This window comes from Flavobacterium sp., assembly GCF_046153165.1.
Lineage (GTDB): Bacteria > Bacteroidota > Bacteroidia > Flavobacteriales > Flavobacteriaceae > Flavobacterium.
Window position 1 is genome coordinate 1 of sequence record NZ_JBJXEN010000041.1, and the last position, 52,726, is coordinate 52,726.

General features: G+C 30.4%; 52 protein-coding genes. 28 read left to right on the top strand and 24 right to left on the bottom strand.

The window, feature by feature from the left end:
• Nucleotides 1-207 precede the first annotated feature (207 nt).
• Nucleotides 208-885: a Crp/Fnr family transcriptional regulator gene (locus tag ACKVOV_RS05170; protein WP_409205698.1), complete on the bottom strand. Its 678-nt coding sequence runs from the start codon at nt 883-885 to the stop codon at nt 208-210.
• 251 nt (nt 886-1,136) lie between these two features.
• Here ACKVOV_RS05170 and ACKVOV_RS05175 point away from each other — a divergent pair, with 251 nt between their 5' ends.
• Both ACKVOV_RS05175 and ACKVOV_RS05180 read left to right on the top strand, forming a co-directional pair.
• Complete coding sequence (locus tag ACKVOV_RS05175; RefSeq protein ID WP_409205699.1) at nt 1,137-3,029, top strand: peptidase U32 family protein; 1,893 nt, start codon at nt 1,137-1,139, stop codon at nt 3,027-3,029.
• 187 nt (nt 3,030-3,216) lie between these two features.
• On the top strand, nt 3,217-3,897 hold the full coding sequence (locus tag ACKVOV_RS05180) for a hypothetical protein (RefSeq protein ID WP_409205700.1): 681 nt from the start codon (nt 3,217-3,219) through the stop codon (nt 3,895-3,897).
• 308 nt (nt 3,898-4,205) lie between these two features.
• On the opposite strand, the gene ACKVOV_RS05185 is transcribed toward ACKVOV_RS05180, so the two are convergent.
• The 12 genes from ACKVOV_RS05185 to ACKVOV_RS05240 form a co-directional block, all read right to left on the bottom strand.
• Nucleotides 4,206-5,675: a tyrosinase family protein gene (locus ACKVOV_RS05185; RefSeq protein WP_409205701.1), complete on the bottom strand. Its 1,470-nt coding sequence runs from the start codon at nt 5,673-5,675 to the stop codon at nt 4,206-4,208.
• 46 nt (nt 5,676-5,721) lie between these two features.
• Entirely contained in the window at nt 5,722-6,150 is a 429-nt protein-coding gene (locus tag ACKVOV_RS05190) for a hypothetical protein (protein ID WP_409205702.1), read from the bottom strand.
• Between the two features lie 17 nt (nt 6,151-6,167).
• Nucleotides 6,168-7,106 (bottom strand): multicopper oxidase domain-containing protein, encoded by a 939-nt coding sequence (locus ACKVOV_RS05195; RefSeq protein WP_409205703.1) that lies wholly within the window; start codon nt 7,104-7,106, stop codon nt 6,168-6,170.
• A 268-nt stretch (nt 7,107-7,374) separates the two neighbouring features.
• Nucleotides 7,375-7,587: a hypothetical protein gene (locus ACKVOV_RS05200; protein WP_409205704.1), complete on the bottom strand. Its 213-nt coding sequence runs from the start codon at nt 7,585-7,587 to the stop codon at nt 7,375-7,377.
• Nucleotides 7,572-8,348 carry a hypothetical protein gene (locus tag ACKVOV_RS05205; protein ID WP_409205705.1) on the bottom strand — a complete coding sequence of 259 codons (777 nt, stop codon included), beginning with the start codon at nt 8,346-8,348 and terminating at the stop codon, nt 7,572-7,574. The genes ACKVOV_RS05200 and ACKVOV_RS05205 overlap by 16 nt, the downstream gene beginning before the upstream one ends.
• Entirely contained in the window at nt 8,345-8,833 is a 489-nt protein-coding gene (locus tag ACKVOV_RS05210) for a glycine-rich domain-containing protein (RefSeq protein WP_409205706.1), read from the bottom strand. The genes ACKVOV_RS05205 and ACKVOV_RS05210 overlap by 4 nt, the downstream gene beginning before the upstream one ends.
• 101 nt (nt 8,834-8,934) lie before the next feature.
• Nucleotides 8,935-9,645, bottom strand: coding sequence for a hypothetical protein (locus ACKVOV_RS05215; protein ID WP_409205707.1), 711 nt, complete (start codon nt 9,643-9,645; stop codon nt 8,935-8,937).
• 180 nt (nt 9,646-9,825) lie between these two features.
• The gene (locus ACKVOV_RS05220) at nt 9,826-11,775 is read right to left on the bottom strand and encodes a DUF3732 domain-containing protein (RefSeq protein WP_409205708.1); all 1,950 of its coding nucleotides are present in this window, start codon (nt 11,773-11,775) and stop codon (nt 9,826-9,828) included.
• Complete coding sequence (locus ACKVOV_RS05225) at nt 11,772-12,251, bottom strand: three component ABC system middle component (RefSeq protein ID WP_409205709.1); 480 nt, start codon at nt 12,249-12,251, stop codon at nt 11,772-11,774. Before ACKVOV_RS05225 ends, ACKVOV_RS05220 begins: the two co-directional genes overlap by 4 nt.
• On the bottom strand, nt 12,248-13,363 hold the full coding sequence (locus ACKVOV_RS05230) for a hypothetical protein (protein ID WP_409205710.1): 1,116 nt from the start codon (nt 13,361-13,363) through the stop codon (nt 12,248-12,250). Before ACKVOV_RS05230 ends, ACKVOV_RS05225 begins: the two co-directional genes overlap by 4 nt.
• A gap of 470 nt (nt 13,364-13,833) precedes the next feature.
• Nucleotides 13,834-15,219, bottom strand: a complete 1,386-nt coding sequence (locus tag ACKVOV_RS05235) for an RtcB family protein (RefSeq protein WP_409205711.1) — start codon at nt 15,217-15,219, stop codon at nt 13,834-13,836.
• Nucleotides 15,220-15,291: 72 nt separating this feature from the next.
• Nucleotides 15,292-15,642 (bottom strand): hypothetical protein, encoded by a 351-nt coding sequence (locus ACKVOV_RS05240; protein ID WP_409205712.1) that lies wholly within the window; start codon nt 15,640-15,642, stop codon nt 15,292-15,294.
• 97 nt (nt 15,643-15,739) lie between these two features.
• On the opposite strand from ACKVOV_RS05240, the gene ACKVOV_RS05245 reads away from it, so the two are divergent.
• Both ACKVOV_RS05245 and ACKVOV_RS05250 read left to right on the top strand, forming a co-directional pair.
• On the top strand, nt 15,740-16,351 hold the full coding sequence (locus tag ACKVOV_RS05245) for a hypothetical protein (RefSeq protein WP_409205713.1): 612 nt from the start codon (nt 15,740-15,742) through the stop codon (nt 16,349-16,351).
• A 54-nt stretch (nt 16,352-16,405) separates the two neighbouring features.
• Nucleotides 16,406-17,425 carry a helix-turn-helix transcriptional regulator gene (locus tag ACKVOV_RS05250; RefSeq protein WP_409205714.1) on the top strand — a complete coding sequence of 340 codons (1,020 nt, stop codon included), beginning with the start codon at nt 16,406-16,408 and terminating at the stop codon, nt 17,423-17,425.
• A 152-nt stretch (nt 17,426-17,577) separates the two neighbouring features.
• On the opposite strand, the gene ACKVOV_RS05255 is transcribed toward ACKVOV_RS05250, so the two are convergent.
• Complete coding sequence (locus ACKVOV_RS05255) at nt 17,578-19,554, bottom strand: thiamine pyrophosphate-dependent enzyme (RefSeq protein ID WP_409205715.1); 1,977 nt, start codon at nt 19,552-19,554, stop codon at nt 17,578-17,580.
• A gap of 359 nt (nt 19,555-19,913) precedes the next feature.
• Between ACKVOV_RS05255 and ACKVOV_RS05260 the strand changes: the two genes are divergently transcribed.
• The 9 genes from ACKVOV_RS05260 to ACKVOV_RS05300 all read left to right on the top strand — a co-directional run bounded on the left by ACKVOV_RS05260 (nt 19,914) and on the right by ACKVOV_RS05300 (nt 26,869).
• Nucleotides 19,914-20,864 carry an isopenicillin N synthase family dioxygenase gene (locus ACKVOV_RS05260; RefSeq protein WP_409205716.1) on the top strand — a complete coding sequence of 317 codons (951 nt, stop codon included), beginning with the start codon at nt 19,914-19,916 and terminating at the stop codon, nt 20,862-20,864.
• Nucleotides 20,865-20,987: 123 nt separating this feature from the next.
• The gene (locus ACKVOV_RS05265; RefSeq protein WP_409205717.1) at nt 20,988-21,386 is read left to right on the top strand and encodes a GxxExxY protein; all 399 of its coding nucleotides are present in this window, start codon (nt 20,988-20,990) and stop codon (nt 21,384-21,386) included.
• A 55-nt stretch (nt 21,387-21,441) separates the two neighbouring features.
• Complete coding sequence (locus tag ACKVOV_RS05270) at nt 21,442-21,771, top strand: translation initiation factor (protein ID WP_409205718.1); 330 nt, start codon at nt 21,442-21,444, stop codon at nt 21,769-21,771.
• A gap of 179 nt (nt 21,772-21,950) precedes the next feature.
• Nucleotides 21,951-22,817, top strand: a complete 867-nt coding sequence (locus tag ACKVOV_RS05275) for a nucleoside phosphorylase (protein ID WP_409205719.1) — start codon at nt 21,951-21,953, stop codon at nt 22,815-22,817.
• Nucleotides 22,818-23,006: 189 nt separating this feature from the next.
• Nucleotides 23,007-23,342, top strand: a complete 336-nt coding sequence (locus ACKVOV_RS05280; protein WP_409205749.1) for a VOC family protein — start codon at nt 23,007-23,009, stop codon at nt 23,340-23,342.
• On the top strand, nt 23,343-23,876 hold the full coding sequence (locus tag ACKVOV_RS05285) for a GNAT family N-acetyltransferase (RefSeq protein ID WP_409205720.1): 534 nt from the start codon (nt 23,343-23,345) through the stop codon (nt 23,874-23,876).
• Nucleotides 23,877-23,908: 32 nt separating this feature from the next.
• Nucleotides 23,909-25,033 carry an SDR family oxidoreductase gene (locus ACKVOV_RS05290; RefSeq protein WP_409205721.1) on the top strand — a complete coding sequence of 375 codons (1,125 nt, stop codon included), beginning with the start codon at nt 23,909-23,911 and terminating at the stop codon, nt 25,031-25,033.
• A 15-nt stretch (nt 25,034-25,048) separates the two neighbouring features.
• Nucleotides 25,049-25,894, top strand: a complete 846-nt coding sequence (locus tag ACKVOV_RS05295; RefSeq protein WP_409205722.1) for a substrate-binding domain-containing protein — start codon at nt 25,049-25,051, stop codon at nt 25,892-25,894.
• 30 nt (nt 25,895-25,924) lie between these two features.
• Nucleotides 25,925-26,869, top strand: a complete 945-nt coding sequence (locus tag ACKVOV_RS05300; protein ID WP_409205723.1) for a transglutaminase — start codon at nt 25,925-25,927, stop codon at nt 26,867-26,869.
• A 170-nt stretch (nt 26,870-27,039) separates the two neighbouring features.
• Here the strand turns inward: ACKVOV_RS05300 and ung are convergent, their stop codons facing one another.
• Entirely contained in the window at nt 27,040-27,711 is a 672-nt protein-coding gene (ung, locus tag ACKVOV_RS05305) for a uracil-DNA glycosylase (RefSeq protein WP_409205724.1), read from the bottom strand.
• 100 nt (nt 27,712-27,811) lie between these two features.
• Between ung and ACKVOV_RS05310 the strand changes: the two genes are divergently transcribed.
• Both ACKVOV_RS05310 and ACKVOV_RS05315 read left to right on the top strand, forming a co-directional pair.
• Nucleotides 27,812-29,977: an endonuclease MutS2 gene (locus ACKVOV_RS05310; RefSeq protein WP_409205725.1), complete on the top strand. Its 2,166-nt coding sequence runs from the start codon at nt 27,812-27,814 to the stop codon at nt 29,975-29,977.
• A gap of 8 nt (nt 29,978-29,985) precedes the next feature.
• Entirely contained in the window at nt 29,986-30,399 is a 414-nt protein-coding gene (locus tag ACKVOV_RS05315) for a thiol-disulfide oxidoreductase DCC family protein (protein WP_409205726.1), read from the top strand.
• A 25-nt stretch (nt 30,400-30,424) separates the two neighbouring features.
• Here the strand turns inward: ACKVOV_RS05315 and ACKVOV_RS05320 are convergent, their stop codons facing one another.
• Nucleotides 30,425-32,452 (bottom strand): hypothetical protein, encoded by a 2,028-nt coding sequence (locus ACKVOV_RS05320; RefSeq protein ID WP_409205727.1) that lies wholly within the window; start codon nt 32,450-32,452, stop codon nt 30,425-30,427.
• An 85-nt stretch (nt 32,453-32,537) separates the two neighbouring features.
• The gene (fabG, locus tag ACKVOV_RS05325; protein WP_409205728.1) at nt 32,538-33,284 is read right to left on the bottom strand and encodes a 3-oxoacyl-[acyl-carrier-protein] reductase; all 747 of its coding nucleotides are present in this window, start codon (nt 33,282-33,284) and stop codon (nt 32,538-32,540) included.
• Between the two features lie 129 nt (nt 33,285-33,413).
• Between fabG and ACKVOV_RS05330 the strand changes: the two genes are divergently transcribed.
• The 5 genes from ACKVOV_RS05330 to pheT all read left to right on the top strand — a co-directional run bounded on the left by ACKVOV_RS05330 (nt 33,414) and on the right by pheT (nt 38,553).
• Nucleotides 33,414-33,959 (top strand): RNA polymerase sigma factor, encoded by a 546-nt coding sequence (locus ACKVOV_RS05330; protein ID WP_409205729.1) that lies wholly within the window; start codon nt 33,414-33,416, stop codon nt 33,957-33,959.
• A 23-nt stretch (nt 33,960-33,982) separates the two neighbouring features.
• Nucleotides 33,983-34,249: a hypothetical protein gene (locus tag ACKVOV_RS05335; RefSeq protein WP_409205730.1), complete on the top strand. Its 267-nt coding sequence runs from the start codon at nt 33,983-33,985 to the stop codon at nt 34,247-34,249.
• A gap of 5 nt (nt 34,250-34,254) precedes the next feature.
• Nucleotides 34,255-34,722: a Spy/CpxP family protein refolding chaperone gene (locus tag ACKVOV_RS05340; RefSeq protein ID WP_409205731.1), complete on the top strand. Its 468-nt coding sequence runs from the start codon at nt 34,255-34,257 to the stop codon at nt 34,720-34,722.
• A gap of 61 nt (nt 34,723-34,783) precedes the next feature.
• Nucleotides 34,784-35,968: a cytochrome-c peroxidase gene (locus tag ACKVOV_RS05345; protein ID WP_409205732.1), complete on the top strand. Its 1,185-nt coding sequence runs from the start codon at nt 34,784-34,786 to the stop codon at nt 35,966-35,968.
• Between the two features lie 164 nt (nt 35,969-36,132).
• Nucleotides 36,133-38,553, top strand: a complete 2,421-nt coding sequence (gene pheT / locus ACKVOV_RS05350) for a phenylalanine--tRNA ligase subunit beta (RefSeq protein WP_409205733.1) — start codon at nt 36,133-36,135, stop codon at nt 38,551-38,553.
• A 117-nt stretch (nt 38,554-38,670) separates the two neighbouring features.
• Here the strand turns inward: pheT and ACKVOV_RS05355 are convergent, their stop codons facing one another.
• Entirely contained in the window at nt 38,671-38,838 is a 168-nt protein-coding gene (locus tag ACKVOV_RS05355; RefSeq protein ID WP_409205734.1) for a hypothetical protein, read from the bottom strand.
• A gap of 253 nt (nt 38,839-39,091) precedes the next feature.
• Here ACKVOV_RS05355 and fumC point away from each other — a divergent pair, with 253 nt between their 5' ends.
• Entirely contained in the window at nt 39,092-40,489 is a 1,398-nt protein-coding gene (gene fumC / locus ACKVOV_RS05360; RefSeq protein ID WP_409205735.1) for a class II fumarate hydratase, read from the top strand.
• A gap of 78 nt (nt 40,490-40,567) precedes the next feature.
• On the opposite strand, the gene ACKVOV_RS05365 is transcribed toward fumC, so the two are convergent.
• Nucleotides 40,568-41,035, bottom strand: a complete 468-nt coding sequence (locus ACKVOV_RS05365; protein ID WP_409205736.1) for a hypothetical protein — start codon at nt 41,033-41,035, stop codon at nt 40,568-40,570.
• Between the two features lie 3 nt (nt 41,036-41,038).
• Nucleotides 41,039-41,803 carry an MBL fold metallo-hydrolase gene (locus ACKVOV_RS05370; protein WP_409205737.1) on the bottom strand — a complete coding sequence of 255 codons (765 nt, stop codon included), beginning with the start codon at nt 41,801-41,803 and terminating at the stop codon, nt 41,039-41,041.
• A gap of 82 nt (nt 41,804-41,885) precedes the next feature.
• Here ACKVOV_RS05370 and ACKVOV_RS05375 point away from each other — a divergent pair, with 82 nt between their 5' ends.
• From ACKVOV_RS05375 to ACKVOV_RS05395, 5 genes are all read left to right on the top strand, one after another.
• Entirely contained in the window at nt 41,886-43,349 is a 1,464-nt protein-coding gene (locus ACKVOV_RS05375; protein ID WP_409205738.1) for a TonB-dependent receptor, read from the top strand.
• 33 nt (nt 43,350-43,382) lie between these two features.
• Nucleotides 43,383-44,012 (top strand): hypothetical protein, encoded by a 630-nt coding sequence (locus ACKVOV_RS05380; protein ID WP_409205739.1) that lies wholly within the window; start codon nt 43,383-43,385, stop codon nt 44,010-44,012.
• A gap of 152 nt (nt 44,013-44,164) precedes the next feature.
• On the top strand, nt 44,165-45,313 hold the full coding sequence (locus ACKVOV_RS05385; protein ID WP_409205740.1) for a helix-turn-helix domain-containing protein: 1,149 nt from the start codon (nt 44,165-44,167) through the stop codon (nt 45,311-45,313).
• Between the two features lie 135 nt (nt 45,314-45,448).
• The gene (locus tag ACKVOV_RS05390; protein WP_409205741.1) at nt 45,449-46,504 is read left to right on the top strand and encodes an alpha/beta hydrolase family protein; all 1,056 of its coding nucleotides are present in this window, start codon (nt 45,449-45,451) and stop codon (nt 46,502-46,504) included.
• A 179-nt stretch (nt 46,505-46,683) separates the two neighbouring features.
• Complete coding sequence (locus ACKVOV_RS05395) at nt 46,684-47,607, top strand: AraC family transcriptional regulator (protein WP_409205742.1); 924 nt, start codon at nt 46,684-46,686, stop codon at nt 47,605-47,607.
• Nucleotides 47,608-47,614: 7 nt separating this feature from the next.
• On the opposite strand, the gene ACKVOV_RS05400 is transcribed toward ACKVOV_RS05395, so the two are convergent.
• The 3 genes from ACKVOV_RS05400 to bcp all read right to left on the bottom strand — a co-directional run bounded on the left by ACKVOV_RS05400 (nt 47,615) and on the right by bcp (nt 50,234).
• Nucleotides 47,615-47,989, bottom strand: a complete 375-nt coding sequence (locus ACKVOV_RS05400) for a DUF779 domain-containing protein (RefSeq protein WP_409205743.1) — start codon at nt 47,987-47,989, stop codon at nt 47,615-47,617.
• Between the two features lie 69 nt (nt 47,990-48,058).
• The gene (locus tag ACKVOV_RS05405) at nt 48,059-49,558 is read right to left on the bottom strand and encodes an aldehyde dehydrogenase family protein (RefSeq protein WP_409205744.1); all 1,500 of its coding nucleotides are present in this window, start codon (nt 49,556-49,558) and stop codon (nt 48,059-48,061) included.
• Between the two features lie 223 nt (nt 49,559-49,781).
• Nucleotides 49,782-50,234: a thioredoxin-dependent thiol peroxidase gene (gene bcp / locus ACKVOV_RS05410; protein ID WP_409205745.1), complete on the bottom strand. Its 453-nt coding sequence runs from the start codon at nt 50,232-50,234 to the stop codon at nt 49,782-49,784.
• A 33-nt stretch (nt 50,235-50,267) separates the two neighbouring features.
• On the opposite strand from bcp, the gene ACKVOV_RS05415 reads away from it, so the two are divergent.
• Together ACKVOV_RS05415 and ACKVOV_RS05420 are read left to right on the top strand one after the other, a co-directional pair.
• The gene (locus ACKVOV_RS05415) at nt 50,268-50,924 is read left to right on the top strand and encodes an endonuclease III domain-containing protein (RefSeq protein WP_409205746.1); all 657 of its coding nucleotides are present in this window, start codon (nt 50,268-50,270) and stop codon (nt 50,922-50,924) included.
• A gap of 201 nt (nt 50,925-51,125) precedes the next feature.
• Nucleotides 51,126-51,518 carry a hypothetical protein gene (locus tag ACKVOV_RS05420; RefSeq protein WP_409205747.1) on the top strand — a complete coding sequence of 131 codons (393 nt, stop codon included), beginning with the start codon at nt 51,126-51,128 and terminating at the stop codon, nt 51,516-51,518.
• Between the two features lie 11 nt (nt 51,519-51,529).
• On the opposite strand, the gene ACKVOV_RS05425 is transcribed toward ACKVOV_RS05420, so the two are convergent.
• Nucleotides 51,530-52,726 (bottom strand): MFS transporter (locus tag ACKVOV_RS05425; RefSeq protein WP_409205748.1); only part of this gene is annotated, 1,197 nt, incomplete at its 5' end.

A 52,726-nucleotide genomic window follows, 5' to 3' on the forward strand; every position in this document is an offset into this window, starting at 1 on the left:
TAAGCTACAGGATCATAACCTTGTATGGCAGTTTTCTTTTCAAGGTTGAAGGATTCTAACCTTTTTGCATTTTGCGAAAAACTAGATAATGTAAATAAGACAACTAATGTAAACAGTAATTTTTTCATAATATTTATATTTTATTTGGTAAAATTATGAAGCTACACAGCAATAGTTTGTCAGCTAGTTTACATCTTAGCAAAATTTTTATATTTTTTTAAAATCTGGAATTATTATTTCCTTCCGATTGTATTCGATGATTCCGTTATCTACAAATTCATTAAGCAATGTTGTAGCAGTTTGTCTTGAAGTACATATAATCTGGGCAATATCATTTTGGGTTAAATAATTTTCGATAGTAACTTTGTCATTATCAAAAACGCCTTCTTTTTCAGCCCATTCTTTCAGGAAAGTAAGTAATCTAGTTTTAGCATCTTTAGAAACTAAATTGGTATAATTATTTTTTAAACGTTTCATTTTTAGCCCTATAAATTTTGTATATCCTAAAGCCAATTGAGGATTCCGAAGCATTAAATCTTCAAAATCAGACAGTAAAAAACTACATATAGAAACTTCATCGGTAAGTACTTTAGCATATTCATTAACCTGAATATCATTATCTAAAGAAAGTTCACCAAATAAATCTCCTTTCTGGATAATATCTTTAATGGTTTCATTACCATCTTCATCTAAAGAAACAATTTTGATGCTTCCTCTTTTTAAAAGAAAAATTCTTGGTACATCAGAGTCTGAGAAATAGATGATTTCACCCTTATTGGCTTTTTTAAAACCAACAATGATACACAATTGCTTTATTTGAGAAAAACTTAAAGCTCTAAATAATTTATGGTCTCGCAAATACCAATATTTTAACTCGTCGTACATAAGTAACAATTAAAAAATCATAATTTATTAAACATACGAAATTAAAATCATTTTAGTTTTATATTTTTTAACAATATTTTTATGGGGTATTCTAGTAATCAATTTCCATTTAACCCCAACTAATTAATAAACCCATCTAATAAGGATATAGTTATTTATTCGAATTTTTAATATTCTACAATTTATATATGAAGTATTTTATACTTTTGCGGTTTATGTTTTCACAATAAAACATAGTCATTAATTAAGGTATGAAGAAAAAGATTGAAATTTTGGCTCCTGCTAAAAATCTAGTGCAAGGAATGGCTGCTATCAATGCTGGTGCAGATGCTGTATATATAGGTGCTCCTTTATTTGGTGCAAGATCTAATGCAACCAATTCTATAGAAGATATAGCCGAAATGGTAACCTATGCTCATTTATTTAAAGCCCAAGTTTTTGTGGTAATAAATACCATATTATATGAGAATGAATTAGAACCATGCCGACAATTAATTCATCAATTATATACTATTGGCGTAGACGCGCTTATTGTACAAGACATGTCTATTATGGAAATGGACATTCCGCCTATTGTCATTCATGCCAGTACGCAAGCAAACAATAGAGATCCCAAACATGTTAAATTCTTAAAAGATGCTGGAATGCAACGTGTTGTATTGGCAAGAGAATTAAACTTAGACCAAATTCGAGAAATTAGCGAAGCTACTGATGTCGAATTAGAATTCTTTGTTTCTGGAGCACTTTGTGTTTCCTTTAGCGGGAACTGTTATATGAGTATTGCTGGTGGCGAACGTAGTGCCAACAGAGGTTCTTGTGCTCAAAACTGTCGTCTTCCGTATAACTTAACCGATGGTACAGGCAAAACCTTAATCGAAAACAGTCATTTATTATCTATAAAAGATTTAGACTTAAGCGACCAATTGCCTAATTTAATTGAAGCTGGAGTAACCTCGTTTAAAATTGAAGGTCGTTTAAAAGACATGGTGTATGTAAAAAACAACACTTCTTATTTAAGAAAAAAATTAGATGCCTTTTTAGAAAATAACGATACCTTTCAGAAAGCCTCTTCTGGTCGCACTTTTTACAACTTTGAAGCCGAAATGGATCGTAGTTTTAATCGTGGTTATACCGATTATTTTGTAAACAAACGCAAAGAAAAAATTGGAAATTGGGAAAGTCCAAAATCACAAGGACAAGTCATTGGTAAATTAATCGAAATTAAAGCCAATGGGTATGTGATCGAAAATTATGAGAAACTAAACAATGGCGACGGGCTTTATTTTATTAACGAGCAAGGCGAAGCCGATGGCACACAAGTAAACATCATTATCAATAATATTGTGGTTCCTAATACGTTTAAACCACTGGCTATTGGCACCATGATTTATAGAAATTCGGATGCCGAATTTAATAAAATGGTAGAAAAAGAGAACAGTGTCGTGCGCAAAATTGGCGTTACCTTACAATTTACCGAAACTTTAGAAGGATTCCAATTGCTTGCTATCGATGAAGACGGACACCAAAGCGTAGCTACTTTACCAATAGAAAAAGAACTAGCAAAAAACGAAGCTTCTACGATTCCTAATATTAAAACCAATTTAGCCAAAACAGGAAATACCCCTTTTATTGTAGATGATATTCAAGTAAATTTCTCTAATAATTGGTTTTTACCTATCTCTAAAGTAAACGAAATTAGACGTGAAGCCTTAGAACAACTCATCGATATTCGTGTAAACGACTACCACCGAGAAGAGTTTCAAATTACCAAAACAGACCATCCTTATCCTGTCGAAAAACTCGATTTTACTTACAATGTATCCAACCATTTGGCAAAAGCTTTTTACAAACGTCATGGCGTAACCGAAATCGAAAAAGCCTTCGAGTTGCAATGGGATCCAGGAAAAGCGAGAGTAATGACTACTAAATATTGTGTGAAATACGAACTAGGCAAATGCGCTCGTTTTCAAAGAGAGACTATGGGCGAAAAAGTTGTAGAACCACTTACATTGACACATGGGGAGAATGCATATAAATTAAAATTTAACTGCAAACCGTGCGAAATGGAAATTTGGGAAAAAGATGCCGATTTAGAATTTGAAGACGAAGACGAACAATTGGGTTATGTAGCCCAAAAGAGATAACTCTAAAATTTATACAATCTAAATAATTCGTTAATGAGAATTCGTTAACGAATTATTTTTTTATTTTTCATAATAACCCACAAAAATTTCACCTTGCAATAAACATAACAAATAAATTGTTTTGAATGATTAATTAAAGACCAACCAATAAGTTAGTACATTAGCAAAAAAATCAAATAACTAAAAAATGAATAGCAACAAATACTTCCCTACATTCTACTTTAAACAATTCATTATTTTATTCTGTTTAATGATAGGAACTTTAAGTTTTTCTCAAAATAAAAAATGTATAATTTATTTTAAAGATGGCACTAAAATAGAAGGGCTAGGTAAATTAAGAAACGAAGGTTTTGTTAAATTTAGATTGACTGAAGAAAGTGATAAAATAAATTATGATAGTAAACTAATTGATAAAGTAGAAATTAATGAAGGTGAAATAGTAGGACTATATAAATATAAAAAAATTGAAGAATATTCCGTTTGGTTAACCGTACTTATTGAAGGAGAAGTTTCTCTTTACACAAATGCAGTAACTAGCTATAATCCTGGCGCTAATATTGGAATAGGTGCTGGCGGAATGTCGTTTGGTGCTGGTGGTGCAATGTCGTTTGGTGGTGGTGGAGCAGCAGTTTTTTATTATGTAGACCATATAGGAGACAAAACTGTTTTTAAAATAGCAACCTATGGAGTTATTTCTAGACGTTTTAAAAAAACTGCGGCTGAATTTTTTAGAAACTGCCCAATTATTGCAGAGAAAGTTGAAAATGAGACCTATAAAAAAGATGATCTTGTAGAAATTGTAAAATTTTATAATTCTTCTAATTGTGTTCAGTCTAAAGTAGAATTGCCTAAAACAGAAATTAAATAATAATAGCCTCAAATATTATAATTCTTTGTTGCAATTTTTTCATAAAAAATATTTTTTAAATTATTATTTTGTCACAAATTTAGAAAAACTAATATAAAGTAATACCTGACAGGTTTATAAAACCTGTCAGGTATATTAGAGTATTAGCCAGATTTTCTTATTTAATCCTTACGGTTTCCCGTAAATAATCAATAATTAAACTCTATTCGTTAGTAAAGTTTTTCCTTTAACACTTAACAAAAAAACAGCACAAAAAGCGATACTTTACAGTACCGCTTTTTTATAAATAACATTTTGTTTTTAGGTGCTTAGTTTAACTTTGCTACACTAATTTTTTCTAGTGTTACTTTAGCATCGCCAATCCCATTCTTTTTTATAATAATTTCGAAATCATTATCTGAGTTAGACAAATCATCTGAGATATAATAAGAAAAATTTAGTTTTACGCCACTCTCTCCTATTTCATGATTTTCCCCTGTTCCGTGATCGTGAGCTACCCCAAAGAAAGTCATTACCCCTACATATTGGTCTTTTTTTCCAGGATAACGAAGGAAAATGCTATAATTGTCTTTTGGTTCTTTGTAAACCACAACATCTAAATGCAATACCATTTTAGAGTTTGCCTCGCTCCTAAAGACTTTATTTGTGCTTTTTGCTAGTTTGCTTGTTACTTTGTGAGAAAAAGCTGTTTCTCCAATTATTTTTCCTACTTTTTGTTCCCAAACTATTTTCTCTTTCGAATCCTGAAACGAAATTTTAGTTTTCCCTTTCGATTCATTGGCTGCTAAAACTGGAGCTTCAGATCCGTACAACAAATTATCATAAGTATAATCTAAATTGAAAACCACAGAATACAATTGATCTAATGTATACGTGATATGTCCTCCGTCTGGTGTTATAAACTCATAAGTCCAAGGATTGGCTTTTAGCTCGTCTAGTGTAGGACGTTGCCCATAAGCAGAAACATCCCAAGATTCCCAAATACGGTCTATCATACTATGGTGCAACCAGAAAACTGGATCAAATCCCGCTGAAGGAACATTTGCCATGAGCCCAGACATATTGGTTTGGTATATTTCATTATAATATGTTTCGCTTGGATTTGCATATTCTCCCCCAATAAGGTCATGCATATAACCATGTGGAGCAATTTCTAAACTTTTACTAAATCCTGCCGATCCTGCAAAGGAAGGATTTGTTTTTAGTTCCTCTAATGCCAGTTGAATTGCTTCTACATTATCCGTAGGAATTGGTTTTCCGTCGTTAAGAACACTATATCTAGCTTGTTCATACAAAGAACCTGTTTTGCTTCTCATAGGTGCTACCATAATATTATCTGCAACATTTGTGCTTCCATAATTCCAATAAGGCAAAGCAAAATCTTTTTTTCCAGATAATTCTCTCACTATTTTTTCTAAATACCAAGTGTACATTCTATGCCACAAAAGAAAATTTAGAGAAGCATTTTGTGTACCGTTGTGTGTACAATCCCCCCAAGCCCATAACTTGTCTTTGCTGGTTTGATAATTTGCACAAAGTGTGTTTTTCCCGTTTATTACACTTGGAATGTTGTGTATTGCTCCTTGATAATACCAAGCTAGACCATTATCACAACCCATTTCACGCATTTTTTTGAATGCTACATTCATAGCTTCAAGATCAGGTTGTGCTTCTGGAGTATTGGCATTTCGTCGAATATATTTCGTCGGAGTTTTGTCTTGACCAAAGCTCATGCTTGTAATCAAAATCGTAGATAATAAAAGAAGGACTTTTTTCATTTTTGTTTGTTTTTAAGTGAGTATTGAATTGTTTGTTTATTTTAGATTAAAGGACATCGACTTCAAAAGTTAGAATTTTAGAATAACTAGGATTTGCTTTATCATAGATTTTAAATTTTACAATTCCATTGCCCATTTTATTCGTAGGAATAACATGAATAGCAATAAAACCTTGCTGGTCTGCATTTAGTTTACTAAAAGAAGATCCTTTTGGAATTCCTATTTGGCAGGCTCCATGCTGGCACATAGAACAATCCCATTCTTTAGGAAATGTATTGTACACCGTTTCCCAAACAAGATATATTGGTTTATTAGAAATGTTTTCGACTTTAATTTTAGAAATATCTAGTCGTTTAGTTTTTAGCAAACTTTCCTTATTTGTTGCATTCCCCACTACAGAAAAAGTGGGCTTTTTTTGCGCAAAGGAGCTGGAAAAAGAAAAAAGAAGAAGGAGATAAAAGAATGTTGTTTTCATGGTGGTTTGTTTACTTATTAATAAAAAACAGGAATGTTAGCTTTGTACCATTCCTGTTTTGAAATCGAGTCTATAAAATGATATGTGATTTGTTCCTTTTCTGCTACGTTTTCTAAAGAAACCAGCAATTCAAGAGATTCGCCTGAATTAAGTCGTATGGTATTTTCTTTAGCTATTTTTATATGAGATTCATTTCCAGTAATTAACTGAAGTTTTGTTCCCACTGGAAACTGTATTTCATGTAAGTATAATCCGGAATTCACTAAACGAAGAAGCACCGTTTCTTTTTTGTGTGCTAACGATTGTAAACCTTTATTTTTCGGGATTGATGCACCATTAATCAAGAAGTAATTGGGTTTGTAATCAGTAAGTACAATTGGTTTGTTTGAAACATCATATTCCGTGCCCATAATAGCATCTGTATGCCAATTAGTATCTATTTCATAACTACACCACAGTATTTCGTTTGAAGACTTAACCAATAAAGAGTCATTCTCTTTTGGTTGTATAATAATGACGCCAAACATACCTGCCTGAAGATTGAAAGGATAATTTTCTGGACTATAATAAAGATAAGTTCCAGCTTTTTTGGCCAGAAAAGAATAAAATCCATGTTCCATATGGTGAACAGGTTCTTTCTTTTTCATGATTTTCTTTTCATTATTACGTTGCAAGAATTCGATTTCTTTACAATACAAAGAGACTGGATTTCCTTGCGAAATATTCCAAAAATCGATATGTACGCTATCTCCTTCTTTTACATTAACACAATAACCCGGCAAAGTAACCTGACCTGAAAGTGAGTTTGTGAATCCAAAAGTTCTGATCTCTAAGCTTTTCTTAACAGCCAACTTTCCTGTTGTTCGCCCAATAATTAACCGTTCGTTTTGAGAAAACAAAAATGTAGTACCTAATAAAAAAGTAAATACTAATATGATTTTATTACGTTTTCTCATTTCTAAACTCAAATTAATATTTAATACCTGTTGTTTGATATTATAATTCAAATTTAGAGTTATTAAAAACTTTAAAACAGGGTATAAATACCTGTTTTTGTAGTAAAAAAGCCAACGGTTTAATTAACCATCATCAATTTGGGTCGTAATTATTTTGCACTTTTCTTAAATGAAATTTTGTAACAGACTTAGAAAAACTAATATAAAGTAACACCTAACAGGTTTTAAAAACCTGTTAGGTGCAGTGGATTTATTTTCAAGAAATATTTTATTGATATAATTCTTCACGAATCCGTATCAAAACCTGAGTAGCTTTTTCAACATCAGGACTTTCAGGCAAAGTAGAAGTTGTATATAAATTTTCAATGGAAGCTATTAAACCATCAACCATTTTGAATAAATTATCGTATTCTTTATTACCTGCTTTTATATCTAACAATTCAGTAGGATTGGAAACTCGATTTTTTAATCTCCTCCGCAACCTCCGCAGCCCGAACAACCACTTCCACAACCTGAACAACCGCTACTACAACCATGTCCATGTCCACCACAACTACTATCAAAACTAGAAGAATAATCATCAAAACTCCAACTACTACAACCTCCTCCGCTATCACTATATCTATCTTGATTGATTAGGTTTCCTAAGTCCATATCGATTTGACTCAACAATTCATTGTCAATATTTGTTAATAGAAATATATTGGCTCCAATTTCTTTTATCAGCTCAACCGCTTTCTGACTTTCAATAGTGCTCAAATCAGCAAGTTTATTCCCTTGATTTAAAATTTCTTCTTTAACTTCTTTTTTTAATTCCTTGCCATATTCTGTAGTACTGTATCGATAAAATATTCTTTGGATAAAATTTTGAGAAAAGCATTTTTTTAAAGTTGGTGTTTTTGTTATATCTTTTTTATAATCCAGTAAAGTTCTTGACTTTTGATAGGCTATCTTTACTAGATTACCGAACAAAATTTCAATAGAATCATCTGCCGAAAAAGGAGATAAAAACACTCTTTCGTGATTAAGAGAGTTATAGGTTTCGAAGTTTTTTCCAATGCCAACATAGGTATAAACTCTAACTTTATCATTAACATGAGGTCGTCGTTCTACTTCATACGTTTTTAAAACTTGTTTTAATAGTAAATCAATAAATGTTAGCTTTAATAATTCTCTATGAGTTACGCCATCCTTGGTTAGCACTAATAATTCTGCTGGAGTTAATTGGGATAGGTGTTTCATATAAAAAGTTTTTTTATTATCCAATTTCGTTTTACGTTTACTCTTTGAAATTCAATTTCAGAAAATCTAATTTCACTTGTTGGCCAAATATCTTTTGGAGCTACTGCCTTAAATGTTTCTAGATATAATGCCTTTGTTTTTTCATACCAATCGGTAAATTTATCTTTTTCATTATCGCCTCCTTTAGTAGGACCATGATGAATTTTTCTTTTAAGAACATTCTCACAAAGATCTTCCCAGTAGGATTGCGTATAAAGCAAATGCAAATGCCAAACCTGATCTACTTGGTCAGAAGGCGTTAGCGGATGATTGGAAATAGTCAAAAGAAAAATAAATTTTTTATACTCTACTATAGCCCGAAGTGAATATTCTATTGTCCAACCATTTTCTCTTGCTAGTCTGTCAGTAAAATTTAGCGAAACTTCAGGTTCATCCAATTCAAATCTTTTAATTGCATTCCAAAGTTTTAGTTGATTGTCAGTCATATTTTCGTTTGAGCTTATATTGATTTATTATCTAAAATAACTTCGAGAGAATTATGTTTTGGAATTTTAGGTTTTGGATAGTCATTCTATTTTAAAAGTCTTTAAAAAACATCATTGATAAAATCTTTTTCTAAACATTTTGTAGGACAATTATCTAGTAAGCAAACAAAATAATAAAAAATTAATGGAGCATAATTTTCAATTTTTTTAGGTTTTCCAATTGTTTTTTTTTCATATTTCATAGAGTCAAAATCTACATCATAATTTTTAATAGAATTTATATCATTAAAATTTGGCAATGTGACACCTTTATTTACAAGAAGACCAGAATTAGTAATAGTATCATTCCCAAATGATGAAAAAATAATTTCTTGAGATTCATTTTTAAACATGTAGAAAACATTGTAAAAATTTATAATATTATTTTTAAAATCTACATTGTAGCAAGAATAAATATTTTTGACATATGTATCATATGAAATTTGTTCATCCGTTATATCTAAATAATCTATATTATACCAATATAATTTTTCAGTTTTAATATTTTCATGAAAAAAACTATTACCATGATAATATTTATTCTGGTAAATCACACCATAAAAAACATCTCCAATTTTTGAATACACTACTTTCTTTTGCAATCCTTTTGTGGTATCTATTCTACTTTTTAATAACTCATGTGTTTCACAAAAAATCAATTCATAACCCTTTTTAGACAAATTATTAATAAGTTTTCCTTGTTGAGGATAAGTTTTGGTCAATGTTATTATAAACACGACCCAAAATAAGAATAGCTTATTATTTGATGTCATAATTTTAAATTTTGGTCTTTGGTTTCTCAGTAGGACAAACTATTTATTTACAGTTTTTCCATTTTTCAAACTACTAATATTTCTTAATCTCTCTGGCTTGCAGTCTGGATTTTCTAAGGTTGTTGGCTTTTACTCTTTCCTAAAAATGATATTTAATATATACTTACTAAAATAATTAAGTTAAATTAAACCCTGTCCTTTTGACTTATTCCAATCTTTAATTATAAACTTTTCAAAACTTTCATCATTAGCATGTTCTAAAACAATAATTTGAGGTTTTATTCCTGTTTTAGTATTTATTAATTCTATTTCTTCATTTAAAACTTTAAAAATATTTTTTACTTGGTCGATATTATCATCAAATTTCTCTAAATCTTCTTCGTCGGTTATTTCTTCTCTTTTTGATGATCTTGGAAAATAAACTTGACTTGGCTGATCTAGAATCAAAAATGAAGGAATTACAGATTTTTTATTTTTAGTGTTTAAATATAAAAAAGATAAAAATATTGACAAATGGGATGCTAGCCAATTAGCTCCACTTCCCATTTCATCAAGTCTAATTTTCCCATCTTTATTTTTATGATAAAAACTAAAGTCTTCAATATTAAAATGTAAATCAATTGGTTTTAATTCTTCTTCAAAATCCAATTTATCACAAATCCTATTCATATTTTCTTTTAGAAAAGTTTCGGAATCTTGTTTAAATTTTTCTGGATTATATTTTAACAAACTATTTTTAATAGCTTTTAAGTCAGACTCTAATTGCAACAAATCTTTTGAATTTCCTTTTTGATTATTTGTTTCTAAAAAAGCATTTATTAAACTTTCAATTTTTCCTTTTTGATAAATAATTTGTTCTCTTTTATTTTTGGCATCATTAAACGACTTATCTTCTATCGTCAGAATATTGATGTTCTTTGTTAAAACAATGATTTCTTTCTCTATTCTTTTTTGATTGGATTTTAATTCTGATATTAAAGGGGTATTATCATTTGAAAAAGTTCCTAATTTAACCAACTCATTTATTAATTTTTCTTTCGAATTTTCTAAAGCTGATATATTTTCATTTAAAGAAATGTTTTTGCTATCACATATTGGACAACTTAAATTACTTGAATCATGACTATACTTTTGATGAGAATGTATTTTTACTAATTCTTTGGCATAATCATATCCATCGTCACTTGTTTGATATAAGTTTGTCAATGCCTTTTCGATACTTTCCTTTTCAATGTATTTAAGGTTTCTTTCTTTTTCGTATCGATTTATTTCTAGAAATAGTTTCGATTGATCATTTAATATTTCAGAAGGGATTGGCAAATTTTTACCAATCTTTTTTAACTCTGTTAAAGTTAAATTATCATCTAGTATATTATTTATTAATGAATAATATACTAGAATTGAATTTCTTAAAAATAAAGTTTCGCTTTCTTTAGATAATTTTAATTTCTCAACTATAATTTTTTCTGTTTTTATTTCTCTAATCTTTTCTTTTTCTTGTCTAATCAAATCGTAATAATTTTCATCGACAGCCCCTAAAAGCACAGGTAGTGATTCTATTACTCTTTTACGTTTAATTGTGTCATCAAATCTGTAAAATAGTGCATGTTTATTGGCTATTAAGTTTTGATGTTGAAATAAGAACGAAACAGTATCTCTGATAGATAACTTTCCTTTGTTTTCTAATTTATTTACTTCGTTGTCACTATTTAAATTACTAATAGCTAAGCCAATATATTGCTCAAATTCTGTTTGAATGTCATTTTTTATTAAGCGTAAACTTAAATTATCAAAATAAGATATTTTCATTTTTTTTAAAGAATCGTCGTATTCGGATTCTATGTTCAAATATGAATAATTCATATTTCCTGTTTTTTGTGCAGGTCTACCAACAACTAAATAAAAATTATCTAATTTAAAAACAATTACAAATAATTCTCCAAAATCAGTAATTTTCCCTTTTGGAATACTTGAGCGTGATGAGAAAAGGCAATAATCTATGATTTCAATTATTGCGCTTTTACCTGTTTTTGAATCTCCTGTTATTATATTTAATCCGTCTTCAAATTCTATATCTCTAGATTGTCCCTTATCATTAAAAATGACTAATTTCTTTATTGTGATATTCATAATTCAGTTATTTTTAATTTCAGGAATATTGATAAATAATTTTCTTTTGCCATAATACTACCCAAATTATAGGAAGCTTTATATATTTTCTTTAAGGTAATATCTTTTTCGTGGTGATAATCAATTACATTTTTCACTTTTATAAAATCACTTACAATGACATCGTTTGTATTGGCTAAAATAATCAAAGAATTATTCGTTAAACTTCTGAAATTTTTAATCTCATCGTTTATTTGAGTTGCAAATACTTTAAATTCATATACTGATATTAACGATTTAAAATTTGATTTTACATTTAATGTTGATAAAGAATTATTTACTAATACGTCGTTATAAATTATTGGTAAAACAATACCAATAAGTTCAGTTTTAATTCCATTTTTATTATTTGCATCTACACCTGTTAGAAAATGATGAAGAATTTTACTTGTATGAAACGGATTAAAAATCAATTGTTCTAGTTCTTTTGATTTCATTCAGATTTTTTTAATGTCCAAGAAAAAACAGGATTTTCTTCAATACTGTGATGAGTTCTTCCTTTAGGATAATAACTTTTTATTGTATCAGATTTCACGCCTAATAAATCTTTTTTATTTGAAATATTAGCTTGATGTTCATCGTAGAATCTTCTAGATTCTTCCTTGTGATTACCAAATAATGAGAAATTTAATTTGTTTTCAAAAGTGATTTTTAAGTCAGAGAAAGATTCTGAAATTTCTTCATCATAATCATCTAAACTTTGCGCAAGTGACTTTCTAGTTTTAAGAAGGTCAATTCTATTTAAATTTGCTCTGAAATAATCATTTAAAGCATTTCCAATTTTTGATTCGTAATTTATTTTCTTTAATTCTAATGTAAATTTATATCCTTTATCAATAATTTTAGCAAGATCAACTTTAATATTTGGAAAGATTAAATCATCAATAAGAAAATTTTTTAAATGTACTTGAAAATCAATTTGGAATTCATTTTTATCAATTTTCCAAATATAATCATTCGAGCTTATTAGCTTTTCTGAAATATAGCCTAATAGAAAACAAGCAAAAGATTCAATGTGAATTTTAGGTACTGCAGTTGTAATAACTATATGCTCAATTAATATATCTTTATAGTATTCTCGTGCATTTTTTTGTTCATCCTCTATTGTAAAACGTTTAAGGATGTTTTTCAAATCAATTGAATTACAAGTTTTAGCCTTACTACAGTATGTTTTTATAGTATCATTTGGAATTACAGATAAAATTCTAGTTTCCTTATCTAAATCTGTTAATGTATTCCATCCTTCAAAAATTGATCCAAGCCGTATTTTCGCTGTTGTATGTAAAACAAAAGAACTATAATCTTTAAAATCTTCTTGGGCATCTATAATATTTCCAAAAGTTTTCCAAAAATCAATATGTGTGTCGTATAATTCTTTATCATCATTTGTTGAATGTTTCATTTCTCTAGATTCATCGCCATCTGACACATCGCCAAAACACTCTAAATGTATAACAGTATTATTTTTTGCTTCAAGACACTTAATTAAAGCGACCATTTTTTGGTACTCAAATCCTAATATTTTTGTACTTGCATTTGTGCTAGCCATTATTATAATAGTTTTACAGATCAGTTTTGCTAATTTATAAAATTTAACAAGACGAATAATTTATTATTTGTTTATCGTTTTTTAGAAATAAATATTATGATTATATTGTAATTAACTTACCATAATAAAAAAAAACACATCCAACTCGGCACTCATTTTTCTTTCTACTTCCCAAATAACCAACCTTTTCCTGATTAAACAGTACGGTTTCCCGTAAATAATCCGTAATTATAATTTCTTTTTTGGGCGCAGTATTACGTTTTTGTCAAACTTTAGGATCATTAATTCTAGCGGCTTCTCTCGTATTTTATTTTCCATAACTTATTTCTCAAATTTAACAAAAAAAGACTACAAAAACAGCGTATAAATACCTGTTTTTGTAGTAAAAAACCCAAAAATGTTTTCCCAGCTTAAACTACTAAGATTTATGGTCACTTAGAAAGGATTTGAACCTTTATCTTTTGAGTTTCCTATTTTCTTCTTTTTTTCTTCCATGGTGCATTTATTTCCCAATTTCCTGCCATGATACAACCATAAGGAAGTACTTCGTCTATTACTCTTCCCAACCCGAATTCTTCCATTTGATTTCTTACAGATTCTGCATTTTTATAAGCCGATGGCAATTCGGTAATATCAATTTCTTCAGAAAAAAATCGAATATCCAATCCTTGGGTTTCTTCTTCAAAAACTTCTAATATTGTTTTATCTCCCTTACTTTTTCGGTGTTGGGTTCTGCTCATATTTCTTCCTGCACCGTGAGGAGCAAATCCTAAATTGGTTTCGGTTGTAGCACCTTCCACAATTAAAACCGATTCTGACATATTCAATGGAATCAAACGAGGTCCTGTAATATCTGGCATAAATTTCGCATCCAATGGCGTTGCGCCTTTAGCATGATAAAAAAGGTCTCCTTCTTTGAAAACAAAATTATGTTCGTTCCAGAAACGATTTTCTTTTTCAATTCCCAATTTTTCTAAGGTGGCATCGTGAAGACATTCGTGGTTTAATTTTGTCCACGAACGGATGATTTGCAAAGCGTCCCAGTACAATTGCCCTTCCTTTGTATTAAAAGGAATCCAAGCATTTTGTGGTAAAGTTTTTGGCGATAATATTTTTCTGAAATTTTCGGCAATATGCATTCCTTTTCTAAACAAATTCGCACCCACTCCACGACTTCCGTGGTGCGTAACCATCATTGTATTTCCTGTATTTTTAGAAATTCCTACAAATAAGAAATGATTTCCATCGCCTTGTGTTCCTAAATGGGAACGAGCAGCACTTATCATTTTTTCATCATTCAAAAGATAATTGCTTTCAAATGCTTCCAACATATCGGAAGGGAAACGAAATTGCGTTTCACGGCTTCTTCCTCCTCCTCCAAAATGAGTAATCGAATGCGCAGCATCTAAAACGTCTTTTGGATTTGTTTTTCCAAAGTCGGTCAACATCACCGAGCAACAAATATCAGCACTATGCATTCCTGGATGAATCGCATTTTTAGCCACCACCACACCACCTACTGGAATTGTTCCTTCAGAACCTGTTAGACAAGCATCGGGCATTATAGCACCATTCACCAAGGTTGGCGTTCGCATCAAGGTTTTCATCGTTTGCACCACATCGGTTACGTTTTTTTCTTCCAATTCGTTATCTGCCTTAATATTTTGGTAAAAAGAGATCGCTTCAGCGTGTAAAGCAATAGGATCAGGCGATTTGAATTGCTCTAAATAATCTTCTATTTCTTTGTTTTCTAATTCATTCTCATTAATATATTGTATCGCTTCTTTGAACCAAGCCCCTTGTCTAAATCCCAATTCGATAATATCTCTTCCTGTAAATTTTAATTTTTGTTCCATTTTTATTATACTTTTATTTCTATGCAAATATTGCAATTAGACTACGCAGTTATTTTGCGTAGTCTGTTTTATTTATTTTTCTTTTATTGTTACTTTATTTAAATCAAATTCTATATAAAAACCTGTCCAACAATCTGAAATTTCTGTAGCAACTTCATGTCCATTTGAACACACTTTGTTAAAACTGTAATGGTTAGAATTTCCACAACATCCCTCATCCTTATTTTTTGGATTTGTTTTTAAAAAATAGCCATCAATAGCTACTAAAATGATAGTTTTGTTATTTTGTGAAGATGTTATGTAGCGGCTTTCTGGAATAGAATTACCTTCTTCTTTCCATATAATTTCTGAAATAGAAATTTCTGAAAGGTTGTTTGTTAACTCAACATTACATTTTTTGCAATACAGTTTAATCGTTTTCATGCTTTTTTTTATTTGTTGAACAAAGATTTCAAAACTACTACGCAGTTATTTTGCGTACTAAAAAAAGAAATGTACATTTGATAAAAATACAGCCAAGATGCTTCAAAATAAATATACCGAATTACTATTAAAAATAGGTTTTACTGAAAATACAATCGAAAGCAATTGGTCTGATTTAGTAAAAGCCTATTCCTCTAAATCTAGACATTATCACAATCTAAATCATTTGGAAGAAATGATTGCTTTATTTGACAGCTACAAATCGGAATTGCAATTTCCTAATGAAGTGCTCTACAGTATTTTCTACCACGATTACATTTATAAAGCCACTAGAAAAGACAACGAATTGAAAAGTGCCGAATTCGCTTTATCTATTTTTCCTGAGAATACAAAACTAGATAAACAATTAGTTTTCGATATGATTTGTGCCACACAACTACACCAACAAAATGAAATAAAAGACATTAACTGGCTCATAGATTTCGATTTGAAAATACTTTCTAAAGACTGGGAAGACTATAAAACCTATTTCCAACAAATTAGAAAAGAATATAAAGTTTATCCGAATGTCCTATACAAACCTGGAAGAAAGAAAGCATTAGAACATTTTCTTAAAAACGAATTTATTTTTCAAACATCGGAATTCCGAAACAAATACGAAGCCCAAGCTAGAGAAAATATTAAACAAGAAATTATTTTTCTGAGTTAATATGCTTTCATCTCTAAACTCATTAATTCTTATACCTATAACTCTCAACTTATAATGTCACAAAATAAAAATGCTCTTATTCGTTATAAAACCATCGACAAATGTCTACAAAACCAATACCGAACTTGGACTTTGGAGGATTTAATCGAAGCTTGTTCTGAAGCATTGTTTGAATATGAAGGAAAAGAAAACGCTGTGAGCAAAAGAACGGTTCAAATGGATATTCAGTTGATGCGTAGCGAAAAAATAGGTTATAATGCGCCAATTATCGTTTATGATAAAAAATATTATAAGTACGAAGACGAAGAATTTACGATAACCGATATTCCGTTAACTGAAACCGATATGAATGTACTTACCGAAACGGTTTCCATGCTTAAACAATTTAAAGATTTTTCATTATTTAGTGATGTTTCAGATATTTTACAACGGCTGGAAGACAAAATCTATTCTGAAAAATCACATACACAACCAGTCATTCATTTAGATAAAAATGAAGGTTTAAAAGGTTTACATTTTCTAGATGAAATATACCAAGCCATTGTTAAGAAAGTTGTTTTAGTAATTACGTATAAATCCTTCAAATCTAGAGATGAACAAACATTTATTTTTCATCCGTTTATACTCAAAGAATTCAATAATCGTTGGTTTTTAGTGGGTAAGAAAAAAGGAAGTCAACCCATATCTAATTTGGCTTTAGATAGAATTATTGCTGTCGATTATGATTTTAATTTACCTTATTTAGAAGAAAATTTTAGTGCCGAAGAATATTATAAAAACGTTGTTGGTGTTACTGTAAACAGTGGTTTGCGACCTAGCAAAATTGAACTTTGGATAGATAAAATTAATGCACCGTACGTAATCACGAAACCATTACATAATTCACAAAGGCTCATCACACAAAACGAAGACGGAAGTATCATCATTCATTTATTTTTGATAGAGAACTACGAATTAGAACGATTATTATTAGGCTTTGGAAATGGTCTCGAAGTTTTACGTCCAAAATATCTACGCAAACGAATGAAAAAGATACTAAATTATGCCTTAGAAAAGTATGAAAACGAAATCTAATTTACAATAATTTCCCTTTTTCCTAAAGTGCAGTTAAAGTGCAATCAAAGTGCAGTATAGTTGCAGTATAATTGCAACAACACTACAATCGAAATAAAACAAAAAAAACCGCCCCAATTGGAACGGCTTTTAATACTATATTATTTAACGTATTAGTAAGCTAATAATTCCAACAATCCTTCTTCGAATCTAACTTTTGGTAAATACTGATCCTCTAGTGCTTTTACAAACGGAATAGCGCTTTCTAAACTTCCAACACGTTTTACAGGTGCATCTAGGTATTCGAAGCAATTTTCCATGATCAAAGCTGAAATATCACTAGCAATGCCGCCAAACATAGAATCTTCTTGCAAAATGATACATTTTCCTGTTTTCTTTACAGAAACAAAAATAGTTTCGGTATCTAAAGGTTGTAACGAACGTAAATCAATCAAATCGGCTGAGATTTCAGGATTTTTGTTTAATGTATCTAACGCCCAATGCACTCCTGCACCAAATGAAATTACAGTAACCGCTGAACCTTCTTTTATCATTGCCGCTTTCCCAAAAGGAATCGTATAATAATCCTTAGGAACATCTTGATACATACTTCTGTACAATTGCTTGTGCTCGAAGAACATAACAGGATTAGGATCGTTAATCGCTGTATTTAATAATCCTTTGGCATCGTAAGGAAATGCTGGATATACTACTTTTAATCCTGGTGTTTTGGTAAACCAAGCTTCGTTGGTTTGCGAATGAAAAGGTCCTGCTTGCGTTCCGCCACCACAAGGCATACGAACTACAACATCAGCTTTTTCTAACCAGCGGTAATGCGATTTTGCTAATAAATTGACAATTGGATTAAATCCTGTCGAAACGAAATCCGCAAATTGCATTTCAACAATCGCTTTGTGTCCGTTAATTGACAATCCCATCGCTGCAGAAACCACTGCACTTTCGCAAATAGGTGTATTTCTAACTCTTTCTTTACCAAATTGAGCTACAAAACCATCAGTGATTTTGAAAGCACCACCATATTCAGCAATATCTTGTCCCATAATAACTAGGTTATCATGACGCTCCATCGATTGACGCAAACTATTAGAAATAGCATCAATCATTCTGATATTTTCTAGTTCTCCTGAATGGTTAACTTCTTCAAAATCATAAGGCTTGTAAACATCATTTAATTCCCCGCTTAGACTAGATACAATTTCTGGTTCTTTTTGAACTAGTGCCCAATCGGTATCAATTTCTTTTTTTAATTCCGCTCTAAAAGCCTCGTCATCTTCATCAGATAAAACAGCTGTTGCTTTAAGATAACTTCTGAAATTTTCTACTGGATCTTTTATAGCCCACATATCCATTAACTCTTGCGGAACATATTTTGTTCCACTCGCCTCTTCATGTCCACGCATTCTGAAAGTTTTAAATTCTAACAAAACAGGACGTGGATTTTCTTGCATCGAAGCTTTTAATTCTGATATCAAATTATAAACATCAAGGATATTATTACCGTCAACAATATGAGATTCCATTCCAAAACCAATTCCTTTATCGGCTAAGTTTTCGCAACGATATTGTTCATTTGTTGGTGTAGATAATCCGTAACCATTGTTTTCGATAACAAAAAGAACTGGCAAATCCCAAACAGAAGCAATGTTTAGTGCTTCGTGAAAATCTCCTTCGGAAGTAGCACCTTCTCCAGTGAAAACTGCGGTTACTTTTCCGTTCTTTTTTAATTTATTTGCTAATGCGATTCCATCAGCCACACCCAATTGTGGACCCAAATGCGAAATCATTCCTATAATATTGTATTCTTGAGTACCAAAGTGAAACGAACGGTCACGACCTTTCGTGAATCCGTTAGCTTTTCCTTGCCATTGTGAGAAAAGTCTGTGCAAAGGAATATCTCTTCCTGTAAAAACACCTAAATTACGGTGCATTGGTAAGATGTATTCATCTTTGTCTAAAACCGCTGTAATTCCCACAGAAATGGCTTCTTGTCCAATTCCAGAAAACCATTTTGAGACTTTTCCTTGACGGATAAGAATCAGCATTTTTTCTTCTATTAATCTTGGTTTTAGGATTCTTTTGTATAAATCAAGTAACCTTTCGTTGGATATGTTTTTTCTGTCGAAATTCATTTTTAATTGCAATTTTTAATTGTGGCGTAAAAGTATAAAAAAGAGACGGTTTTTTCGAACATGAATTACACAAATTATCACGAATTTTAAAATAAAAATGAATGATTACTGGTTTGCCTAGCCCTGATAGCAGTGGAAATCCTTTTTGTTTTTCCTTTAAAAACAAAAAGATTGTAACGGATTGCTTCGCCAGTTCGCACTTTCAGGCTCGGGTGCAGGAATAGCTCCAAATTATATTAAAGTGATGAGAGACAGGCGAAATTGTTAATAACTTTGATTTTTTCAGGATAAAAATTTTCTTTACATTTGTTTTATAATGGTTTTAGCCATTTGTAAGTTATTAACATATTATATAAGAGATGCAAAACATTCCTAGTGTTGACTTGCGTGATTTCCTTTCGGGTGAACCGGAACGTAAACAAAAATTTGTAAATGAAATCGGAAAAGCTTTTGAAGAGATTGGCTTCGTAGCGTTAAAAGGTCATTTTTTAGATGACGAATTGGTTGGAGAATTGTATGGAGAAATTAGAAATTTCTTCTCCTTACCATTAGAAACCAAATATAGTTATGAGATTCCAGAAATTGGAGGACAGCGTGGTTATGTTTCTTTCGGGAAAGAACATGCTAAAGGTAGAAAAGAAGGAGATTTGAAAGAGTTTTGGCACTTTGGTCAATATGTTGACAAAGATTCAAAATACGCTGCTGAATATCCTGATAATGTAGAAGTTAAAGAATTACCAAGATTTAATGTTGCTGGAAAACAAGCCTATCAAATGTTGGAAAAAACAGGTATTTATGTGTTAAGAGCTTTGGCTTTGCATTTAGGTTTAGATGAGTTTTATTTTGACCAATATGGTTATGAAGGAAACTCAATTTTAAGACCTATTCATTATCCGCCAATTACTTCTGAGCCTGAAAATGCTATTCGTGCTGCGGCTCACGGTGATATTAACTTGATTACACTTTTAATGGGTGCTCAAGGAAAAGGATTGCAGGTTCAGAACCATGCAGGAGAATGGTTAGATGCAATAGCAGAACCAGACGAATTAGTTATCAATGTGGGAGATATGTTATCTCGTCACACCAATAATAAACTAAAGTCAACTATTCACCAAGTGGTCAATCCGCCGAGAGAATTGTGGGGAACATCACGTTATTCGATTCCATTTTTTATGCATCCTGTGAGCGATATGCGTTTAGATGTTTTAGAGAATTGTATTGATGCAGAAAATCCAAAATTATACGACGATATTTCGGCAGGAGAATTCTTGTACGAAAGATTAGTAGATTTAGGATTAATCAAAAAATAATTTATAATTTTATACCATTAAGAAAGACATTAAGTTCGCTTGATGTCTTTTTTGATTGAAATAGAACGCGGATGAAAACGGATTCGCTATCGCGAAAACGCAGATGAAAACGGATTTTTTTATATGGAATTATTACATAAAGATTTAACTGATTTAATCTTAAAAACATATTATGAGGTTTATAATGAACTAGGTTATGGTTTTTTAGAAAAAGTATATCAAAACGCATTATATTTTGAATTGAAAAATAAAGGTTTATATGTTGTTCCTCAAAAGAAAATAAAAGTCTATTATAAAAACATTGAAGTTGGCGATTATTATGCCGATTTAATGATTAATGACACAATCATATTAGAGTTAAAAGCTGCTGATTATATAGTTGAAGAATTTGAAAATCAATTATTAAATTATTTAAGAGGGACGAACTGTGAAGTTGGATTATTACTTAATTTTGGAAAGAAACCAGAATTTAGACGTAAAGTATTCGAAAATAAAAGAAAGACAAGAAAAAATCCGTTTTAATCCGCGTTTTCGCAACAGCGAATCCGTTTAATCCGCGTTCCAATAAAAAAACAATATGGACTTACAAGACCAATTAAAAAACCTTTTCCCCAACCACGAACCTGGACCTGAAGAAGCGATTCCAGAAGTAGAACACGAATTATATGTTCAAAAAGAACCTATGATTTGTAAATATGAAAAACGAAAAGGAAAAGCCACCACTATTATTGAAGGCTACGAAGGAAGTGACGAAGACTTTAAAATTTTAGCCAAAGAAATAAAAACAAAACTCAGCGTTGGCGGTACTTTTAAAGATGATTCGATAATAATTCAAGGAGATTACCGCGATAAAATTATGGAAATACTAAAAGTAAAAGGATTTAAAGTAAAACGTGTAGGAGGATAATTAATTACGAATTAAGAATTACGACTCGAGCGAAAGCGAACAGGCGAAGCAATTACTATAAAAAAACTTTGTGACTCGAGGACGAAGTAATCTCTGTATGTCCTTTGTGTATCTTTGTGAAACAAAATAAATAAAAACCTTAGTAACTTTGTTACTTTGAAACTTAGCACCTTAAAAAAATGATAAAATCATCAGAATTAATATTAAACCCTGACGGAAGTGTGTATCACTTAAATTTACTTCCTGAAAACATAGCACACGACATCATTTTTGTAGGTGATCAAAACCGTGTAGAAAAAATTACACAATTTTTTGACACCATCGAGTTTTCTACTCAAAAAAGAGAATTCAAAACTCAGACAGGAACGATAAAAGGCAAACGAATTACAGTAATGTCTACAGGGATTGGTCCAGACAATATAGATATTGTAATGAACGAATTAGATGCTTTAGTCAACATCGATTTAGTAACTCGTAAACCAAAAGAAAATCTTACTTCTTTAAATATTATTAGAATAGGAACTTCAGGCTCTTTGCAAGCCGATATTCCTTGTGATAGTTTTGTAATGGCAAAATTTGGATTGGGATTAGACAACATGCTTCGCTCCTATTTAATCGACGAAGTTTCAATACCTGAAATGGAAGATGCTTTTATAAAACACACCAATTGGGATTTAAGAAAAGGAAAACCTTATATAATTCCATGTTCAGAAGAATTAGAAAAACTAATAGAAAGCGAGAAAATACATAAAGGAATTACAGCAACTGCAGGAGGCTTTTATGGCCCACAAGGTCGAATTTTGCGTCTAAATATTCAAGATGAAAGTTTAAATTCTAAAATGGATAACTTCAATTTCGAAGACAACAGAATTACTAATCTAGAGATGGAAACTGGTGCAATATATGGGCTTGGTAAACTTTTAGGTCATAACTGTTTGTCGCTAAATGCTATAATTGCCAATCGTGCTTCTGGAACTTTTAGCGAAGATCCTTACAAAGCCGTTGATGAGTTAATTGCCTATGCTTTAGAGAAATTAAGTAAATAATTTTTTTAGGAGCTATTTCCCGCTACCCGTTGCAAACGAAGTTCACTGAACTCCAATTAAAATAAACGTTAAGTGAAGTAATCTTTTCCTTTTTAAAGAAAAAAGGAAAAGGATTTTCACTACTATCGGGGCTAAAAACCGTAAACAATGAATTTTAGAGTTGCCAGACATACTAACAATTTATAAGAAATTAAATTCTTTTACATTTCTATTTTAGGATTCGAATTACTTAGTAACTTTGAAAATCATCATAGTTATGATGGGATTTTTATTGGAAAACCAAATTTAGATTGGCATTTAGAATTTACAAAATCAAACGAAATTGTTGAATTCAATTTTAATGAAGATGATATATATGTTTTTTATCCTAAAACAATTTCGGAATACAACAAACTAATTGAATCTGTTTTAAAAAATAATATTTCATTTATTAAACCTAAAAATCCATATTGGAATGAAAATGGTAAAATGATTCTTGATCCAGATGGCTTTAGAATTATAATTTCAAATTTAAAAATAAAATAAATGGATTTAATCCTAGAAACTGACCGACTTATTCTTCGTCCGTTTGAATCATCAGACGCCGAAGCATTATTTGACATGGACAAAAATCCTGAAGTTCATAAATATTTATGGCAAAAACCCATAACAAAAATTGAAGAAGTACACGACTATATTAATATGGTTCGTCAGCAATATGTAGATAATGGTATTGGTCGTTTTTCAACCATTTTAAAGGAAACAGGAGAACTAATTGGCTGGACAGGCATAAAATTTGTAAACGATCATATCGAAAACGGAAATACCAATTTTTATGATTATGGATATCGATTAAATGAAAAGTTTTGGAACAAAGGATATGCCACAGAAGCATCAGTCGCTTGGTTAGGCTATGGTTTTAATAACATGAAAATTGAGACAATGAATGCCTATACTCACACCCAGAATGGTGCATCAAATCATGTTTTACAAAAAGTTGGAATGCATTTTATAGAAGATTATTTAGACAAAGACAATGTTCTCTGGAGATGGTGGCAAATGAAAAATCCCGCTATTTAACCTACATTTGTCTTTCAGAACAAACCTCACAAATGAAAATAATTCTTACAGGAGCAACAGGCGTTTTAGGATCTCATATTATGTATGAAGTTTTAGAGCTTTTTATAACTAATTCTATCGACGGAAAATTATTTCTTATCACCAGAAATAAAGGGAAAAACTCAGCCAAAGACAGAATAAACGAACTTTTATCGAGTAGCTATACACCTCAAATTCTTGCCGAAAAAGGATTAGAAAAATTACATTCTTATTTAGAAATTATAGATACCGATTTGTCTGAAATTCAAGATAATAATGCCGAAAAAATTCGTGATGCCTACTTTATTCATTCTGCAGGTTATGTCAATTTATCTACTGATGAAGATCAAAAAGAAAAAATATTTAATGAAAATGCCCAAATCACAAAAGACATTTTCAATACCTTTTCTCCGTTTATAAAAAAATTCATTTATATCAGTACTGCATTCTCATCAGGAGTTAGAAACGGGCTTATAGATAATGATTTTCATAATTTAGATTTTATCCCAGAACACCGAAATGCTTACGAAAATGCAAAATTTCATTCAGAAAACTTTGTAAAGAAACAGTGTGAGATTATTGGATTGCCTTACCAAATTCTTCGTCCAAGTGTCATTGGAGGAAAAATGTTAGGGAAAGAAAACAATTATTTCATTCCTAAATATATGGTTTTTTATCTTTTGGCAAAATTTTTCCACTTTACGGCACAACGAAAAAACGAACAAGAAAATGTACGATTTCAAATAAATGAAGAAACAGGATTAAACATTATTCCTGTAGATTATGTAGCAAAAGTAATTGTAAATTCTTTTCAAAGAGAAGATATTCAGCAACTAAATATTGTACACAACAAAAGTTTTAATATCGTAAAAGGGCTACAACTTATTATGCAAGAAGTAGGTTATACTAATTTTAGTTTAATACAAAACACACTCGATTTTAATTACAAAACTACTATCGAAAAGTTGTATTACGAAAGCATTGGAAAACATTTAAAACCTTATTTTACTACCGATGCCAACGAGTATGACACCACATTATTAAACTCTATTCTCGAAATTCCTAAACTGGATACCGAAGCATTTACAAACATGATTCGTTATGCGAGATTACATAATTTTAAAGATATAAATGTTTAATTTTTCACTAAAAAAATGACAACAATAAAAATAGTAGGCGTTCCAGAACATTTCAATTTGCCGTGGAAATTATGTCTAGAAAATGACGAGTTCGAAGCAGAAAATATCGATTTACAATGGACAGACATTCCAGAAGGAACAGGAAAAATGTGCCAGATGCTTCGTGATAAAGAAACTGATATAGCAGTTATTTTGACAGAAGGAATTGTAAAAGATATCATAGCTGGAAATCCAAGTAAAATAGTACAAGTTTATGTGCAAAGTCCTCTAATTTGGGGAATTCATGTCGCAGCCAACTCAAAATACCAAAAGCTTTCGGATTTAGAAAACAAAAAAGTGGCCATTTCACGTTTAGGTTCTGGATCTCAACTCATGGCTTATGTAAATGCTAATAATCAAGGTTGGAAAACTAGCAATCTTACCTTTGAAATTGTAAACACTATTGATGGTGCTGTCGAATCATTAACTAATGGATCCTCGGATTATTTTATGTGGGAACGTTTCATGACAAAACCATTAGTGGACAAAGGTATTTTTAGAAAAATTGCCGATTGTCCTACACCATGGCCTTGTTTTGTCATTGCAGTTCGTGAAGAAATTCTTGAAAAGCACCCAAAAATTATTGATAAAATCCTAGAAATAATCAATACCACCACTTCCGAATTTAAAGAAATTCCAAGTATCGATAAAACATTATCCTCAAGATATAACCTAAAAATAAAAGATATTGAAGAATGGTTAACATTAACTGAATGGTCACAAGATCAATTATCAGAAAAAGTGTTAAACAAAGTTCAAAATCAGTTATTTGAACTATCTATTATTGATAAAAAGGTTACTTTTGAAACGATAGTCAGATAATTGCTTATTTTTATCGTTTTACAGTAAAGAATGTTACAATTCACAAAAGAATTTATTAAAAAATGCAAGGAGAAGCTTTCTTTACCAAAGCCTTGGGATAATATTGTCATTTTTTTATTAAATATCTTACTAACAATTCCAGTATTTATTATTGTAAATCAAAATTTAATCAATCCAAATTGGCAACTTCCTATCGATAGAATTTTATTATTTATAATAATCCTAATTTGCTTTCAGCTTATTTTAAGAGTTCTAAAAACGATTATTGTAATTTGTATATTTCTATATTTAATATTTCTTTTTTACGGAACAATCTTCGGGGAATATAGTTTTTACAGGGTTTACGACGATTATCGTTCTATGATGTACACTATGGAAGAAAATCCGTATCCACAGGATATTATCGTTAGTAAATTATTGCCATTCCCAAACAAAAATAAAGTATTAAGAGCTATCGATTTTCAAAATCCAAAAGTTAGAAATTTTGCATTATCAGCAACTACAAAATATTTTAAAGAAACTGGAAAAATAAAAGGTTATAGTAATTACAGAACTACGATTCAATGTTTTGCTGTATTTAAGGAGGTAAAATCACGTTGGAATTATGTAAACGATCCACAAGGAAACAATTACATCGCTTATGCATCAGAATCTTTACAGCACTTTTCTGGTGATTGCGACGACCACGCAATTCTTATGGCGGCAGGTGTAAAAGCTGTAGGCGGAATCCCAAGACTCATCGAAACAAATGCGCATATTTATCCCGAAATGTTAATTGGCAACAAGCGTGATTTACAAAATGTAATGTATTTAATAAAAAAAGTACTTTTTGTTGAAGAGAGTAAAGACAAAGAAATTCATTATCATATCGATGAACGCGGACAAATATGGCTTAATCTCGATTATACAGCCAATTATCCTGGCGGGAAATTTATGAGCGAAGAAATTTTAGGACAATTAACCTTAAATGATTAGAAGCAAAACCATTGTTCCTTTTTCAGTATTATTCCCGCTCTTCACTTCAATCTGTCATTGCGAGGAACGAAGCAATCTTACGATTCACATTTCATTATCGCAATGGCAGGATTTCCACTTCGATCGAGGCTACAATTCATAGTAGAAATTCCTATTAAACTTTATAAAAATTACCATTCAATTTCACTAAAACCATTCGATTTTAAATACTCGTTTGTTAACTTAAAATGATTATTTCCAAACCAAAAACCACGATTAGCGCTCAGTGGCGATGGGTGTCCAGACTCTAAAACCAAATGTTTTTCTCTGTTTATTTTACTTCCTTTTTTGTGCGCAAAACTTCCCCAAAGCAAAAAAACAACATGTTCAGAATTATCTGAAATATACTGAATAACTGCATCCGTAAAAACATTCCATTTCAAATGTTTATGACTATTAGCCAAATCTTTACGAACCGTCAAAGAAGCATTTAAAAGTAAAATTCCTTGCTTTGGCCAAGACTCTAAATTACCAGAAGTTGGAGAAAAAATTCGGTCATATTCGGTATTTATTTCAGTAAAAATATTCTTTAACGAAGGCGGAATTTTTATACCATCATTTACAGAGAAACACAAACCATTAGCTTCTCCATCTCCATGATAAGGATCTTGACCAATAATAACCACTTTCAAATTTTTAAAATCACAACAGTTAAAAGCATTAAAAATCAAATCTTTTGGAGGAAAACAAGTATAATTTAAATATTCTTCGGCAACAGCATTCATTAAATCTTCAAAATATGGTTTCTTCTTTTCAGTTTCAAAAAAATCAGCCCAAGAATTAGTTTTAATTATAGGAAACATTTGTTATTTTTTTTACAAATATAATCACTTTGATTCATTACTACTTCGAAACTTTGTAACTTTGCGACTTTGCAACTTAGAACCTTTGCAGCTTAAAAAAATGATTTCAATTACCGAAAAAACACTTCAAGATTTACAATTTTCAACCGTTTTAGAAACGGTTTCTAGCATTTGCAATACTGATATTGGCAAAGAAAAAGCTCTAGAAATAACACCTTTTAAGGATGAAGAATCTTTGATGACTGCTTTGCATCAAACTTCAGAATACATTGCTTCTTTTCAAAATAACAATGCCATTCCTAATCATGGTTTTGATGCAATTACTTATGAAATAAAATTTCTAGGCATAGAAGATAGTTTTCTAGAAGTAGGAAGTTTTCGTAAAATTGCTACACTATCCGAAAACACGAATGTTTTACTTCAATATTTCAAGAAATTTGAAGATTATTATCCCAATTTATATGAGAAATCGAGCCAAATTGAGCTTACAAAAACAATTATTAGCTGTATAGACGATGTAGTCGATAAATATGGTGAAATAAAAGACAATGCTTCTCCAGATTTACTAAATATTCGTCGTGAGATGAACGTCGTTCGTGGAAAAGTAAACCAAAGTTTTGGTATGGCTCTAACACAATATAATAGTTTGGGTTACTTAGATGATATTAAAGAAAGTTTTGTTAATAATCGTAGAGTTCTAGCGGTTTTAGCCATGTATCGTCGTAAGGTAAAAGGGACAATTTTAGGAAGCTCAAAAACAGGAAGTTTAGCATTTATAGAACCTGAAGCAACATTAAGATATTCTCGAGAATTAAGTAATTTAGAATACGAAGAAAAAGAAGAAATTACTCGAATTTTAAAGCAACTAACTAATATAATTCGTCCATTTTTGCCATTATTAATTCAGTATCAAGATTTTTTAAGTGACATTGATGTGATTGCTGCCAAAGCAAAATATGCGAACCGAATAAATGGGATTTTACCTAAAATAACAAAAGAAAGAAGAATATATTTTCGTGATGCCTTCCATCCTATTTTGTACTTGACCAATAAAGTTAAAAACGAAATTACGCATCCACAAACTATCGAATTTGATTCTAAAAACAGAATCATTGTAATTTCTGGTCCTAATGCTGGAGGAAAGACTATTTCTTTGAAAACTGTAGGTTTACTACAATTAATGTTGCAATCTGGTATGCTAATTCCAGTTCATGAACGAAGCGAAACCTGCTTATTCGATAGAATTTTGACAGACATAGGTGATAACCAATCGATTGAAAATCATTTGAGTACTTATAGCTATCGATTAAAAAACATGAACTATTTTCTAAAAAAATGTAATGCAAAAACATTATTTTTAATCGACGAATTTGGTACTGGTTCCGATCCTGATTTGGGTGGTGCTTTAGCAGAAATTTTCTTAGAAGAATTTTACCATCGTGAAGCTTTTGGAATTATTACAACACATTATACCAATCTTAAAATTCTGGCTGATGAGCTACCATTTGCTACTAATGCCAATATGCTTTTTGACGAAAAATCTCTAGAACCCATGTATAAATTGGCTTTAGGGCAAGCAGGAAGTTCTTTCACATTTGAAGTAGCTCAAAAAAATGGTATTCCGTTTGGATTAATTAATCGTGCCAAAAAGAAAATAGAAACTGGTAAGGTTCGTTTTGACAAAACCATTGCTAATTTGCAAAAAGAGCGATCTAAGATGGAAAAAACTTCAATTAATTTGAAAGAAGAAGAAACCAAAGCACGTGAAGAGAGCAAAAAAATGGAAACTATAAATGCAAAAGTCAAGCAGAAATTAGAAAATTATCAAGAATTATATGATAGCAATCAGAAAACTATTTATTTAGGTCAGAAAATAGAAGCCATATCAGAAAAATATTTTAATAATAAAAACAAAAAAGAATTGCTTGGTGAGTTTTTAAAAGTTGTTGAAATTGAAAATTCAAAACGAATAAAAGCTACTAAAAATGAGATAAAAGCCATTGCCGAAAAGAAAAAAGTAATTATCGAAGAAGTAACAGTTCAGGTTGAAGAAATTAGAAAAGAGAAAAAAGAAAAGAAACTTAAGGCCAGTTTAGTCCCTGAAAAAGTAAGTGTAATATTGAAAGTTGGAGATAGGGTCAGAATGCTTGACGGAAAATCTGTAGGTACTATTGATAAAATTGAAAAAAACAAAGCTGTTGTAAACTATGGAGTTTTTACTTCAAAAGTAAGCTTAGAATCATTAGAATTTGTACAACCAAAATAAAATAATTTATGCAAGGAATACCAAATGATAAAAAAATCATCCTTTTTGATGGAGTTTGCAATTTATGTAATTCGTCTGTTCAATATGTCATAAAACACGACAAGAAAGATGTATTTAGATTCGTTGCTATTCAATCTGAATTAGGTCAAAGAATTATAAATCACATAGGCATTTCAAAAAGACATATAGATAGTATTATTTTATATATACCTGGTAGAGCTTATTTTTATAAGTCGACAGCTGCATTAGAAATTGCTAAAAGACTAGGTGGCATTTTTACTTATGCCACTATTTTCAGAATTATTCCATCAGGAATAAGGGATGTCCTTTATGATTATGTAGCAAAAAACAGATACAAATGGTATGGTAAAAAAGAATCTTGTATGGTTCCTACTCCAGAACTAAAATCTAAATTCTTATGATTTTATCTTAAAATTTAATTACAAATTACAACATTCCGTTATATTTTCTAACAAACCATTCTGTAGTTAGCGTAATTGCTAAAAGAATAAGCAACCATATTAAATCTATCAGAGGAGATTTCTTGACTATTTCTTTCTGAACAGCTGGGAAGCTCTCTTTTTTAAGTAATTCAGTAATTAATTTATCAATTTGAGTTGGATAAAATATTTTTCCGTTTGTATTTGCTGCTAATTGGGTTAAACGAGAAACATCAGGATTCACGAATTGCTTCTCAATTTCAAAATCCAAAACTTCAAAATTACTTGAATAGGAAGCTTTCGAGTTGTTTTCCTTAACAGTAAAACTATAATTTCCAGCATCTAAACCTTCTAAATTTACTTTATATTCTCCATTCCCTTTTAAGAAATCATATATTTTAGTAGTGTTTGTTTTTTTATTTTTTAATTGAATTGTTAATTGCGCATTTTCTTCAAACTCATAATTTTTATTAAAATATTGAGCCGAAATTTCGATATTTTCACCAGAATTATAAAAACTTTCGTGACTTACAATTAGTGATTTTTTTGAGGCATTAGAAGCTAAAAACTGAATAATTTTATCCATAAAAACATCAAATTGCTCAAATGATTTCGTTTTTACATGACTTTCTACACGCCATTTCCAAATATTTTCTCCAAAAAGGTAGGCATTTCGTTTCATTCCATTTTCTGCAAAAGCTAATAATGGATTTTCTGTCTTAATATTTCTAATTTGTGATTGCAATAAAGTATTTACATTTCCTGTAATACTAATATTACCAAACTGATTTTCCAAAGGCGGAAGCTGTTCGAAACCAATATTATCTAATGCAAATGAATTAAATTGAGGGTTAAATTCGGCTGTAAAATCTTCTTTCTGCCCAGACATTCTAAAATCTAATTGGTCTTGATATTGATTCAGAATACTATAATCAGTACTTAAACCAGTAATTACAAAAGTATTTAGTTGCAGGTTTTTATTTTGTTCTAAAATAGATTTAAATTCCCCATTAGGCTGATATAAAATTAAAACATTATAATTTTCTAATGATTTAATTTGTTGTGGTTTAAGTAGTGTTACTTTACGTTGCACATTAGTTTCAATAGCTCTTTTTATTGCACCTAAATCTGGGTGATTAATCGCTGAAATTAGAGCGATTTCTGACCGTTGATCTATTATTTCGACCGCAAAATTCTTAACATTATTGTATTTATTTTTCTCCATTTCTGTAGTCGAAATAATTGCTTTATAAGTATGAACTCCTACTCTATCGGCATTTAATAAAACTGAGATTTGTTGAGATTTTTTATTGGCAGAAAACGAAACTATTTGTTTATGAATCGTACTATTCCCTTGTTGAATACTAAAGGTAGTATTGATGGTTTTGTCACCGTTATATTGTAAAAAAACTTCAACTGGAAATTTATTTTTTAAAAATGCATATTTATTTACATTTAACTGATTGATTTTTACATCTAAAAAGCTAGTTGTATCTCCTAAAATCAATGGATAAACCTGGTTATTCTGCGGAAAAGAATATACATAATCATTTCCTATAGTTTGGTTTCCATCTGACAGCAATACAATTGGGAAATTTTGATTGCGATATAATTGCTTCAAGTTTTGAGCAACTTTATGAATATTAGTTTGCTTTCCTTTAAAATCTATAGGTTTGTTAGAATAAAAATCTTCATCGAAACTAAATAACTGAACATCGTACTTGTCTCTAAGTTGATTATTTTCTGATAACTTTTGAGACAATTCTTTCGATATTTTTTCTTGTTTTAATTCTGAAATAGATTGAGAATTATCTACAACTATTGGCAAAGGTGTTTTTGAAGTTTCATAAGTTTTTCTCGATATTATTGGATTAATAAGTAATAAAAGAATCGAAAAAATAGATATAAAACGTAACAAAGCCAATAAAATATTGACTTTGTTGTAGTTTTTATTTTTATAAAAATATTGATAAAACGACAATCCTCCAGCAAGCACTAAAGAAAGTATTATGAGTAGAATTGTGTTCGTATTCATTTATTTTGAATTGAAAAATTGAAAGATTGAAAAATTGGAACAATCCTAATCTTTTAATCTTTCAATCATTAAATTTTTTAATTTATTATGTTAACATTCCACCATCTACATTCAAAACTTGTCCAGTTACGTAAGCACTCATGTCGCAAGCTAAGAAAACGCAAGCGTTAGCAACATCCTCAGGAGTTCCTCCACGACGCAACGGAATACTTTCTCTCCAACCTTGCACCACATCTTCATTTAGCTTTGCTGTCATTTCAGTTTCAATAAATCCTGGAGCAATAGCGTTACATCTAATATTACGAGAACCCAATTCTAAAGCTACTGATTTTGTAAACCCAATAACTCCTGCCTTTGATGCTGCATAATTAGTCTGACCAGCGTTCCCCTTCACACCTACAACACTACTCATATTTATAATAGAACCTGAACGTTGTTTCAAAAATGTTTTTTGAATAGCTTTAGTCATATTAAAAACTGATTTCAAATTGACATCAATAACTTTATCAAAATCTTCTTCAGACATACGCATAAGCAAATTATCCTTTGTAATTCCTGCGTTGTTTATTAATATATCTACTGTTCCAAATTCAGCAATTACTGAATCTACAAAAGTTTGTGCTTCGTTAAAATCGGCTGCATTAGACTGATATCCTTTTGCTTTTATCCCCAAAGCATTTAATTCTGTTTCTAAAGCCATTGCAGATTCTACAGACGAGCTATATGTAAACGCCACATTTGCACCATGTTGCGCAAATACTTTAGCAATACCACTTCCTATTCCACGGCTTGCGCCAGTTATAATGGCAACTTTTCCTTCTAGTAATTTCATTTTATTGTTAGTTTTGTTCTTTAATTTTAAGTGTCAAATATATAATAAATCCCTTTTGAAAAAAAATTTCAAAATCAATTATCATTTGTTTATGACTAATGATTTTAAAAAAAATCTTACTTTTCCAAAATGGGAAATAATTCACGCCATTTTATACAAATATACAACGAACATAAAGTTCTTGTATATAATGTTGCGCTAAATTACCTTCAAAATACCGAAGATGCTGAAGAAGTTACACAAGATGTTTTTGTTCAAGTACACGAATCTTTACATCAATTTAATGAAAAATCTTCTCTAAAAACATGGATTTACAGGATAACAATCAATAAAAGCTTAAATTTTATCAAACATAAAGCAAGTAAGAAGCATTTTTTTGTTTTTGGGCGCAAAAGTAATAATGAGGTAGAAATTCGTAATTTATCTAATTTCGAACATCCTGGAATATTACTGGAAAACAAAGAAAAATCGGCTGTTTTGTTTAGTGTTATAAATGAACTAACTGAAAATCAGAAAACTGCCTTTATACTCTCTAAATTAGATGGATTAAGCAATCCTGAAATTTCAGACATTATGCAACTCAGCATTTCATCTGTCGAATCTCTAATTTTTAGAGCTAAAACTAGCTTAAAAGAAAAATTATCAAAAAAATTCGAAGAACACCGCAAGAAATAATTAAATAATCTGTCTAAGTAATTATGGAACAAGAAAAATGGATAAATAGTATTCTAAATAGCACTGATGGAATAACGCAAGTTACACCTAATGATTTGCTTTTTTCTAAAATTCAAAATAAAATAAAAGAACAAAATGTAGTTTCTAATAAATGGATTTGGATTGCAGCTGCTTCATTTGCTGTTTTATTTTCATTAAATTTTAAAGTTATTTTTTCAGAATCTAAAAAATCTAATAATGATACTGAAATGTTAGCTTCTTCTATTTATAACTCTAATCAGCTTTATTAATAATTATGGACAAAATAAAATTACTCACGTTCTCAGTAATCATACTTTTAATACTTAATATAGTAACTCTAGGATTTTTTATTTTTTCTGGAAATCAATCAGAAGGCGGCTTTAATGGCAGGCCAAAACCTGAAAAAATAATCATCAACAAATTAGATTTTGATGAGCAACAGGTAAAAGCATACAAAGAGCTAATACATTGGCACAGAAATAATATTGATAGTTTACAAGAACAAATTAGAGACACAAAACAAAGGTTATACTCAGAATTAATAAAATCTGAAGTTGATAATAAAGTTAAAGATAGTTTAGTGAATAAATTAGCAAACATTCAAAAAGAAATTGAAAACACACATTTTAAGCATTTTCAGGATATAAAAAAACTTTGCAAGAAAGAACAATTAGACCGTTTTAATGATTTAACTAACGAATTGTCTAAAATATTTTCTAAACCAAAGCCACATGATGATTAAACCATTTTTAACTTTTAAAGTCAAACGTTTAACCTAAATAATATAACCAAATCTACAATTTATGAAAGTAAGAAACATTTTATGCCTGACGACAGTATTATTATTGTTAGTTTCCTGTAACAATAATGATGATAGTTACATTCCTATCGCACCAACTTACCCAAATGTAGAAGCTGCTTTTGGAAACACTATCAATTTGAATAATTTAGCTAATTATTCAAATCAAGCAATTCCTACCTATATTACAAAGGACAATACTGCTGGAAACCCTATAACCGACAAAGGGGCAACATTAGGACGTGTTTTATTTTATGATAAAAATTTATCCTCAACAAATACTATTTCTTGTGCAAGTTGTCACAAACAAGCCGATGCTTTTAGTGATGGAAGTGTTGCTAGTACAGGTGTGAATGGTACAACTAGTAGACATGCTATGAGACTTATAAATTCCAGATTTTCAGTTGAAAGAAAATTTTTCTGGGACGAACGAGCAGCAACTCTCGAAATACAAACAACACAACCTATTCAAAATCATGCAGAAATGGGTTTTAGTGGTACTAATGGAGACCAATCTATAACGGATTTGACTGCAAAATTAGGTGCTATTGGTTATTATAAAGAGCTTTTTAAATTTGTATATGGTGATGAGCAAGTTACCGAAGCAAGAATACAAACTGCATTAGCTCAGTTCATAAGAAGCATTCAATCATTCGATTCTAAATATGATGCAGGAAGGGCATTAGTAGCAAACGATGCTCAGCCTTTTGCAAATTTTACGTCACAAGAAAATCAAGGAAAAAATATATTCTTAACACCTCCTGTTTTCGATGCTTCTGGAAATAGAACATCAGGTGGATTTGGTTGTGCAGGTTGTCATGCTGCTCCTGAATTTGATATCGATCCAAATACTAAAAACAACGGAATTATTGGTAATATAAGTGGTATTGGAATAGATATTACAAATACTCGTGCTCCTTCATTAAGAGATTTAGTAAAAGCTGACGGAACAATAAATGGACCTATGATGCATACAGGTATTTTTACAAGTTTACAAACCGTAATAGGACATTATGGCAATATAAATATTGCCCTTGGAAATACTAATCTTGATCCTAGATTAATGCCTAATGGGTTCGGACAACAGCTAAACGTAACAGCAACTGAGGTAAATGCAACAATAGCTTTTATTAAAACCCTTTCTGGAACTAATGTATATGTAGATTCTAAATGGTCTAGTCCATTCTAAATCATTTATTTTTATTGATAAACCTCAAATTTTCTTTAAATTCAAAGAAAATTTGAGGTTTTTTTTATCTTTAACAAGCAAAATTATTCTATTTCAAAAAAGGAAAACTTTTTTTTATACTACGAATTACAATACTTATATTTGCGCTTCAATAATTACTACACATGAAAATTTCATATAACTGGTTAAAACAATTTATAAAAACAGATTGGGATTCAGAAAAAACAGCTTCTATGCTTACCGATTTAGGGCTTGAAGTTGAAGGAATAGAAAAATACCAATCTATAAAAGGTGGATTAGAAGGAATCGTTGTAGGTCATGTACTTACTTGTATTCAGCATCCAAATGCCGATAAATTAAAAATAACCACCGTCGATTTAGGTAATGAAACACCTTTGCAAATTGTTTGTGGTGCCAGTAATGTCGCAGTTGGACAAAAAGTTCCTGTTGCCACAATTGGGACCATTTTATACGATAAAGAGGGAAAATCATTCGAGATAAAAAAAGGAAAAATTCGAGGAGAAGAAAGTCACGGAATGATTTGTGCCGAAGATGAACTAGGACTTGGAGATAGTCACGAAGGCATTATGATTCTTGATGAAAATCTAAAATCAGGAACTCCTGCAGCAACAGTTTTTAATATTGAAAATGATGAAGTTTTCGAAATTGGATTAACACCAAACCGAGCTGATGCAATGTCTCATTGGGGAACAGCAAGAGATTTAAAAGCTGGAATGCTTCAAAACGGAACGAATATAGAGTTAATCACACCATCTGTTTCAAACTTTAAAATCGAAAAAAGAACATTAAAAATTGATGTGAAAGTCGATGATAATAAACTTGTTCCTCGTTATTGTGGGGTTACCATTTCTGATATAAAAATCGGAACATCACCAGCTTGGCTTCAAAACAGATTGAAAGCGATTGGAATTACTCCAAAAAACAATGTTGTCGATGTTACTAATTATGTTTTACACGAATTAGGACAACCACTACATGCTTTTGATGCAGCCAAAATTAACGGGAAAATTTTGGTGCAAAATGTTGCCGAAGGAACAAAATTCACCACATTAGACGATGTAGAACGTTCTTTGAGCGCCGAAGATATTATGATTTGTGATGACAACGAACCTCTTTGTATAGCAGGTGTTCTTGGCGGAAAATACTCAGGAGTTTCTCAAAATACAACTTCAATATTCTTAGAAAGCGCCTATTTTAATGCTGTTTCTGTAAGAAAAACTGCAAAACGACATACAATCAGTACTGATGCTTCTTTTAGATTTGAAAGAGGAATAGATCCAAATATTACAGAATATGCACTAAAACGTGCTGCTATATTAATTTGTGAAGTTTCTGGAGGACAAATTACGTCTGATATTGTAGATATTTATCCGAAGAAAATAGAAGATCACCAAGTCATGCTAAATCTTGAAAAAGTAAGCAAAATAATTGGTCAAGAAATTCCAGATGATACCATCAAAAATATATTAGCTTCATTAGATATAAAAGTAAATAGTATTTCTAAAGTTGCTTTAGGATTAGTAATTCCTGCTTATCGTGTCGATGTTACGCGTGAAATTGATGTAATTGAAGAGATTCTGAGAGTGTACGGTTATAATAATATTAATTTTACACAAAAACTTAACGCTACAACTTCTCACTCTTCTAGAACTGAGGATTATAAAATTCAAAATATAATTGCTAATCTACTAGCTGGAAATGGTTTTAACGAAATGATGGCAAATTCGTTAACTACCCCAAGCTACATAAGTTTAAGTAATAGTTTAAATGAAACTAATAATGTTTTAATTTTAAATCCTTTAAGTAATGATTTATCAGCAATGAGACAATCATTATTATTCTCTGGATTAGAAGCAGTTTCATTTAATATTAATCGAAGAAATAATGATTTAAGATTATTTGAATTTGGAAAAACTTATCATAAATTATTATCTGGAAATCAGGAAAATAATCATTTAACCTTATTCATGACAGGAAATAGAACATCAGAGAGCTGGACTACTGCACAAAAACCTTCAGATTTCTTTTTATTTAAAGGTTATGTATTGGCAATTTTAGAAAGACTTGGTCTATCTAAAATAATTTCTTCTCCATTAAATACTGATGTTTTTGCAGAAGGAATGGTTTATGAAATGGGAAATTCAACTTTAGTAGAGTTTGGAACTGTAAAAAAATCAATTTTAAAACATTTCGATATTAAACAAGAAGTTTTCTTTGCCGATTTTAATTGGAATTCGATTATTAAACAAATCTCAAATAATATTAAGTTTACCGAAATTTCTAAATACCCAGAAGTTCGTCGTGACTTAGCACTTTTGTTAGATAATGAAATTGAATTTGAAAAAGTATTCGATATTGCTAAAAAAACAGAAAAATCATTACTAAAAGATATAAATTTATTTGATGTTTATGAAGGTAAAAATCTTCCTAAAGGTAAAAAATCATATGCAATTAGTTTTGTTTTACAAGATAATACCAAAACACTAACTGATAGTCAGATTGACAAAGTAATGAGCAAACTAACTCATAATTTCGATAGCGAATTGGGAGCAGTTTTAAGATAATACTTAACATTTTATATAAATAAAAAACAGTAGTAAGAAAACTTACTACTGTTTTTTTTATCTACTATTTGCTATATTAATTTAGATACTTTATATCTAACTATTAGCAATCTAAATTTAATTAGACTCTTCCTGCTTCTTTGCTCTTTTCTCTTTATATAATTCCCACAAAGCACCGCCAATCCAATATTGAACAAATCCTACAAGGAAAAATAATAACCAAAAACCTATAGTTAATACAGTTAAGAAAAGTATGAAACCTAAATATTGTTGAAACTCAAACATTTTTTCGAATTTATTAATAATACAGTACAAATGTAAATGTAATTATTCTTTTAAGCAATAATATTTATAAATTTATTTTAATACATTTTTTTAAGCAATTAAGAATCATTATTTTTGTAGTTATTTACTATTCATTACAGATTTAAGTTTACTAAACTTTAATTAAAATGAAAATTCAGCTAAATATCAAAACTAAAATTACATAAACAAATACACACTAGTGTTATCTAATTAACACAATAAATTAACCAAAATGGAATATAGAATAGAAAAAGACACCATGGGTGAAGTACAGGTTCCTGCAAACAAATATTGGGGAGCTCAGACAGAACGTTCAAGAAACAATTTCAAAATTGGCCCATCTGCATCTATGCCAAAAGAAATTATAGAAGGTTTTGCATACTTAAAAAAAGCCGCAGCTTTTGCTAATTGTGATTTAGGTGTACTTCCAACCGAAAAACGTGATGCTATTGCAACTGTTTGTGATGAAATATTAGCAGGAAAATTAGATGATGAGTTTCCTTTAGTAATCTGGCAAACGGGTTCAGGAACACAAAGTAATATGAATGTGAATGAAGTTGTTGCTAATCGCGCACAAGTTTTAGCTGGACACAAAATTGGAGAAGGAGAACAATTTATAAAAGCAAATGATGATGTAAATAAATCACAATCATCTAACGATACATTTCCAACAGGAATGCACATAGCAGCCTACAAAGCAGTTGTAGAAGTTACCATTCCAGGTGTAGAAAAATTACGCGATACATTACATGCAAAAGCAATAGCTTATAACAATGTAGTTAAAATAGGTCGTACACACCTTATGGACGCTACCCCACTTACACTTGGTCAAGAAATTTCAGGTTATGTAGCACAGTTAAACTACGGAATAAAAGCAGTAAAAAATACATTAGCACATTTATCTGAAGTGGCTCTTGGTGGTACTGCAGTAGGAACTGGTTTAAATACACCAGCAGGTTATGATGTAAAAGTAGCCGAATATATTGCACAATTTACTGGACATCCATTTGTGACAGCTCCAAATAAATTTGAGGCTCTAGCTTCTCACGATGCTATTGTTGAATCACATGGTGCTTTAAAACAATTAGCGGTTTCTCTTAACAAAATTGCTAATGATATTCGTATGTTAGCATCAGGACCACGTTCAGGAATTGGAGAAATATTAATTCCAGAAAATGAACCTGGATCATCTATCATGCCAGGAAAAGTAAACCCAACTCAATGTGAAGCATTAACTATGGTTTGTGCACAAGTTATGGGTAATGATGTTGCTATTTCTGTAGGAGGAATGCAAGGACATTACGAGTTAAATGTTTTCAAACCTCTTATGGCAGCAAATTTCTTACAATCTGCAAGATTATTAGGTGATGCTTGTATGTCATTCGATGAACATTGTGCACAAGGAATTGAGCCAAATTATAAAAGAATTGAAGAATTAGTAAACAACTCATTAATGTTAGTTACTGCATTAAATATAAAAATTGGATACTATAAAGCGGCTGAAATTGCACAAACTGCTCACAAAAACGGAACCACTCTAAAAGAAGAATCTGTTCGTTTAGGTTACGTTACTGCCGAAGATTTTGATGCTTGGGTAAAACCTGAAGAAATGGTAGGGAGTTTAAAATAATCCTACAGTTATAATATCTACTAAAAAAAACCTGTAATTTTCATTACAGGTTTTTTTTAAATATTTTTTGAGTTTACACTATTGTTGCGGGTACATAACTGTTTCGGCAGTTTCGAAAGTAACAGAACCATCTTTTTCTAAGAAGTATTTTAAAATAACTTCTCCCCAATTAGAATCTCCTGTAAAATCGGCAATAATCCATCGGTGGTTTAGGAAACGTACTTTATTAATCACCATATTGTCATAAGGAATTAACTTATTCCCTGTAGGATTAGAGTTCATATCCATTAGCTTTTCTTTTACCTGTGGCATTAGTTTCTGAACATCATAACCTTCTAAATAATCTTGTGCTTTCTCATCGTAAGCCAAAGAGAAATAATCTCCTTCTTCTTTTTCAGTTATAATTTTGGCAATACTATCGGTCATTTTTACTTTGAATTTTTCAGCACGATTCTCATCAAAATTGAACTTTTTTGTCGAATACATGTATTGAAAAATATTCAATAATACCGAAAATATTAATCCGTATAAAACCAGTTTTTTCATTTTTTAAATATTAATTATTAAATTATCATAAGCCAAAAAAACATTTTTAGGAAGTTTTTTTTGCACTTCTTCATGAAAACCAAAAGTATGACTAATATGTGTTAAATAAGCTTTTTTTGGCTGCACAATATTAATAAAATCTAAAGCTTCCTGCAAATTAAAATGTGTATTATGATGCTCTTCCCGCAAAGCATTTATTACCAAAACTTCAAGGTTTTTAAGTTTGTTTAGTTGCGCCGTTTCAATAGTTTTCACATCGGTTAAATACGCAAAATTATCAAAACGATAGCCAAAAACTTGCAAATCGCCATGCATCGCATTTATTGGAATAATCTTTTTTGAATCGATTTCAATTAAAACATCATTTTCAACTTCTATTGGAGAAACACCAGGAGAACCTGGATACTTGTTTTCGGTTTCAAAAATATAATCGAAACGTTTTTTTAGATTTTTTAATACTCGTTCATGTCCATAAATAGGAATATCTCCTTGCTTGAAGAAAAAAGGTCTAATATCATCTAAACCAGCAGTGTGGTCGGAATGTTCGTGAGTAAATAAAATGGCATCAATTCTAGGACATCCTGAAGTAAGCATCTGCTGTCTAAAATCTGGACCACAATCTATCACAAAAGAATTACTGTCCCATTCTATCCATACAGAAACCCGCAAACGCTTGTCTTTTTGGTCTTGACTATAGCAAACAGGATGCTGGCTACCAATAACAGGAATACCTTGTGAAGTGCCAGTACCTAAAAAATAGACTTTCAATTAAAAAATTTTTACAAAAATAAAGATTATTTTTATGTAAAGCTGTCTAATTTATTAACTTTGTAAAGTATTTACCCCAAGTATGAGAAATTCAGAAACAGAAATTACGCTAAAAGGAGACAAAGTTATTGAACAAATACCTTCAACAACTGATAAGGCTTTGCGTATAAACCTTAACGATAATATTTACGGAACCTTTGCCGAGATTGGCGCTGGACAAGAAACGGTACGCCATTTTTTTAGAGCTGGTGGTTCTTCTGGTACAATTGCAAAAGCAATGTCTGCCTACGACAAAGATTTTAGTGATGCCATATATGGTATCGAAGATGATGGTCGTTACGTTACCGAAAGTCGTCTAAAAAAGATGCTATCTCACGAAAGTGAACTGATGGAGCAACGACTAAAACGCGACAAGCATCCTACAAAAATGTTTTTTAGCTATGCCAATACTGTTGCTACGATAGATTTTGCGAAACAGTTTAAAGGACACGGTTGGGTAGGAATTAGATACCAAATAGAGCCCGATGAAGCTTATAACGAAATATTACTTCACATTAGGTTTAAAGAAACTGATGCAAAACTACAACAAGAAACTTTAGGAAAACTAGGCGTAAACTTAATATATGGTGCTTTTTATAAATACAATGATCCAAAAAGATTGTTGCGTTATTTGTATGATCATATAGACAAAGACCAACTAGAAATAGACACCATCAATTTTTCAGGACCAAGATTTGCCGATGTTGATAACCGATTAATGAGTTTACAATTGGTAAAAAATGGTATGACCGATGCCGTAATGTTCGATCCAACAGGAAAAAACATTTTACCAGCAGCAGTTTTGTACAAGAAAAATATTTTGGCATTACGCGGAAGTTTCCGCCCTGTAACTAAAGTAAATATGGACATGTACGAGAAATCGTTACAAATGTTTGTAGATGGTAATAAAGTAAAAAAAGAAAATACTTTAGTTATTTTTGAAATCACACTTTCTAATCTTCGCTCTGACGGAGAAATAGACGAGAGAGATTTTATGGATAGAGCCGAATTACTTTGTTCGTTAGGACAAACAGTTATGATTTCGAATTTTCAAGAATATTTTAAAGTAGTCGAGTATTTTTCTTCTTATACAAAAGCAAGAATGGGATTGGCGCTAGGTGTAAACAACCTAATTGATATATTTGATGAAAAATATTACCGCCATTTGAGTGGTGGAATTCTAGAAGCATTTGGGAAATTATTTTACCGAGATCTAAAAGTTTTCTTATATCCTATGGAAGATGAAGAAGGAAATGTGATTAACTCACAAAACCTTAAAGTACATCCTCGTATGAAAGAATTGTACAAATTCTTCGCTTATAACGGAAAAGTAACTGATATCACTGATTTTGAAAGAGAAAACCTTAAAATTTTCTCTCGCGAAGTTTTCAAAATGATTCACAATGGTACACCAGGTTGGGAAAAAATGTTACCCGACGGAATTGCCGATCTTATTAAAAAAGACCATCTTTTTGGTTATAATAATAAGGTTTTAATAGAAGCTTAAAAAAAATATAATGATATTGATGAATCCTGAATTGTGAAAACAGTTCAGGTTTTTTTGTTAATAAGTGTATATTTGGGTGTTGGTATTGATTTTCCAGAAATTGGGAGAATTGTAGAATTTAATGCACCAAATAATAAAAATTTAACTACTATGAAAAAAAATCTACTTATAATTATTCTTTTAATTTCAATAAATTCCTTTTCTCAATCATTCACAGAATTTAAAAATGATAATTTAAAAATTGAATTCCCAGAAACTTGGATTGTCTTACCAAAAGAAAAAATGCCTCAATTGGCTTTAGTTGCTTATCGGAAACCTGAAAATTCAGTTGATAGAGCTCAAGTCACAATAAACATTAACATTATAAATATTCCAAATTCAAGTTTAGACAAAACTTATTCAGATTTAGTAGATTCAATTAGCGAAGTTGAAAATTTTAAATTACTTAAAAATGGTAATGTTGATATTTCAAGTCAACCTTTTAAATGGTTAATTGAGTCCCATTCTAATTACAAAGATAAAAACCAACAAATGCATAATTATGTATTTGTAACATATAAAAATGATAAAGCCTACATTCTTACTATGGTTGCTTTTTCAGAAGTATTTGATACTTACAAATCAATTTTTGATAAGATTTCAAAAAGTCTTATTATAAACTAATTTAGAACTATATTCAACAGCTTGATTGTAGCATGATTATTTTTGGATTAATTAAAACTTGCTTTTGAATCCCTTGATTACCAAAAATTTCAACCTCTCTATTATTCCTAAATCTCAAAAACCAAGAATTCAGATCAAACAAAAACAACTAAATGGATAAATCCAATTTCTTAAATACTATTACTTTAATTTCCGTTTTTGTAATGTTGCTTCTTGCCTTTTTTTTGCTCACAGTAAATACAAAAAATAAACTTTCAAATAGGCTTTTTGCTAGTTTTCTTATCTTTACAGCATTCGATTTGAGTAGTTTTTTTACAGACAAATATTTTGAAACTAATTTGAATTTTGAGGCTTTTAGAATGACGGCTAGTTTGCTAATCATGCCCATTTTCTATTTATATGTAAAAGCCGTTTGCCATTCAGATTTTCGATTAAAACCAAAACATTTAGCACTAATAATTCCATTTGCAATTTCAAATTTAGTGTTTCTTCCAAGATTTTATTTGGCAACTGCTATCGATACTATTTATATTTACGAGCATTTTAAGCAAATGTTAGAAATACGCTTTTTTTATATTCTGGCAGAGCTACAATATGCTTTTTATATTATTTTGGTTTTTATAATTCTAAAAAAATACAAGGAAATTTATTTAGAGAATTATACCAATGCGAATAACTCATCATACAAATGGTTGTTTCAAATGACCGTTTTTTTTCTAATTGCTCATTGTATTGTTTTCTTTAAATCGGTGATAAGATATACTGATTACAATGTATTTCTTAACTCGTCGAATGTAATTATTGGAACAATTGCGTTAATTATAAGTTGCTGGTTTGTATTAAAAGTATTAAACAATCCTGAGCTTTTTAAAGGTATCGATTCAAATATGTTATTGGTAAATGAAACACTAAACACAAAAATTGTTTCAACAGAAAAAAAATCATTTGGGGCTCCAAAATCAGCAGAAATCGTTTCTCAAATCGAATTGGTAAAAAAATATGTTTTAGAAAATGAATCTTATCTCGAGCCATCATTAACAATACAAGAATTATCTAAACAAGTTAGTATTCCTGTTCGAGATTTATCTATTTTGATTAATCACCACATGAATCAGCATTTTTTTGATTTCATAAATGAATATCGAATACAAAAAGCCATGCAAATTTTAAAAGATTCGTCAAAAAGTAAGCTTACTATTTTAGAAATTCTTTATGAAGTGGGTTTCAATTCGAAATCATCTTTTAATACTGCTTTCAAGAAACACACCAATAAAACCCCTACAGAATTCAGAAACTCCTAATTATTAAAGCTTTGTAAAAAGTCGAACCTTTTTAATTATTACAAATTGGTTCGACTTTTTTCATTCGGTCGCCAATATTAAACTTCTGGTGCAATTTTGCTTCAAATTAATACTAACAATTAAAAATTTGAAACTATGAAAATTACATCTTTATTTATTTTATTTCTAATGCCTTTCTTATGCTTAGCACAATTAAAAGAAAATGATTCTAACCTAAAAAATCAAATTTCTGAAGAGAAATACGTCTTAATAAACGGCATTGAACAATGGATTACTATAAAAGGAAATAGTTCGAAACCTATTATATTGTTTATTCACGGTGGACCAGGAAGTCCAATAAGTCCGTACGTTGATGTTTTATATAAAGATTTGGAAAAGGATTTTATTATTGTTCAGTGGGACCAGCGTGGAACTGGAAGAACTTATGGTCACAACTCTCCGCCTGAAGAATTAACTCCTGAATATTTGAACGCTAATCCTTTAACATTAGAACAAATGACTAATGATGGAATTGAAGTCTCAAAATATCTTTTGAAACATTTAGGGAAACAAAAAATCATACTTACTGGCACATCTTGGGGCTCTGCACTTTCAGTAAAAATAGCTACAAAGCAACCAGATCTTTTTTATGCTTATGTTGGACATTCACAAATTGTTAATCCTTCTATTGATGCAGAATTTTATGCTAAAATTTATAAAATGGCGGAGGACAAAAATGACAAAGAGTCTTTAAAAATATTAAATTCTATAGGCAAACCTCCTTATAGTAGAGCAAAAAATATCGGTTTGTTATTTAGAGTTCTAAAAAAATATGAAAGAGCAAATTCGACACCTGCTCCAAACAATTGGTTTCAACTTGCTCCCGCTTACGACAATGATATTGATAATAAAAATAGAGCCGATGGAGACGATTATTCGTTTGTGAATTATGTTGGTGATGATAAATTAGGAGTTAAATCAATAATTACAACCATTAATTTGATGAGAGATAATTTAGATTTTAAAATTCCGGTATACTTAATACAAGGCAATGAAGATATTATGACACCAAAAGAAAATTCGAAAAAATATTTTGATAAAATTAAAGCGCCTAAAAAAGAGTATTTTTTATTACCAAATTCAGCTCATGGTTTCAATCAATCGGTTGTAGAAGCACAATATAAAATATTTAAGAGTATAAAAACTTTGTAATTAAAAAATAAAGAAGCACTACTAAATCAATTGAGTTAGTAGTGTTTATTTTTAGAGTTTACTTTGTATATTTGAGATAAGTTTAATTCATTTAATCCGTACTTCTTAAGTCACAGGTTAATGAAAATCACATAGAAAAGACCACAATAATATAATTGTATTTGAACATTTTTTTTGCAATGATAAGTAAAGTAATTCCAGTTTCGCCAAATTTGACCAACCAAAAACTGTTAAAAACCCTTGTGGAAAACAGAACGGTTTATAATTTAGAAAATTGTGAACTTAATTTGTTTGAGACTTATGAAAAATCAGAGTTGGTTCCTTTACAGTTTAACGATTTGGTTATTACCAGTATGCTGAAAGGCAAAAAAGTAATGCACCTTTTTGACAAGGATGGTTTTGATTATTTACCAGGCGAATCGGTAATTATTCCTCCAAATGTAAAAATGAAAATAGATTTTCCCGAAGCCACTTTTGATAATCCTACGCAATGTTTGGCCTTAGCAATTGACAATAAAAAAATTGTAGATACACTTAATTTTTTAAATGAAAAATACCCAAAAGAAGGACAAAATAATTTTTGGCAATTAGATGACAACAATTTTTTCTTCGAGAATAATGAAGAAATGTCGAACGTAATCAATAAAATTATAAAAATTTGCCAAAGTACTTCTATTTTTAAAGACACTCTCGCCGATTTATCATTGCAAGAATTATTAGTAAAAATTGTTCAATCCCAAACTTTAAAAGGAGTTAGTGAAGGTAATAGTAAAACTAACAATCCTACTTTATTACATATTCTGAATTTAATACGTGAAAATATTTCTAACAAAATTGAGCTTAAAAGTATTGCAAAAAACGCAGGCTTGAGTACATCTTCATTATATCGATTGTTTAAAAATGAATTGGGTGTTAGTCCAGTCGAATTTATAATGCTCGAAAAAATAAAATTAGCAAAAAGATATTTGACTGATAAAGACGTTTATATAAAAAATGTTTCTTATGAAGCTGGTTTTGAAAACAGTAATTATTTTATCCGTTTATTTAAGCATTATGAAGGTATCACACCTAAACAATATCAACAATTATTACACAAGAAATAATTTTCGATTAATTTTCTAAGAATCTTAAAGGTTCTAAATTTTTTAATTCCTCATCTGTAAATAGTCTTGATTGTGTAAGAAATCGCAATCCCATAGGAATTTCTAAAGAAAAGCTAGAACCTCTTCCTTTGGAAATATGAATATTAAGTTGTGTATACTTCCAATATTCAAACTGGTCTTTACTCATCCAAAATTCACATCCTTCAATAGAACCAATACAAACATCACTATTTCCAATTTTAAAATCCCCTTTTTCAAAGCACATAGGTTGTGAGCCATCACAACAACCGCCACTTTGATGAAACATTAAATCTCCAAATCGTTTTTTTAGATCATTTACTACTTCGATAGCTTCGGGACTTATAGTTACTCTTGTTGTCATAATTTAATTATTAAAAAAATAAACCGACAATGATTTCTTGCCGGTTTATTTTATTTTTTAGGACTAATTCTAAAAGAAACCTAATTTCTTTTTATCGTAAGAAATTAACATATTTTTAGTTTGACGATAATGTCCTAACATCATCAAATGATTTTCACGACCAAAACCTGATTTTTTGTATCCGCCAAAAGGAGCATGAGCTGGATAGGCATGATAACAATTTACCCAAACTCTACCTGCTTGTATGGCTCTTGGCACTTGATACAGTTCGTGTGCATCTCTTGTCCAAACGCCTGCGCCCAAACCGTATAAAGAATCATTTGCAATGGCAATAGCTTCTTCGGTAGTTTTAAATGTAGCTACACAAACTACAGGTCCAAAAATCTCTTCTTGAAAAATTCTCATTTTATTATTACCTTTAAACAAGGTTGGTTGAATATAATAACCACCCGCTAAATCACCTTCTAGTTTTTGAACATCACCACCACAAAGTAATTCAGCTCCTTCTTCGATACCTAATTTTAGATATGTCTGAATCTTTTCATATTGATCATTTGATGCTTGTGCACCCATCATTGTTGTACTATCCAACGGATTACCCATTTTAATTGCCTTAGTACGTTCTACCACTTTACTCATAAACTTGTCGTAAATACTTTCGTGTACTAATATTCTAGAAGGACAAGTACAAACTTCTCCTGAATTTACAGCAAATAATACAGCTCCTTCCACAGCTTTATCAAAAAAATCATCATCATGATCTGCAACTGATGGGAAGAAAATATTAGGTGATTTTCCTCCTAATTCCATAGTAACAGGGATTAAATTTTCAGATGCATACTGCATAATTAATCGTCCAGTTGTAGTTTCCCCTGTAAACGAAACTTTAGAAATTCTAGGTGATTGTGCTAATGGTTTTCCTGCTTCTGGACCAAAACCAGAAACAACATTTATAACGCCTGCAGGTACAATATCTTTTAATAATTCCATTAAACACATAATAGAAGTTGGTGTTTGTTCTGCGGGTTTAACAACCACACAGCAGCCAGCTGCTAACGCAGGAGCTATTTTCCATGTTGCCATAAGCAAAGGAAAATTCCAAGGAATAATTTGTCCCACAACACCTAAAGGTTCGTGTAAGCAGATACTAACTGTATTTTTGTCATGTTCTGAAATACTTCCTTCTTCGGCACGAATTACACCTGCAAAATAGCGAAAATGATCTATGCATAAAGGTAAATCTACATTTACAGTTTCTCTAATTGGTTTTCCATTATCGATTGTTTCAATAATAGACAATTCTTGAAGATTTGCTTCTAATGCATCTGCTATTTTATTTAAAATACTTGAACGATAAGCCGCCGATGTTTTGCTCCAAGTAGCAAATGCAGTGTGTGCTGCATCTAATGCTAATTCTACATCTTCCTTACTTGACCTTGCAGCTTTAGTAAAGACTTTCCCATCGATTGGACTAATGTTATCAAAATATTCTCCTTTTACAGGAGCTACAAATTTTCCGCCGATAAAATTATCATAATGGGTTTTAAATGTTGGTTTGTTACTTGACATAAATATGTTTTCTTTATAGGTTATTAACAGTACAATTTTAAAAGTAAAAAGATTAAAACAGTAGCATTATTTTGTCAATTAATAGCACAAACTCATTTTAAAATATAATATTGATAAAATTATTATCAATAAAAAATCTATAAAATAAAAAATATTGTTGTTTTTTTATAATTATGTAACAAGAAGAAATCCTATAATATAGATTTTGAGTTTAATTAGTTATTTAACCCAATATTTGCTTGGCGTGTTCCTTCGTTTTTACATCTGTAATTACATCTTCAATAATTCCTTTTTCATCGATAATAAAAGTCGTTCTATGTATTCCGTCATATTCTTTTCCCATAAACTTTTTAGGTCCCCAAACTCCAAAGGCTTCAATAACTGACTTATCTTCGTCTGCTAAAAGCGGAAAAGGAAAGTCAAATTTCTCTTTAAATTTCAGTTGTGCTTTGGCACTATCTGCGCTTACGCCTAAAATTGCATAATTATTAGCTGTGAAGCGAGCATAATTATTACTTAAATCACAAGCTTCGGCGGTACAACCTGGAGTATTTGCTTTTGGATAAAAGAATACCACTAATTTTTTTCCAGCATAATCCGATAATTTATGTGAATTCCCGTCTTGATCCAAAGCTGAAAAATTAGGTGCTTTATCTCCTTTTTTAAGTGTTATCATAACTGTATATTTGTTTTCAATAAAAGTAGCAAAATGACAAAAGAACAAAAAATAACATTTGTTATAAATACGTTAAAAGAATTATATCCTACAATTCCTGTTCCGTTGAATCACAAAGACCCGTATACTTTGCTGATTGCAGTTTTGCTTTCGGCACAATGTACTGATGTTCGTGTGAACCAAATCACGCCAATACTTTTTGCAAAAGCTGATAATCCGTATGACATGGTAAAACTTTCGGTCGAAGAAATTGCAGCAATTATTCGTCCATGTGGGCTTTCGCCAATGAAATCGAAAGGAATTTTTGGTTTATCACAAATGATTATCGAGCAACACAATGGTCAAGTTCCTCAAAGTTTTGAAGCTTTAGAAGCCATGCCAGCCGTGGGACATAAAACAGCAAGTGTTGTTATGAGTCAAGCTTTTGGAGTCCCTGCTTTTCCTGTCGATACTCATATTCATCGATTGATGTATCGCTGGAATTTGACTAATGGCAAAAATGTAGTTCAAACTGAAAAAGATGCCAAACGTATTTTTCCCGAAGAAATCTGGAACGATTTACACCTGCAAATTATCTGGTACGGACGGGAATATTCTCCAGCTCGTGGTTGGGATTTAAATAAAGATATTATTACAAGAACTATTGGAAGGCAATCGGTTTTAAAAGATTATTACAAAAAAATATTATAATTTTACATCTAACTGTCTAACATTATATTAACTATTTTTTTCTTAAATATTAAAAATATTGTTAAGTTAGAATTGGTTGAAGTAATCATTAAAAATATTTTATATTTATTGTAAAAAAAATAAAATTCGTCTTCTTTGCGGATAGTTTTAGATAAGAAAATTGTACTTTAGCTCATTATTAATAATTAACCTACATTAAAAATGTCCTCTTTTTTAAAACAATTTGGAGATGATCTAAAAAAAAACATCCCCGGTTTTATTGCAGTTACAATTACCGAGGTAAGAACAGGAATTGTATATTTTTCGCAATCTGAAGATCCTAATTATGATTCGGAATTATCAAGTTCATTTTATCTTGAAATTGTTAGGGCAAAAATGAATTCAATCATTGCAACAGATCTAAAAGACCAAAAAATAGATACAATTGTTATTAATTTGACTTCTCAAATTCATTTTATTGATCTTTCAGATAATGGAGAATATTTTATTTATTTAACCTTAAAGGATAATAAAAACTTCAATTTTGGTATCACTAAATTACGCTTAAACAGATATAAGCAAGAGATAAAATTAATTCAACAGAAAAACAAATAAACTAATATATATTATTTGTTTTCAAAAAAAAGTGAATTCATAATCTTATCATCAGCATTTGCTTTTTCTTTCTTTGTAATGCTGTACAATAGCAAATTTAAGAGTAGGGCAATTGTTCCTAAAATAGCAATAGCCAACCAGTTTATGTCATATCCAAATTTCTGAATAATCTCCATACCCATTTTTGCACTAAAAATGTGAGCAAAACTATAACTCATCGTAAAGACAGACATATATTTAGCCTCAAGACCAATATGAGCTCTAGATGAGGCGAATGAGTTTGCAAAAGGAAAAGTTAGCATTGCCCCAAATGTGACAAAAACCATCATTACCACTAAAATTAAGTCTAATTTTACAAAAAATAAAAGCAGAAAAGCACTAATCATAAAAAACAAACCAAGTGAAATAATTTTTAACTTATTTATATGTTTTGACTCAACAAAAGTTACAATAGGAAGTTCAAAAAATAACATAATTATCCCATTTAACCCTAAAAGTAAACCACTATAAAATTCAGGCAAATGAAATTGTTCTTTGTGATATAATGGTAAAGTTGTAAAAACCTGAAAAAATAAAATTCCTGATATCATAGAAATAATAAGATGCAATACAAATGGTTTGTCTCTTAAAACCGCAAATTTATTACCACCATTTACCGCTATAATATTCTCTTTAAGCTTAAATGGTAATTTTTTTTCTCTTATATATAAAACAAATATCAGAACTGCTAACATGCAAGTTGCACCATCTACATAAAACAGATATTTGTATCCCATTTTCATGATAAGCAATCCACCTAAGGCTGGTCCGAAAAGGAAACCTAAATTTACTGCAGATCTAACTAACGATAAAGCTCTTGTTCTATTTTCTTTTCTGGTGAAGCTATTTAAAGATAAAAGCATGGCGGGTCTAAACATATCTGCAACGCTTGTTAGAAGTAAAATACCTATACAGAGCATCTCAAAAGTTTTTATTTGTTCTAGTACAAAAAATAAGACGCCACTTGCAAATAAACTTATAATCATAGTTTTATAAAAACCAACATAAGCCATAACCTTTCCGCTTAGCCAAGTCCCTATTATAGAACCAATACCAAAAAAAACCATAATCCAACCTATTTGACTATAGGTAAAATTTAAATCATCTTTCATATATTTTGAAAGAAAAGGAATTACCATAGTTCCAGCTCTATTTATAAATGTAAGAAT

Coding starts and splice junctions, on each gene's coding strand:
- fumC (WP_409205735.1), top strand. CDS start 39,092: ATGGAATATAGAATAGAAAAAGACACCATGGGTGAAGTACAGGTTCCT.
- ACKVOV_RS05190 (WP_409205702.1), bottom strand. CDS start 6,150: ATGAAAACAACATTCTTTTATCTCCTTCTTCTTTTTTCTTTTTCCAGC.
- pheT (WP_409205733.1), top strand. CDS start 36,133: ATGAAAATTTCATATAACTGGTTAAAACAATTTATAAAAACAGATTGG.
- ACKVOV_RS05405 (WP_409205744.1), bottom strand. CDS start 49,558: ATGTCAAGTAACAAACCAACATTTAAAACCCATTATGATAATTTTATC.
- ACKVOV_RS05420 (WP_409205747.1), top strand. CDS start 51,126: ATGTCCTCTTTTTTAAAACAATTTGGAGATGATCTAAAAAAAAACATC.
- ACKVOV_RS05245 (WP_409205713.1), top strand. CDS start 15,740: ATGCTTCAAAATAAATATACCGAATTACTATTAAAAATAGGTTTTACT.
- ACKVOV_RS05285 (WP_409205720.1), top strand. CDS start 23,343: ATGGATTTAATCCTAGAAACTGACCGACTTATTCTTCGTCCGTTTGAA.
- ACKVOV_RS05340 (WP_409205731.1), top strand. CDS start 34,255: ATGGACAAAATAAAATTACTCACGTTCTCAGTAATCATACTTTTAATA.
- ACKVOV_RS05215 (WP_409205707.1), bottom strand. CDS start 9,645: ATGACATCAAATAATAAGCTATTCTTATTTTGGGTCGTGTTTATAATA.
- ung (WP_409205724.1), bottom strand. CDS start 27,711: ATGTTTCCTATAATTAAAACTAATTCTTGGGCTGATTTTTTTGAAACT.
- ACKVOV_RS05290 (WP_409205721.1), top strand. CDS start 23,909: ATGAAAATAATTCTTACAGGAGCAACAGGCGTTTTAGGATCTCATATT.
- ACKVOV_RS05300 (WP_409205723.1), top strand. CDS start 25,925: ATGTTACAATTCACAAAAGAATTTATTAAAAAATGCAAGGAGAAGCTT.
- ACKVOV_RS05275 (WP_409205719.1), top strand. CDS start 21,951: ATGATAAAATCATCAGAATTAATATTAAACCCTGACGGAAGTGTGTAT.
- ACKVOV_RS05390 (WP_409205741.1), top strand. CDS start 45,449: ATGAAAATTACATCTTTATTTATTTTATTTCTAATGCCTTTCTTATGC.
- ACKVOV_RS05265 (WP_409205717.1), top strand. CDS start 20,988: ATGGAATTATTACATAAAGATTTAACTGATTTAATCTTAAAAACATAT.
- ACKVOV_RS05365 (WP_409205736.1), bottom strand. CDS start 41,035: ATGAAAAAACTGGTTTTATACGGATTAATATTTTCGGTATTATTGAAT.
- ACKVOV_RS05415 (WP_409205746.1), top strand. CDS start 50,268: ATGACAAAAGAACAAAAAATAACATTTGTTATAAATACGTTAAAAGAA.
- ACKVOV_RS05320 (WP_409205727.1), bottom strand. CDS start 32,452: ATGAATACGAACACAATTCTACTCATAATACTTTCTTTAGTGCTTGCT.
- ACKVOV_RS05375 (WP_409205738.1), top strand. CDS start 41,886: ATGAGAAATTCAGAAACAGAAATTACGCTAAAAGGAGACAAAGTTATT.
- ACKVOV_RS05170 (WP_409205698.1), bottom strand. CDS start 885: ATGTACGACGAGTTAAAATATTGGTATTTGCGAGACCATAAATTATTT.
- ACKVOV_RS05335 (WP_409205730.1), top strand. CDS start 33,983: ATGGAACAAGAAAAATGGATAAATAGTATTCTAAATAGCACTGATGGA.
- ACKVOV_RS05240 (WP_409205712.1), bottom strand. CDS start 15,642: ATGAAAACGATTAAACTGTATTGCAAAAAATGTAATGTTGAGTTAACA.
- ACKVOV_RS05180 (WP_409205700.1), top strand. CDS start 3,217: ATGAATAGCAACAAATACTTCCCTACATTCTACTTTAAACAATTCATT.
- ACKVOV_RS05210 (WP_409205706.1), bottom strand. CDS start 8,833: ATGACTGACAATCAACTAAAACTTTGGAATGCAATTAAAAGATTTGAA.
- ACKVOV_RS05255 (WP_409205715.1), bottom strand. CDS start 19,554: ATGAATTTCGACAGAAAAAACATATCCAACGAAAGGTTACTTGATTTA.
- ACKVOV_RS05345 (WP_409205732.1), top strand. CDS start 34,784: ATGAAAGTAAGAAACATTTTATGCCTGACGACAGTATTATTATTGTTA.
- ACKVOV_RS05230 (WP_409205710.1), bottom strand. CDS start 13,363: ATGGCTAGCACAAATGCAAGTACAAAAATATTAGGATTTGAGTACCAA.
- ACKVOV_RS05185 (WP_409205701.1), bottom strand. CDS start 5,675: ATGAAAAAAGTCCTTCTTTTATTATCTACGATTTTGATTACAAGCATG.
- ACKVOV_RS05355 (WP_409205734.1), bottom strand. CDS start 38,838: ATGTTTGAGTTTCAACAATATTTAGGTTTCATACTTTTCTTAACTGTA.
- ACKVOV_RS05385 (WP_409205740.1), top strand. CDS start 44,165: ATGGATAAATCCAATTTCTTAAATACTATTACTTTAATTTCCGTTTTT.
- ACKVOV_RS05315 (WP_409205726.1), top strand. CDS start 29,986: ATGCAAGGAATACCAAATGATAAAAAAATCATCCTTTTTGATGGAGTT.
- fabG (WP_409205728.1), bottom strand. CDS start 33,284: ATGAAATTACTAGAAGGAAAAGTTGCCATTATAACTGGCGCAAGCCGT.
- ACKVOV_RS05260 (WP_409205716.1), top strand. CDS start 19,914: ATGCAAAACATTCCTAGTGTTGACTTGCGTGATTTCCTTTCGGGTGAA.
- ACKVOV_RS05400 (WP_409205743.1), bottom strand. CDS start 47,989: ATGACAACAAGAGTAACTATAAGTCCCGAAGCTATCGAAGTAGTAAAT.
- ACKVOV_RS05175 (WP_409205699.1), top strand. CDS start 1,137: ATGAAGAAAAAGATTGAAATTTTGGCTCCTGCTAAAAATCTAGTGCAA.
- ACKVOV_RS05270 (WP_409205718.1), top strand. CDS start 21,442: ATGGACTTACAAGACCAATTAAAAAACCTTTTCCCCAACCACGAACCT.
- ACKVOV_RS05395 (WP_409205742.1), top strand. CDS start 46,684: ATGATAAGTAAAGTAATTCCAGTTTCGCCAAATTTGACCAACCAAAAA.
- ACKVOV_RS05310 (WP_409205725.1), top strand. CDS start 27,812: ATGATTTCAATTACCGAAAAAACACTTCAAGATTTACAATTTTCAACC.
- ACKVOV_RS05235 (WP_409205711.1), bottom strand. CDS start 15,219: ATGGAACAAAAATTAAAATTTACAGGAAGAGATATTATCGAATTGGGA.
- ACKVOV_RS05250 (WP_409205714.1), top strand. CDS start 16,406: ATGTCACAAAATAAAAATGCTCTTATTCGTTATAAAACCATCGACAAA.
- ACKVOV_RS05225 (WP_409205709.1), bottom strand. CDS start 12,251: ATGAAATCAAAAGAACTAGAACAATTGATTTTTAATCCGTTTCATACA.
- ACKVOV_RS05195 (WP_409205703.1), bottom strand. CDS start 7,106: ATGAGAAAACGTAATAAAATCATATTAGTATTTACTTTTTTATTAGGT.
- ACKVOV_RS05205 (WP_409205705.1), bottom strand. CDS start 8,348: ATGAAACACCTATCCCAATTAACTCCAGCAGAATTATTAGTGCTAACC.
- ACKVOV_RS05220 (WP_409205708.1), bottom strand. CDS start 11,775: ATGAATATCACAATAAAGAAATTAGTCATTTTTAATGATAAGGGACAA.
- ACKVOV_RS05295 (WP_409205722.1), top strand. CDS start 25,049: ATGACAACAATAAAAATAGTAGGCGTTCCAGAACATTTCAATTTGCCG.
- bcp (WP_409205745.1), bottom strand. CDS start 50,234: ATGATAACACTTAAAAAAGGAGATAAAGCACCTAATTTTTCAGCTTTG.
- ACKVOV_RS05330 (WP_409205729.1), top strand. CDS start 33,414: ATGGGAAATAATTCACGCCATTTTATACAAATATACAACGAACATAAA.